Source organism: Cupriavidus sp. GW823-FHT07B10, assembly GCF_058794355.1.
In genome coordinates this window covers 1-46936 of the sequence record NZ_JBXAGS010000030.1, presented here as the reverse complement: position 1 = coordinate 46936, position 46936 = coordinate 1, and the positions used below count along the sequence as shown (strand labels likewise).

Sequence of the window (46936 nt, the reverse complement as noted above, 5' to 3'; positions counted from 1 at the left end):
CACTACAGGGTGGAGCAAGCTTGGCAGGTTCGGCTATGCCTTAGCGTGCTTTATTTTCCGTTTTCTGAGACGACCCCAGCCTGGGCGCCACGAAGAGGTCGTTCGATCCCCGTATGGCTTTGACATATGCCTGCAATCTTTCGGAGCCGTAGGCGACGTCATCGATTATCAATATCGATTCAGACTGCGAGATTGCTTCCGCGAGAGTGCGATCTAGGTCGACCGCAAGATTGATGCGCAATGATTCATGCGACTCTACGCGAATCTGTAGTTCGCGCTTGAGGAATCGGGCTATTGCAGCCGCGCCTCGATGAACAGGGGTGATGATGAGGTCGGGAACTGGGTCCATACCCCGAATCTTGCCGAGGAGCTGTTCGCAAAATGCTGGGATTTCCAGCAGTTTCTCCACGTTGATGCTAAATGCACGATGCTTCCCGCTTCCCCAGCTCGTATCATTGACGTGCGTGCGCAAAACGCCATCGAAATGGCCGTAAGCTTCGATGAAGGTGCGCTGCGCTCTGAAGAGGAGGGGGGGCAATGCCCGGGTGTCGACATTTCTCGCCGCGAGGAAGTATCGAGCGCGATCAATGCGAAATACGGGACTGTTGCCTTGCTGACATGCCACGCAATGTTCAGATGACGTCGTGTGCCAGTAGTCATCGATTTGTAGTGCGCAAAATGCATGCGACGCTGGGTCTGGCGTGGTTGCGTAGAGCACTGACGTACCAACGGGCACATCAAGTGACCCCGCGACTCTCCGCAATGTCTTAGTGAGTGTGCCAGTGGACGACACGCTGACAATGAAGTGAATCCGGGAGTTTACCGCAATGCGTGGCTGCAGCCATTGACGAAGATCTGCCGATCTGTCTGGGTTCTCAGGATATGCGCGTACGCAATCATATGTCATCGCCAATTTGGGGAAGACATGACTCAAGCGAAGCGCAAGAGTAAGCGTACTGGGATTGTCGACCAGCACAACTAAGCCACAAGTCTGATTCGGATCAGCACCGATGGCGTGTTGTTCACAGATGTCTCGGGCGACCCAATATACGAGTTTATCCAGATCGTCAGTACTTGCTAAGCACTCGGCAAGTCGGAAGAAATGAGATGTGTGCGCGCCTGATGGCAACTCAAAATGGCCTCCGTCCACCGCCAGTACCGCACGATTTCGGTGAACATTTACGATGTCAGAGAGTTCCTGGCTGCGGATATCAGTAAGTTCCTCCGCCATCATCACAGCTAGGGCGGGACCACCGTCCCCGTCGGCGGTCACCATCAAGGGTGTCTTGAGCATGTCTTCAGGAGACGCATCCGAGACGATCTCGTTCAGCTGAGGCAAGCGGGGCAGGATCGCCAAGCGTCCACCTTTCAAGCGCTTCGCAACGTCTGCCAAAGCGTATCTTAGACGACCGGACGCTGTCTCTACCGTCTCGGCAATAACCGCTTGATTGAAAATCGCAGTGGCTGTCAACAAACTTCGGAATAGGGGCAAGGCAACACGAGCGACGTATGCTCCAGCCTCACTTGCATAATCATGCGTAGTGGAAGAGAGAGCAGCGTCGATATCGGCGATGGACTCTATGTCGCCGCGAATAAACGCCCAGCGGGTATCTGTCATTGCCGCCTTAGAGAGCCAGTACGCGCTGATCGACGTCTGTGAAGAGCACAGGCACAAACAGGTCTACGCATGTTCCTGCCGCGAACTGCTGAGGAAGCCTGGAGAGAACCGCGCCATCCATTGTCGGCATCTTGTCTTCTCCGAGGGAAAAGTCTTTGATAAGCCGATGGCCAGCGGAAGTAACTTGCAGGCGTGTCCGAAGACGAAATGCCGCGTCCACGACCTTAAGCAAGCCCATCCCTTTTTCGACGGAACTGACGCTCTTGCGGGTCTGCTTCAGCTGAAACGCCCTGCGCAACCGATCTTCGGGGTGTTCCTCAACGGACTCAGCAGGGAGGGTGTTCTGAATGCCTTCTCCCATGTCCATAACGGATATGCAAGCCAGCAGTCGGTCTTTGTCCGTCTTTTCCATTTCCGCAACGCGCAGCAGAAATTCGCGCATCTCCGCAGAAATATCTCGCCTGTCTAGCTGGGCGGCGTTGAAGACGATCTTGGTAATCGAGATGCCTCGTGTGCTATGCCTTGCTACGCGAGCGTCGTGTGGCCGTCCGTGCTGTAGCGTGTTCGCAAAGGTCTCATAGATGAAATCCGTCAGTGTTGGAAGAGTGCTTTGGCTAGCAATGCGCCCCAAGCCCATCCCTGACAAAATTCTGTGCAGACCAGAAGCGAACTGCGAGGGCAATGGTATCTCGGTGGCGTTGACATCCGAGTGGGTGTCAAATACGCGAGGAATCGAGCGTTTGGGATCAAACGCCAGGATGCCAACGCGGTCTCCGAGTCCAATTACGCCACGCTTTGCATCGTAGCAGCGGCCAGCAAACCGTCGAAGCTCCGTCGCACCACTCTCAGGGCCGTCACGGAACGCCGCGGTAGCACATGCCCGTAAGAGCGCATAGCCGAACATCGTGGACAGAAGCGTTCCACTGAAATCGTTGTTGTCCCGAGGGAAAGCGAATTCGCAATGGATGTGTAACGAAGAGCATCTCTTGATGGCAGCACTAAGGTACGCCAGGGCAAGCCCCTCTGCGCCAGCTTCGAACTCCGCGGATTTGCCAATAACAAGGCTAAGGGAGGCTTCGCCCGCGTCTGGCCATTGCAAAACATCTTCTGCGGCAATGCGATCAAGCAGCGTGACTTGGGTAGGCATGCAGTTGTTCCGAGGAGTTCAAAGCCAACAAATCCGTGGGTTCGGGATCTTAGCGCACTGTAGCCCGTTCAGCGAGCAGTGGAAGGTCGGGCAGACAAACTCGGGACGTACGATCCTTTTGAATCAAAGACTTGCAGCGAACGCCTAGTTTTAGCTTTCCCATGAAAAAGGTCATCAAAGCACATTTTAGGTGTCGATGGGAATTGTTGACCTGCTGTTCTCCGACCGCCAACAAGCTCTACAGCCTGGTGCGCAAGGGCAGCGTGGCACGCCAGCTGAGCCGCTGCAAGCGTACTCGCAGGAGCTGTGCGGGCGCACGCGCGTCACCATCGAGCATCCGGACCTCCCGGACGCTTTGAAACAGGTGGCCGCCCACGCCCATCAAGGCAATCTGACAGACGGCCACCGAAGCCGCCATCGGCGAGCTGGCCACGCTGCGTGCCGAGGCCGCCATGTGGTCAGTGCCGCCAAGGGCCGGCGAACGAATTGCTGATAAGTCTTTGAATCTTCGGAGAATGATGTGGGCTTAACTTGTGATGGCGGTCTCTCAGGTGACTCCCACTCGCTCCACAAGCTGCTTGCCCCCCCACGATTGTGCTATCTGGCCTGGCCCGCTCTGGGTGAGCGCTGGCGTGGCTGGCGGCTTCAAAACCAGATTCGCTTTGAATGCTGTCAAAATACGGACAACGAAACGCCGTGGAGCAGCAATGCAGGGTTTACCGGTCTCGCCCTCGCTCATTCCTCTCGACACCCTGAGGGAACAGATCGCACGGGCCGTTGCCACGGCCAAGGCCTACGACGTTCCCGATGTCTGTGTCGGCCTGAGGATTCAGCAGTCGGTGGACGAGGCCGATGCGCAGGAGGCTTTCGGCAGCAAACGGCTGTACGTCCGACGCAGGATCATCTCCTGGAGCGAGGCGGACCTTTTAGACTTGGCAACGCGGGTGCTACGCGATTACCCCTCGGAGGAACTTGCGGACATCGTGAGCGAGATGACCGTCCATGCAGAACAGCGCGTAAGTGCATTGGTCCGGCGTGACGTTCTCAAGGCTCTCAATCCCTTGGCCTCCCTGTTCGGCGACCTACCGCTGATTGATGGACTCAGAGTGGTGTTCGGTGCCTCGGTCATCCAGGACGATCCGACAGGGCTGACTGGTCTGCTTGGCCTTACCAGCCTGCATGGGCAGATTGTCCAGCACTGCTTACGCAACGATGACTGGTCCCATGAAGAGCTGCTGATTCAATGCGGCGCGATGACGTGCAGCCAGACCCGCTTCTTTTCGTTGCTGAACAAGCTTTTGCATCCCATGTCACGCCGTGACGGCGAGCAGGCGACACTAGCCACCGCGATCGACACGGCACTCAGGCGGGACGGCTTCGCGGTTAGGAAGACCAGCGTGGAGTCGGGGTACGCCGTCTATGGCGTGGTCCGCATGCAGGCAGGTGTCGTCGGAGCAATGAAGAACCTGATCTTCGCATCAATCGGTGAGAAGCCAGAATTGGTCTTTCGCGACGCAGTCAATAACGACGTCGAGATCATCAAGCATGCCGACAAAGTACTGGTCTTTGACCGCCCTTTACCCAATTCCGGACTGCTGCTCTGGAAGGACTTGCGCGACTGGTATGCCGAACTTCAGGGTATTAGCGACGTGGCCAGTGCGAAAGAGAATCTTTTCCGGCGGCTGCGCCAGGCTGTGCTCGGTGCCCGTTCGGCGGGTGAGTTTGCGGTATTTCAAGGCTACTACGAGCGCTACGGTGGTCCGCTTGGAGAGCGGTTGCCCGCGCTTGTCCCGCAGGTCTATCTGCACTACGACCCCTACACCCGTCGCCAACGCGGCGACGAACAGTTTTTAGCGCGCCAGCGTATGGATTTTCTGCTGATGCTGGATCACGGCGTGCGCATCGTGATCGAGATCGATGGCCGCCACCACTACGCAGTACCGGATCCTCTAGCGCCGGATCGGTTCATCGCAAACTCCCAGCGCTATGCCGAGATGGTGGCGGAAGATCGTCGGCTGCGGCTTATGGGGTACGAGGTCTACCGCTTCGGCGGTTACGAATTCTTGGACGTTGACCTGGAACAGCGCAGGGTTGGTCCACACGCTCAAAAATGCGTCGCGGACTTCTTTGACAGGCTTTTGGCCCGGCATTGTGTTAGGTGATTAGCATTGTGTGAGGCGACATACCATTTGAAGAGACCAACTACACAAGCGCTGGCAATGGCAGATCCCCGCATGATTTTTTAGTTCAGTGAGCGAGAGAACGGGCGACGTGCTAGGACCGGGTATGCGATATTGCCGACGGTGTGACGAGGTACCCCGCGGACGGTCCTGCTCGGAGTCTAACAGCCAGGCAAGAGGCGGGGAACCGTTTTTCGGCCGGCCTGCCGGCCGCACTCGGGTGGCGAATGTCGAAGCAGGGTCCCGATTGTGAAGGATCCTGCGCGGTAAACGTGGCGACAAGGGACGCCCGGTTTGCCGCCAAGGCTGAGCACTCTTTGACGAAGACCATTACGTCTCGTCGTCGAGGCCTTCGCGATCCTTCGAAAGCTCCCTCAGCTTCTTCCCCATATCGGTGGCTATCATCTGATAGGTCATATTCGCATTCAGGCGGACCAACTCGTCGACGCTAAGCATGTCGATTCGACCATTGGGCAGCAGTCGGACGTTCAACATACCCTCCATGCCATTGGGATGCATCTTGCCGGATTGAAGATGTTCGTGGACGAGATTGATTCGTTCCTCGAACTCTTCCCTCGTCGTGGGCCGCTGCATTGTCGTGAGTTTGGGCAACATGATCTATTACGCCTTATGAAGCACCGCTCGGACCTGTCCGTTGATCCTCAACATCCATTGCATGCGCCACCCCGCAGGTAGGGTTAACGCGTCGCGACGGATGGCGAGTATGGAAACCTCATGACGACGGCTGACTCCCCGAGTTCGGACAGTGCTACCGTCTCTCCAATGGTACCTGACCATAGCGGAAGGTGGAGCACGCAATAGATCCACGAATTGCGGGTTCGCTATGGCAGGTGTGAGAGCTCCAAAGTGTGCCAGTCCAGGTTTAACACGACCGCAGACTGTAAGCTGGTCGCTTGGCCCAGGTCGCGGAAGCTCCGTCGGTTTAAAGGTGCCTAACTGCCCGGAGTTAGGCTCCCGCTGTCCCGGCGGGAGCAGGTGCGATGTAAGGTCTACCTTAATCACCTGCCGCCTTCGCTCCAGATAGCACTGGACATCCAAGAAAACGAGATCGTCGCTTGAGGGTAGGAACCTTGTTTCGTTGCCTGACTCCATTGCGTCGATCAGCCCTGCGACGAGCCGCCTTCCGTCCGGTGGCTCGACCAACGACTCCGGGTTGTAAATGCGCAGAGCAGCTTCAATCTTGGCGAGCTGCTCAATCGACGCTGGCGCGAAGAGTGCAACATTGAGTGCAAACCGAACTCTTGCTGCCCATCGGTCCGGGACGACGCCTGCCCACTCTCCATGCCTTCTAGCAGCCAGGCTGTCGAGTTGTTGCACATCGGATAAGGCGTATGGTCCGCACGAGTCCTGAAGGATCGACGCAGCTCGCTGTAGAGCCGCATCGTTCAAGATGCCCAAGCGCGTAAGCTCCCTCCAAGATGCAGTTAGGCTGGGAGGCACGTGGTCTGCATGCAGGCGGCTCTTCGCCGGGTCTTCTGGGCTTGGATGCGCGATTGGCTTGGCGCGTAGAACTTTGACCGCATCTGCCGCTGAAGCAACGCCCTTATTGCTCGCGCGGTCGGCTATTCGCAGGAGCGTCGCAAACCGTCCTGCATGTGTGCATGCCCGCACCACTTCGTTGACATCGACGAAGCGCACGACACGTTCCCAAAGGCTTGCTGGAGTCTCGCGGGACAAGATGTCCAGCGCCCCTGCAGCAACGTCAGCGCGGCTGCCACTATCCATCGAAAACGCCAGCCGGGCCAGCCTCGCCATCAAAGCATCGTCAGAGCGCAGCAACCAGAGCACCATTGCTGCAGCTGTATCGCGCCGCTCCCAGCTCGGGTGATCAAGTGCCCAAAGCAAGAGCTCAAGGAGGGCATCGGATGCACTGACGGGCTTTGTTGCTCCGATGTATGAGAAGGCTTCGGACGGAGCGCTCCCCACCATCTCGCGAACATGCTCAGTCGCGACCGACAGTAGCTGGGTCCGCTGACTTGCATCTAGCTTGGGGCCAATCAAATTGATGAGGTGATACGCGGCTGTCCAGCGCTGCACGTGCTGCTCATTGAGAGCCAGTGGGCCGTACAGTCGCGCTAGCTCATCAGCCGACTGCACGTTCTCCCGGATGATCGTGTCAGCTAGGCTGCTGCCCGAGTGGCCCTTCTCCCATATCGACCACCCGCCGCCTTGTAATGCCCTGAGAGCGAAGACAGCTCGCTCAACGGCAGCTGATGTGTTTCGGCGCTTGATGTGTTTCCTCGCTTCCTCCAGCGCTAGGTCAGCATCCCTGACGGAAGTTCTGCTTCCAAAGGTGCCAGGCATGAACAGCCGGTCCTCGCCGCCGTCCTCCTCATCAGTCTCGGCAGCTTCTGCGGCATTTGGGACGTCGGGATTCGGCGGGCCGCCTGCAACCACTTCACTGCGAACACCGAATCTCGCAGTTAACTGGTCAAACTGATTCGGGCTGAAAGACTCTCGAAACTGCTGAAGCATCTCCGAGAACGCCTCGCAAAGGAAGGCCGGCAGCGCCCCCGTCAAGCTATGCATGAGCATCCAAGCGCGCTCGGCATTCATCGTGTGCGCGATTCTGCCAATTCGCTTGACTGCCCAAGCCAGGTCCGCCGCGCTGTGTGATATTTCCTGGATGATGGTCGCGTAGGCTGGCCCCCAATCTCTCAGGTACCGCTCGTCTCCGTGCTGGTAGACCTCTAGGAGCGCCCAGCGCACTCTCCAGTCCGCGTGGATTCCAGCGTGTTCAAGGAGCTGCATCAATGCCGCTTGTTCCTCCAGCGCGCCGCCTGGGTAACGCATGCCAACGAGAGGAGCTACGCGGTCAAGACCACCGTCCGATGCTTGTTCGCACATCTCCTTGATGCTGCCATGAGCCTGATGCTGAAAGTAGCGAACGGCGTCTGCATACATGCCACGTCGACTCAGTTCCCCGATGAACGTCCCCTTGTCTGAGCGGACGTATCGCTGAAACGTCATCTCTCCGCTGGCGTGTTCCAGGTACGCGGCAATCTGGGCTAAAGCCGCGGGGGCAATCTCAGCGTCTGCTGGGAGTGCTTCAAGCACTCTCGACATTACGGCGAATTGGTCCTCCTTGTACCAACTCGGGCCCATCGAAGCGGCGAGGACGGAGTGATAGGTACGGAGAGCTTCCTCTGCGGACTCCATCCGAGCGAACAGTGGGACCATCGAGAGCAGTTCAGGTACGAGCTCGTGCCTGTTCTGCACGTTGTCTCTGACGTAGTCCCGCCAACGCAGCAAGAGCGCGAACGCTTTATCGGCGGTATCGCCTGAAATGCCTGCATTGACGAGCGTTCCGATCACCGCTGCCAAGGCGCGACGAAAGCCTTCATTGTACAGGCCGAGTTGTCCGTCAAATGACTCCTGAATAACCTCGAGAAGCTCGGCAGCCTCGTCGGGAAGACAGTCCAGATAGAGGTCTGCAAGGTGGCCGTATAGGAGCGGCAGAATGTTCTCAGGGATGAAGTAGGCCCCGGCCCAAAGCATGCGCGACGCGAGTTCGAGCCTGAAGAATGGGAGAACCTCATCGTTGAGGTACTTCTTTGCAGAGGCGAGGGCGGCCGGGTCACTGGTTGCGCGCGCATGGCGAACTTTTGCGTCTGCCCATGCAACGGCTTGAGCCAGGGTCTCTAGCCATTCCTCCCAGTTGCCGTGCTCCAGCGCCTCGGGCATGGGTCTGGTCTGGTTACGGCCCAGAAAATTGGCGGCTCGAAGACGCGCGTAGGCCTCCACGAACGCCTTCTCGTCGGCGAGAGAGCGATTCTCTGTAAACAGAGGAAGGGTAGCGGCATCCCACACCACTCCGTTGGAGTAGGCCTCAACGAGGCCGGCGTCGGCTCCTGCTTCGATCAGCAAGTCAACGACGCCAAATGCCTTCTCGTCAACGGTTAGCGAGTCGTCAATCTTGCTGCCAATGTCCGCGAGCAGCATCTCCACCTTGTCCCTCGGAAGGCGGGTGCCGTAGTTGCGAGCGTGGATGCGAGCATAGGCAAGCACCGAGATTAGCGAGAGCGCTTGATCCTTGTTGGGCGTATCTGTAGGGATAGGAAGCTGAGAGAGCGGCTTGTAGGAATGAGCCACGCAGAGGATGTTTCCGAGCATGTTGCCGATAACGTCGCTCAGCAGCTTCTGCCCGTGCTCCTGCGAGATATTGTTTTGGGGTGCTTTGACGAGCCGAATGACGTATTTCAGGAAGTCGAATGTGGACGGATCGGCTCCTGCATAGCTAGCCAAGCCATAGCCTTGGAGCTTGACTGCCGCTGCATTGAGATATTCGCCAACCTTTACGCCGTCGCGTGTAAGGATCGGTAGAAGCAGGCTGTCGACCTTTTGAAGGATCTCGAGGGCTTCGTTCTGATGCCCCGCCTCGATGAGGCTTCTTGCTATGGCGAAGGCGTCGCTCGGGTCTACGATGAGGTGCCCATAGCGAAGGATGTGCCGCATAGCCTGTTCTGTCTTGCCAAGCGCGATCAGGGCCTCAGCGGCAAGGCCAGCAGACTGAGCAAAGAGCGTGTCGTAACGGAATTTAAGCCGTTGCGAGAGAAGCAGGAGGCGAAAGATGTCAGTCGCGGTGCCTAGACGAGTGGCAGCCTCAAGCGAATCCTCGATGTCCCCCAGGAGAACGTCAGGCTCAGCCCCGAGAAGTACGGATTGGTCGACCCATTGCTGCTGGCACTCACCTATCGCTGCCAGCTGCTTTTGAGCGTCGGCACGGAGGCCATGGAACACACGGTTGAGCGTCCCGTAGTCGCCGCTACCAGGCTGAAGGCAGAACTCAGCAAGTCGCCCTTGAACCCATTCGCTCTGCGTCGATGTCTTGTGAACCACGAAGTCAGAGAACGACGAGTGATAGACCTCGGTCGTGTCCGGTGCCGACAGCAAGTGGCGGATGCGAGTGATGGTCGGAACGAACGCTGCAGACTCTGACGGGGTCAGCATGGCCATCAGGTCGGTCGTTGGGATCCCCCAGCGAAGGCGCGTGACGATGCTAAGCAGGTTGATCGCATCCGTTTCCGCAAGGAGCTGTGCCCAGATGCTCTCGTAGTAGTCTTCAATAGATCCACTAAACGGCGGCAGTGACTCGAGGTCGCCCTCGCTGGCGCCACCGTTAACGAGGTCGACAAGGTAGCGCAGGTACAGCGGATGGCCCTTTGCGCGCTCGCAAAGAGCAGAGACCAGTGTAGAAGTAACCTTCTCTGCATCAAGGGACGACGCGCAAAGCCGGTACTGAATGTCCTCGTCCAAGGTCGGCAGCGTCAAGCGCTCAGCCCCATAGAGGAGAGGGCTGAGCTTGCCGGCGATGGCGTCCAGACCTGCTCCCACTACCACAACTTGTACTCCTGGCGGAATGCTTGGAGGCAAGAGTCCGACGAAGCGCTGCAAGGCGTCACCGCCGACGGCAGCAGCCTCGTTGATCCCGTCGATGAACAACACTCCTACTTTGCCGTCACTCGAGCAACGTTGCGCCAAGGCCTGAAAGGCCTGATGCGTCGTCTGAATGAGCTGTGCATATGTGAGCTGCATCAGCCGAGCTGGCTTGCCGGTAGCCCGCGTCGATAGCAACGAGGTCAACCAGTCGACGAAGACTTCCGGTTGCACCTGGAGAGCCGGAGTAGAGCCGCGACTGCACTCGGAAAAGGCATAGACACCCAGGACTTCTACATTGGCCGATTCCGGCTTGAAGCCTCGGCAATATGTCGACTTGCCGATGCCGTGAGCACCATCAAGGAACAGGTATCCTCCGCCGGCCTTGACCACTGTCGACTCAAACAACTCATCAAACGCGGGCCGCGATGCGAACGGTGAGGCGTCGCCTTGAGACGCTTCGCCCTCCGGAAGAAGCCCGTTTGCGGCCAGGAACTCCCGAAGCGCCTCCGTGCTCACGGCGCCGAGGGCGTTGTCGACGCTGACGCGCAGCATCCCCTGGCAGCCGTCTGTAGTCATGAGCGCAGCGCCGGACATCCCGCGGTAGTCAGTCAACACCGTCTCCGGGCTAACCGAGAGGTCGAGATCTACACCGTTGGCCAGCTCGTTCAGGGCCTGCTGCACCGCTCCCTGCAGGACCTGGCCAATCTGCAGCTTGGAGACCGGATAGCCAAAGGAGAGCCATCGCTCGCCTGGCCGCGGAGCGCCGACGTTGAGTGCTACTGGCGCGAAGGCGGAGGGCTCTTGAAGCCTCAATATGCAAACGTCAAGGTCGGTATCAAACGCATCCAAGACCGCCTGCTGCTTCGACGCGGACTGCCCGACTCCAAAGCTGACCTCAAGGCTGACTCCTTGATCGGCTGCCTCGCCGAGACAGTGATAGGCCGTCAGGACATGGTCAGCAGATATCAGCCATCCTGTACCGGCTTCGCCAGCACCTAGAACCTGGCACGTCGCGAGCTTCACTTCCTCTTCAGTCATTGTTCTTCTCCCTAGACGTGGATCCAGCCGTCTTGAACGACGTCCACGTTGAACTTCGCCCCGGACCTTGACACGTGCGCCCTGAGGCGAGTGGATGCGGGGGTCTCGTAGTTGAAGTAGATCTTTCGCTCGAAGGTCGCGGGCCTGTCGACGATCTCGGCCAACACTTCATAGTCTGGGTGATGGTGGATTGATCCGTTGGTTGAAACCAAGAAAATGGGAGCGTCAATGAGCGACAGAAGATCCACGCTCGTGTTGTGGATGCTGCCGTGATGAGACACCTTGATGGCATCGAACAGCTGCGGACGGCCATCTCCATGGAGCCTCTTGAGCTCAACGACAACGTCCTCGGCCCAAGCATCGCCCAGAAACAGTAGCCTCTTGCCTTCACTCTCGATGAGGGTGGCAATCGAACTGCCATTGGTAGGGGAGATGTCGGGCACGTACACCTCATTGAGCCTCTTGGTGCTCCCAGCTGAAATGGTCTTGACCATCGCCGGTGCCGGCTGCCGGGTGTATGCGCAAACCATTTCGTAGGCGTCCTCAACCACAGGGTCGACCGCTGCTCCACCTTTGTAGGAGAGCCTGCGCATCTCCAGGATCCACCAAGTGCGCAATTCCTCCAGTCGGGCCACTGTTGGGCCTATCAAGCGGACCTGAACGCCATTCGGCAAGGTGTACGGGGGGCGCCCGCTCGTCATGTTCGTGGTGCCATCGCTCGCGTTCCATAGGTAGCCGTATTGCTTGAGGCGCTTCGCCAAGGAGCTTCCCTGCTTTGCGCTGATGGGATTTGCAGTCGGCCCAGATGCCGGTGGCAGAAGAAATCCTCGCCTCCGGATCGCCTCGAGTACCTGGCAGTCGGACGCGCTGTCTGGCGGGCCTGGTGGGGACGGAAGCGATCGAAGGCTGTTGTGCCAGACCTCTTTGACCTCAACAATGCTTCGCGCTCCTGGAGCGCCGTTCGAGGAGATGAACTCGAGAAGCCCTCCAATGTGGTCTCCATCAATATGGGTGCAGACGAGCAGATCCAGTTGGCCGCCCGCACGTGCCAACTGCCTCAAATCGGGTGCGATGTGGTCGTTGAAGGTGCTCGCAAAGCCCGCGTCGATGAGGACGTGGGAGCCTGAAGCATCGACAAGAAAGGCATCGCCGTTTCTAGCCGGGTACATTTTCAGTCTGAGCATGCACGCTATTCGCTATCTCCTGAACCCAGCCTTCTTCGCATTGGAAGCCTACCGTACGCGACCTTGCGAAATCTGCGTTCGACAAATCAGTCCGTGGCAAATAAAAGTCGGCCCGCGCTTGGCGGGTCAACTCGGATTCTTAGAAGGGATATTTTTCTTTGAGATCAGAATAGTTTGCAGCGATCCAGTTTATTACTTTGGAACGTCCTTGGATGTCGGAAGGCAGCTTTTCGTGGATCATCCATTCACAGATTTGACGCGTGCGGATGCTCAAATCGGCCTGATCTTTGCCTTTGAGAGAATTGAGCAACGTCAAGACTTCGTAGCCCTCTTTACGACTGAACCTATCTGCGTCCTCTTTGGTCTTCTTGGGATCGTCCCCAGTCACGGTGGTCCAGCTGTAGTCTTCGTAGTTGAGATCGCTTTTTTTGATTTCCGGCACTTTTCTCATCCTCCAGGTGAAGTCGAATATCGGTCAGGGGGGATCACGATACATATTTCAAGGGCTACTAAAAAAAATAATATGCCTTTCGTGGGACTTGCCGGATTCTCAACTGAGCACGCAAGGTAAGAGGGGAACCCGGTCATCAATATTCTCCTGGGATGCTGCGTCACGTCAGCAGTTTAACGGGACTCGCTGGATTTTCTTGACTCGACTCGAAGGTGTCCTGTTTTAAGCGACAGTGATGGTTTGGACGCCTGCCGTCGCCAGAAGGCCATACAGCGGTGCGATGTTGACTCGTGCACCACGCTGTGGCGTATAGGTAAAGATCACCCGTTGCTTCGCGCGTGTGAACGCCACGAAGAAACCTGCCGTCGCGTCGACGGTGTCCTGTACAAAGCTCCACCATGCCGAGTCGTCGAGGCCGATGAAGATCACGGTGTGGTACTCCAGCCCCTTGCTCTTGTGCAGCGTCATGAGCGGTAGGGCTTTTGTTCCTTCGTAGGCATCGAGTGTCGCAGCCCAGTCAGTTGCCTGGACGGCGCTCGACTGCAGATGCAAGGCCAGACTATTCTCGACTTCCGCGAGCCACCCCCCTTGTCCATAGGGCGTATGGGCCGCGATGAGGGCATCACGGCCCAGGAAAGCCTCCACCTCCTGGATGACAGCGCGGGCCATCGCCTCAGTCTCCGGCGGTTGGGGATGCTGCTGGATAAACCGACGCGCAAAGGCGTCTAGATCCTGAGCAAGGACGCGACGTGCACGGTCGTCGGTAGGCGCGATGCCCCGCAAGTTTGCTAATGCGTGCTGGGCTTCGATCCAGGTCAATCCGCCTCGAGGGGCGCAGGCCAAGCGAAGGATTAACAGCACTAGTTCCGACAGGGGTTCGGTGAGCAGCTCTTGCAGCATCTGGGCGCCAACATAGGCGGCTTCGTTGCGCAGGGGGATACCCGCGGTCGCAAAGGCGGGGGCTAGGACCCGGGCATAGTCTTCCGCCTTCTGCCGTACCAACAGCACGAAGTCGTTGGGCTGTAATTGATGCTCGCGCATCTGCGACGCGACGTACCGGGCAAGAGCCTGGGCTTCAGTGTTCACGCTGGAGAAGTCCCAGATGGCACAGCAAGCATCGGAAATACTGGCGGCGGCTTTTGACTGTGGGTGCGCGGCAGACGTGTCGAGCGCTTGCGCCAGTACGTGTTGGATGCGCACGAGCTCGGGCGAGGAGCGGTAGTTGCTGAGCAGAGGGATGCGTTGCGCGCCGAAAGTCTGTTCGAATGCGCCGAAAGGATCGTCCATCGCTAGTGCGAAGCGCATGATCTGCTGCTTGTTGTCACCCACAGCTGTCAGGATCGTTGGCATGCCCAGGAAGATTGTTTGGACTAGGTCGAACTGGGCCTCAGTCGTGTCCTGGAACTCATCCATGAACACATGAGAGTAGGTCAGCGCCAAGGCGTTACGTACGGACGCATTAACGCGGACCAGCAGTTCCGCCAGTCGGCTGAGCATGGGGAAGGTGAGGTGGCTGCGCGTGGCGCCTCGAAGCTGTTCGTCCCAGAACCGCTGTCCAGCCCAGAGGCCTGCATTTCCCGACGTCCAGCCGGCCTCTGGTAAGCGCTCAGCGAGCACATGACGGCGCTCGAAGTAATTGACCGAGAGTCCTTGCACGGCCGCTTGCCCGAAGGGGTTGTCCAGAGCAAGGGACGCACGCTGCAGGAAGTCGGCCCAATGCGCCCGCTTGGGGAACAAAATGCCATAGTCAGCCGTAGGCCGCCAACGGTTTGGCAGTGCCTGTCCGAACCGATCCACGAGGCTCTTGGCGAACGCATCGAAGGTCAGCGAGTCGAAGCGGCTCGCATGGTCGGGGTGGCAACGCTGACGCACACGGCGCGCGAGGTTTCGTGCGGCATCGCGCTTGAAGCTGATGGCTAGAATACGCTGCGGAGCAGGGGACGCGCCTGTTTGTAGGAGGAACGCAGCGCGTTGCGCGAGCAGTTCAGTCTTGCCGGCGCCGGGTCCGGCAAGCACCGAGCGGTGCTCGGCCGACCGAACGACGGTCAATGCATTCGGCTCCAGGCTGTGCACGCCGACCGGCTGCCAGTCGCCGGGGGGAACGCGTCTTGGCGGCAACGACATTGTCACAACCTTGATACCTGAGCAGAGATATGCAGCAGCACACGCTGGAGAGGCGCAGGCATGCCGGCTTTTAATGCGGGCAAGTCAATGTGCGTGAGTGCGCGCAGGTGTGTGGCAGGCTTGCTGTGCGTGAGGAAGTGGTAGCGGTATGCAGCCATGTGGTCACGGAACATCTGCGCGTTGCCGGTGTAACTGATCAGCCCGGGACCTGCCGTTCCAAGCACTACCTCGGCAGCGCTTTCGTTAGTCATACGCGGCCCAGCTCCGTCGATCGTGGCTGCGTATGCAGCGGGGAAGGCGGCCAGCATCGCCAGGTCAAGGTCAAGTGGCCAAGAGAAGAACACCGAGGAAGAGCGCTCTAGGTAGCTCAACCACCCCTCGAGATTGGCTGCGTCAAATGTCTCCATTTCTGCAAGCCGCTTATCGCTGAGATGCGTCCCATCGGAGAGTTCCAGAATTTTTTCGCGAGGAACGCCAAGTGCGAGCATTTGCTGCAAGGCATTCTTGAGTCGGCCATAGCCACCACCGTCGCGACCCAGATCTAGGTCGAGCAGGGTCGCGTAAGGAATGCCCAGGCCATGGAGCAGCCGCCAGAAATGATTAACGTGGCGGCCTCCGAGAGGCACGATCGCAACGAACGACGGGTCGACGAGCAGGTTGAGCGCCTCCGCCAGCCGCGGCAGCACGATACGCTCTGAATCGCCCTCAACCAACAGCACAAAACGCGCAAAGTACAGTTCGGGGAATGCAAGGAAGGCGTTGCGCACGAACTTGATGGCCTCGACGTCGCTGGTCGGCATCGGGATGGGCAGCACCGTTGACACGCCAGTCGCTTGGTTGCGCCGGCAGTAGCGCACGTCGTCGGGCGGGACGCGCCCCAGCACCGAGGGGGAATGGCTGGACACGATGGCCTGGCCGGCGCCTGTCTCGACGAGCGTGCGGATCTGCTGCAGGATACGCGAGAGGTAGTAGGGCGCCAGGTGGTTCTCGGGCTCCTCGACCGCGAACAAGGTGAGGGCTGGTACGTTGAGTTCCTCGGTCCTGAATCCCTGGATGCGGCCCGCCACTGCAGCCCGCTCCACGTCGAAGACCGCGGCTGCCAGCGCGAAGTAGAAGAGTGACTGCTGGCCGTCGCTCAGCGCGTCGAGTCCACGGTCTTCTCCGGCCGGTCCGCGCTTGAACATCACGCCGATGCGTGCGACGACTTCCTCGAACCGCCGGCTCATCAGGCTCAGTTCGGGGTTGCAGTCGATGTCACCGTCGTGCAATTTCTCCCACCGCTTGGATAGCGACTCGCTGATGGCCTGAATGGCGTTCTCGCTTCCAAAGGCATTCAGCAACTGCTCTGTAGCCGCGTGGACGGTCGCCTGAGTGCCCGCCGACCATTCGATGGCCCTGAGCAGGCGAGCTGCCAACGCCCCCGTCGTGGCTCGGATCTGAGTGCCAGCGTCGCGGCTGGCCGGTGTGTAGAAGAGCTGGATCAGACCGCGATCTCCCGGGGCTACCGGGGAGGCTTGATCGTCACGTACGACGTCATCAGCTGTGTTAATCCAGTTCAGGTCCTGACTGACGGCGCCTTCCGCAGTGCCATCGTCGTCCCAGCGTGCGCGAAGCCGCAGGCGGCATAGAGGCGTGCCGCCGGGGCGCTCGATGCGGACATGGCGAAACACCGGTGCGACCGTGGCAGCGGTCGCGCTGCCGTCCACCAGTTCCGGCAGGCTCAGGCGTACATCGATTGTCAGCGTCCGCGATTTGAGGCGTTCGGTCTCGGTCGGTGTGACATGAAAATCGGAGGGGACGATCGTGCGCTGAGCGCGCGTCACCCCGAAAAGTCGCATCAGAGCCTGCAGCACCGCTGTCTTACCTGATGCATTCGGCCCCACGATCGCGGTGAGTCCCTGGCTGAAGGGGATGGCTGTCGGGTTAGGGCCGAAGCAGCGGAAACCGGCTATCGTGACGCTTTCAATATGCATGAAACGGTGCTCTTCCTGGCTGTTTGCAATTTATCAGATACGTATTGTGGCAAATTCACGCTGTATATTGGTGCATTTTTTTGTTATGGCATCAAGTCGTGGCGGTGCTGAGAGGCTTGCGGGTAGCTAGCAAGCCCCCTCTTTCGTAGGGATTAAGGCTTGCCGGGCAGATGCCGATTCAGAACCAAATCCTCGGTGCAGTTATACGCGCCTGAGCCTCCATTCTTTTACTCGACAGTGCCTATAGGGACCCCCAGTGTATCTAGCTCAAGCGGTTGCGTGAAGGCGCCTTCTCAGTTGCTCGCTGAGCCCCACTCCGACGCCATTCCCGTCCCTACCGGTGACGAGGAGCATTCGACAGTCGTCGCCAGAGCCGCCCCGTTAGCAAGCATTTCTGGTGCTTTTCTAGCGAAATTACGCGGGCTTGTCACGATACCCTTGTTTGCCAGCAATTCAATGACACTTAATCCCAAGCCGACGGAAAGCCAGACATCTCACTTCGAAAGGATCCTGCGAGGGATGAGCTTCATCAAGGATTTGCTAGAGATCATACTGAAGGTCTCGCCGCTCGCATTAGTAGCGCCTGCGATGACTGTTTGGCTCTATCTTCGAAAGCTTGGTTGGTCGGAACTCTTCGGTGAGTCAGTTGGGTCACTGCCGGGCCTGCTGGCACTGCTCGTCGGGTCGATATTAATCTTGATTGTATTCCTCCTCCAGGTTGTCCTGCCCTCAATCTTTTTCGGGGCAGCGGCGGAGGTGCTGGACGATGAGAGACCAAATCCTCGTCTTGCGTCGGCCCGGGCGCAACAGCTTCATTTCGTGCCCGTGCTGATGTGGCAACTTTGTTTCAGTGTCTCCGTAGCATATTTTCCGGACGCGATCACGTCCCCGTTACAGCTCGCCACTGCCGTTTCGGCGGTAACCGCAGCGGCAATGGCCGCCAAATTCCGTGAGGACCTTCTACCCGCGTCGACGAAGCAGCGTATTACCGTAATGCGACAGGGAGGGAACACGGCGTACTATTTGGGCTACTGTGCTCTGCTCATGGGCGTCGGTATTGCCTTTCCCATCGTAATCTCTGTTGCTTCGGCTGCTTCGCTGCTATCGCTGTGGTGGTTGACAAAAGATCTGAATATCACCTCTCCTGCGGCCTTTGTGGTTCTATGCTGCGGGGCAGGAGCCATTAGCGTGGTTCCTGGCTTGGCCTACCTCGGCGCCAAGGTTGAGAGACATCCTCCCCGTAAGCTTTGGTTGCTGACTGCATTGGCTGGCGGCGGTGTTCTGTATGCAGCGATCGCAACAGCCATGTTCTTTGCGCCAATTTCCAGGCAATCCTTTGAACTTGCCGGCGTCAGCGATACGCAGCCACACGTTTATCTACTGCAGAATGAGTCGATCCTGCCATCTATAAGAGCAGTTGGGATTCCTACATCATCCACAAAAGAGTTCTTTCCCGATGGGAAGGAGGCCGTATTTGTTGGCGCCTATCTTCAGTTCAACTTTGGTGGCGTAAAGTTGCTGTGTCGGTCGCCGTACGACGCTGTCGATCCTGCTGTCTCTATAACAGCTGACGCGCAACGGGATCTCGGCTCGCGCTCGAACCTGGGCGGCGGATGTTTGCCCGTGAGGCCTGACGATGTGCGCGTTGTCCGGCCACATCGATAGTCTGCTCTTCGTCTACGGTGAGATCGCTATGTCCGTGAGATGCTCGTGGGCTTAGCTATATCCTGACCTGTGAGGAAGAGCACTGCGTCCGGGTGTCGTGCTATAGCATGAGCCCAGACCACGGATTGAAGGCATGGAACACATCGTAAACTGAAGACTAAGGGGAACTCAGCCAAGCACATCGGGAGCAGAGTCGTCGGTTTGCATAATTTTGTTCCCGCCCGTCGCCCGCCAGCTCGCCGTTTCCGAGGTGCCAGGAACAATTTTATGCAAAGAAATTTTGCAGAACATTGTTCCTCCGGCCGACGTTTTGCGTAATTTTGTTCGTTTCCCGGGAGATCGGTCAGTCGCTGCCCAGCCCGCTGCAGCCAGGGCACGCAGGCGGAGGCTGCAAGACGGCCGCCGCGCGCCAAGCCACCTTCCGCGGCGCTCCCGTCTGGCCCAGAGGGCCAGGAACAAAATTCTGCAACATTCGGGAACAAGATTCTGCAAACGGACGGCCGCGGCCTTCAGCTTTCCCTCAGGCCGCAATGACGTATTGCCAAAGCGCCATTGCGCCAACGTTCACGGCGACAGTGCCCCAGAACGAAACTTGGAACTCCCGTTTCCGGTTCTTGTGTCGAAGCAGGTGCTGGGCCGCAAGCGCGCCCGGCCAACCGCCGCAGAGCGCCAGTAGGTGCAGGGTGGTCTCAGGCGTGCGCCACGTGTTTCGGCTGGCCCGCGTCTTGTCGTCTGCGTAAGCGGAGAACGTAATGATGCTGGCCAGGAGGCTGACAATGCCGGCCTGTCGAGGGAAATAACCAACCAGGGCGCCGCCGACGATGAACCCCAAGGCCGCCAGACCTGCGAGCACCGGCAAAGGGCTCGCGTCTGACCGCGACTTCGGTGCACCGACGATTGCAACGTTCAGGGCTTGAATCCGGCCGTCCTTCCCTTTGCCAAGCTCGAAGCTCACGCGGTCACCAGGTGTCGGCGTCACGGCGCGTGTTTGTAGCGCTGTGACGTGAAAGAAGACATCCTTCATGTCCGCGTAGACGTCGATAAAGCCAAAGCCCTTGTCTGCATGCCACGTCTTGACCTGACCTGCTTTTTTCATGGTTTTCGTCTGGTGTTGCGCGAAGGATCCAGTTTAAGGGATGCCGTCAAGCGAAACTATGGCCGAATCCGTGAGGTCACCAAGGTATATGCCGGCTGTCTCTCGGCTCTGCCACCCGTAGTCGGTGGGGTGTTGGCTTGCTGCAACCCGTCTTGCATATCAGATCGGGTAGATTTGCCGACGGCGGGATTCCGCGCCAATGAGATGAAGAACAACAACAGGTAGAGAAATGGGTCGCCGAAGGAAGGAGCCGTCGCTTAGCGAAATATTGATGGATGCGCCATGGTGGGTATCCGCAGCACTGGCCCTGGGTGCTTTCATTGTGTTTCGCGGGGTCGTGCCAGGGATATTCGCGTCGAGCCCATTGTTGACGGGCATTGCCGTGCTAAGCCAGTCATTAGCCTGGGTTCCCGCCGCCATGTTCGGCTTCCTGGGTGTGCTGTCATACATCCGTGCGCGGGGTAGGGCGGGGGCCAGGCAGCAAGAAATCCCGATGAGGGCTCGGCGCTCCCGCACGAGCCGGCCGTCGTCGGCCCCCGTGTCACCCCGGTATTCCGATGAATCCGCCGAGTCGAAGGAGGCCGTTAGCCCGCTGGCGAGGACAGCATCCGTACCTGAGAAGCCAGAGATCAATAGCTGGACGCTGGATGCCCTCAAGTTGTTAGAGTGGAAGCGATTTGAGCTGCTTTGTGTTGGGTACTACGAGGCGATGGGGTTCGTGGTCAAGACTGTGCCCCATGGTCCCGATGGCGGCATCGATGCAACCTTGTACAAGGCAGGCCTGGATGTTCCCGTGGCCGTGGTCCAATGCAAAGCATGGAGTAAGCCGGTGAAGGTGGAGCAGGTCCGCGCACTTGCCGGTGTCATGCACGAACACAAGGTGCGTAGGGGCGTTTTCTGGTCGTTGTCTGGCTATGTAGGGCGACCGGTAAAGGAGTCGGCAGAGCGAGCGGGCATTCAATTACTTGATGGTGCGGGCATCCTGGAACGGATCTGCGCGCTCGATCAGTACAAGCAAGCGACGTTGCTGAAGCAGGCGTTTCGCGGCGACTACCGGACGCCTACATGCGCGGCCTGCGGAATCAAGATGGTTGAGCGGCAAGGGTCAGCCGGCGCATTCTGGGGTTGCCAAAACTATCCCGGTTGCAAGGTCAGACTGTCCCGCAACGTCTAGTCTAGGAACCGGCTCGATCAATCATCGCCGCCGCGCTCTCAGTCAACAAGGTCACTCCCGGGGAAGGCTGGCTTTCCGGCAGGCTCGAGCGCCTATTTTCTGCCTTGCTACTGACACGGGTGCTTTTAGGTTGCGAAATATGTCTCATGAACGGTCTGCGGCATCGCCAGAGCCAGGTCTTCATCACTGGAGAGGCGCAGCCCGGCACGCCGGCAAGGACTTCCGTCTCAATCCGGTCGGCTCTTCCCGCCCCTCAAGCGACCGTCGTCGCTCTACAAAGCAGCCGGTCAGGCGGCGGCCGTTGCACGGCGGCGTTTTATGAGGCGATGACCGATTCGAGTCGCAAGTCGCTCGCCGTGATCGGCGCGTCGGCAGGCTGGAGTCTCAGATGCCCCGACCTCGGCGCGCGGCTTAAGCCAGCTGCGGGCGCATTCACTCCATAGCATGAAGCCAGGAAACTGTAGCGCCAACATGCGTCGCCGGAACCCATCTGCCTATCGCACGCTTGACAGAACCGGAGAATCCGACCGTATCTGCGACCGAAGGCACTATCTGCTGGATCCCATCTGATATTGGAATAGCACGTTCGAGTAATTTTGAGCTTTCTTTATCGCCCTCGACCACCACTAGCTTGTCCTCACGTTGCACGCGACGAAAGTGGGCATTGTTCAGGTGCGATGAGATGGCTGGTGGCCACGGAAGCTCCGGGCTCATTGCATGAACGGCATGGACTACGAAGTAGCCGATTACACAGCAAGTACCGGTTGTGATGCCATCCCCCTGGAAGCCCGCATAGAAAACAAGATAGTCGCCACGATTCAGGGTTAATAGCTGGGAGCGCTTTGGATGACTAGGCTCCCCATAGCTGTAGGTGACGAACTCCGGGTCGTAGTGAGCCGGCGCATCCAGGCCAATGACTTGCGCGAGGGTGCTGCCCCGTCGCGACGGAATGTCGCCGTATCTAAGGGCATTGTGTACTGGCGCTCCTTCAGGAATAGGCACGTATTCAAAGCTGCGATCGGCTTCAATAGGAGATAGCCGACCGCCGCATCCACGGTCGATTCCTACGCGCAGGAAGAGAATTTTGGTTTCTGACATTTTGCTGAGAAAACCTGTGTAGCGCAATGAGACTGTTTCGTATCGATTTTTCCTTTACCCAGCGCTGGCGAGGGGGGCGCGTCATGCGCAAGATGCAGGATAGCCTTCAGTTCCGCATACATATCTTCGAACACACTGTCAGATATGATGACGCGTCGATTTGTTTTCAGCATATGCCCATAAAGCAGCGGGTAGTCCGACTGAAGCAATGGCCCGTGCTCGTTGAGCAGAATGAAACGCTCAAAGGCCCATATCGCGTGCCCTTTGGGACTGACGCCGCACGCTTTCCTGCTTATCCCAACCCAATTCACTTTCTTCGCTATTCCTTCGTCGCCAGGCCACGGGCTTACTCCTCCAATACCGATTACGTGGTTGAAGCTCCAGTCCCGTACCGATCCCATGCAGTCATTGCATCCAAAGAGGCCGCTTTCGTTGGGGTCACCCGTATGGGTTCTTTTGTAGATGAGAATTCTTGGTCTGCTCTCCGGCATTGCTCTGTCTCGATGGGAGGGGCGCAGCGGTCATCGCGGAAATCGCTGCAATCGTGGAAAACGGGCAATGGACAGATTGTCGCTAATCTGGACGTGCCAGTCCAACGACCGGTTGAATCCGCGGCCGGCTACCGCCGTTGCGCTACCTCCAGACTCGCAAACAAGAGGAGCAGCTGCCCGCGTGGTCAGGATGCTCGTGACGCCGGTGTTACCAGGGCGCGGCAATAAGGTTCGATAACGTTGCCTTATCGGCGAGTAGGCGCCACGAGGAATACAGAACCGGGGGAAGGAACAGCTGTCGTAGATGCTGCTTACTGCACTTTACACCAAGAATTTGATAACTATTATCAAGGGCGGTACACTTCATGACACCGGCGTACGCCCTGCGCCGGCCCCGTCTGAAGAGGAGCAAATATGATCAGTGCCGACCTTGGACAGCAACTTGAGCGCTACGTGACTGAACTTGTCGCCTCGGGCCGCTATGGCTCTAAGAGCGAAGTACTGCGCGAAGGCGTACGTCTGATTCAGGACCGTGAAGCGCAACTGATGGCGCTGGACGCGGCGCTCGCGCAAAGCCTGGCCGAGGCGGACGCGGGCCGCGGCACCGACGCAGCCACCGTGTTCGACCGCCTCGAGGCCAAGTATCGCGCCGCGGCAGGCAGAACACCCGGGCACGGCGCATGATCGTCGTTCGCCTGACGCCGCTGGCCGAGGCCGAACTCGAAGCCATCGCCGACTACATTGCCCGCGACAACCCGCGCCGCGCGCTTTCCTTCGTGCGGGAGTTGCGCGACCGGTGCCTGTCGCTCGCAGACATGCCGCTTGCCTTCCCGCTGGTACCTCGCTGTGAGGACCGAGGCGTCCGGCACCGTGTACACGGCAACTACCAGATCTTCTACCGCGTGGTGGGCGATCCGCCTGCGCGAATCGACGTGCTGCACGTGCTTCACAGCGCCCGCAACTATGCCGCGCTGCTGTTCAACTGAGGCCTCCCGGCCAGAGTACGGCGGTAGACATTCGGGGCCGCGTCGCTTCGGCAGCCCGACGACTTAGGTATCAAAGTGGAGGGCGGTGCGCCATGATCGATTCTGCCTCGATCACGAAGCGCCCCGCGTGAACGCAGCCAAATTTGAACATGACGCCCGTACTGAGTAATTTTGCCAGTAGCAGGGGGGTTATGTGGAATGGGGAGGGTGAGACGTCGGTCGGCGCCACCGGCACCTCAGTCGGCCGTCGAAGCGCAGGCGCTCGAAACGGCAGCAAAGTCGAAATGCGCGGCGGCATAGATGGCATTGCAAGCCCAGACTTCTTCGCCATCCTTGTAGAAGATGACCCATTTGCCGTCGCTGACGCAGTGGGCGCCAGGAAACACTTCGTCATGGCCATTCGGTCCGTCCAGCGGAAAGGACGCGTGGGGTGTGGCCCAGTAGCGGCCCTTCGGTAGGGGCTCGATCGTCTTTGGCATGCTCATCAGGCCCAGTGAGGTGTTACACAAGACACCATCGCCCAGTGAAGGCGAAACGGGGGATGGTGTCACCCTGCAACAGCGAAGACCGTCCTTCGTGTAGGCTTCACCATCCAATCACCTGTTGCTACCCGTTGCGATGTCGATGGCACGATACCTCTTGTTTGTGGCCCGCGCCCTCGGCGTAGGCGCCCTGATCATGATCGTCGCCATCGTCTCCCGGCAAGTATATTTGCGCAGCGCTGCGGAGGCTGCTGACGCCGGCGCAGACGAGGAGTCTGCGGAGGCTGCCGACGCCGGCGCAGACGAGGAGCCTGCGACAATGATGTTGATACGCTGCGAGACGATGCACGAACGTCTGCAGAACCGGCACAGCTCGGCTGCGAAGGCTGACGAGCGGCCACGCGCTCGTTGCAGGGAGTCCTGACTTCGGAGAACTTCCGATTAGTCGACCAGGAGCTAGGCCGCACGCCTGGTAGGCGACAGCGGCGAATGAGCCGCGCACAATCAATACTTTCATGATCATGAAAGTATTGATTGTGACGATGGGCCCCGCGGACGGCTATGCTCGTCATCGCTAGCCGACCCACAGCGGATCGTGGTTCAAGCGCAAGAAAATCGGCCACGTTCGGGGGAGCCGCCACTCGAACGTTCCGCATAAAGCCGTGGGCCAACGTCAGTATATGGCCGATCTGCCAGGCAATCTGTCTGTCACGGCGGTGCCTGAATTCCCAGAGGACCACCCTTTACCGCCAGACATTGCGGCATGTCTATCCGGCGCTACGACTCCAGAATCTCCAGCCCACTTTCGGCACACCATTGCCTCAGCGCTCTTTCGGCCGAGTCGGCTTCAAACGAATACCAGAGCTCGAGAATGCCTTTGCGCTCCAGCAAGTCCTTGAGGCGCGCGTAAGCGCCTTGTCGCCGGAAGAATTCTTCCACCTGGTCGCGACACTCAGGCAACTCCTGTGCAACAAATTGGAGGGCGAGACTTCGTCCAAGACCGAGTTCGTTCTTATGCGGTATCGCAAGGTAGCGGTCCGAGGTTTCAAGGTCGTCAGGAACCTCCTCGTCGAAGGTGTCGTTGTAATCAGAAGTCCAATAGACTTTGCCCGTATCGAGTGAGACATACGCGTTGTGCTCCATCGGCGCCGCGCAGCTAACGAAGTCGAATGCCATGGATAGATCGTCGTGTTTGACTGCGACCATGTCTGTACTCCCATGGGTTGCGAGGTGAACGGCCCAGCAATATTCGGTGACAGCCGGACATCTGTCTTCGTCAAGGGCCGATGCATGATGATGGTACCGCAGCGCTCATCGCGGCCCGAAGGCCGAGCTCCATGGTCATCCACCGACCGCTGAAAGCGCATCGCCCCGCACGTACTCTTGCCAGGACAATTTCTCGGAATATCACGACGGCTTCCATGCGAGATGGAATCGAAGTTTAGCGGGACGTCCCCTTCACCGGTCGAGTACTGACGCGCTTCCTTGTTGCAGCCTCGTTCTGCGTTGCAGGCGGGGTCGCCACGTTTGCTTTACCGGCAACAACGTTGCCAGATGCTGATTTGCGTGGCCCTGCGGATGCCTTGACTGATGACTTCTTGGTTACCGACTTATTATCCTCCGCAGTCTTCGCATTCGCAGGTGGCTTACGGGTTGTCGAGACGGCCGACTTGGTCGCCTTCTTCGCTGTCACCTTACCTGCCGGTGGCTTGTTAAGTCTGACAGCAGGCTTCGGCGGTGGGTTAGCGTCGGCCATCTCGATGCCAAACACGTCGGCCACCAGGGCGTCGTCGAGCACCTTGCTGGTGGCGGGTCGTTTTGTCGATTTGGGCAGGCCAGCGCCGGCCTGCCTGACGAGATCATTGGCATCGACGCGGCGCAGGGCGAAGAGCAATTCCGGCTGTTGGTCGAGCCGCGCGCCGATGCCGTAAAGTACGGCAGCAACGTGCTTGCACATTGACGCCCAGTCCGGACAACTGCAACTGAACCTGATGTCTTCCGGCATCGGGAAAAGACCGCTGCGAGGTTTGCAGATGCGCTCCATCACGGCTGTCGAGAGCTTGCCCTGCAAGAGTTCCACGATCGAATCGATCGATTCCGCGCAATCGGCGCCGATCGCTCGCCATTGCTTTGCGGGACATGCCGTCACGGTCACAGCGACCGTGTACAGACTCGAACCCATTACCTGCGCGCGGACTTCGCCTGCCGTAATCTGAAGGTCGATCACGGAACCGTTGCGCACATAGGTACGGCCGCGCGGCAGGCGGTTGGCATAGTCGCTGTAGCTTTCCAGATTGTCGCACCAGGCCTTGCCCCAGAAGGTCTTGGCGATGGCACCGCGGTATGAGGCGATTGGCGACAGCACCGAACCAGCCTTCTTCGCCTTCTCGGCGGCTCGTTCAGCCTTCTTTCTGCGCTCGGCGACTGAGACATAGGGCTTCCATCCCCCGTAACCGTAACCCATTCCGGTTCCTCTTGACGATCAGTTTTCTTGCGCGGCATGAACGTCGAGCTTCACGAGATCGAGCAATTCACGATTGCTCATCTCGGTAAGCAGGAGTTCTGCGCCGCCTTCCAACACATCCTTCACCAATTGCTGCTTCGCTTCGATCAACTGGTCGATACGGTCCTCGACCGTGCCACGGCAGATAAACTTATGCACCAGGACGTTCCTCCGCTGGCCGATACGAAATGCACGATCAGTCGCCTGGTTTTCCACCGCCGGGTTCCACCAGCGGTCGTAGTGGATCACATGCGACGCGGCGGTGAGATTCAGACCTGCCCCACCGGCCTTGAGCGAGAGCACGAAGAAGGGGGTCAGCTCATCTTCCTGGAATCGCTTGACCAGTTCGCGGCGCTTGGCGACCGGGGTGCCGCCATGAAGCACCAGACCTTCGCGGCCAAAGATCGAACCTAGAAAAGCCGCCAGCGGCTCAGTGGTCTCGCGGAACTGGGTGAATACCAGCACCTTTTCCTGTTTGGCGGCAATGACTTCGGCCAGTTGGCGCAGGCGGGCGAACTTGCCACTGTCTTCCGCCTTCCAGGCGGCGTCGCCCAACCACTGCGACGGATGATTGCATATCTGTTTGAAGCGCATCAGGTAGCTCAGCACGACACCCTTGCGACCGATGCCGTCGGCATCTTCAAGCGCGGCAGCCAGATCCTTCACCGCACGCTGATACAGTGCCGCCTGGCTCGGGCTCAGGTGGCACCAGGCCTTGAGCTCGGTCTTGTCCGGAAGGTCGTCGATTATCCGCTTGTCGGTCTTCAGGCGGCGCAGGATGTAGGGCCGTACGAGCGTTCGCAGCGGACCGAAGTGCTCGGCCTTCGCCAGCCGCCTGGTAAAGTCGGCAAAGACTTTGTCTGAGCCCAGCAATCCGGGGTGGGTGAAATCGAAGATGGACCACAGATCGGACAGGCGGTTTTCCACGGGAGTGCCGGTCAGCGCGATGCGCGATTGTGCCTGGAGCTGCTTGACCTGTCGCGTTTGCTTGGCGCCCGGATTTTTTATCGCCTGTGCTTCGTCGACAATGGCAACGCGCCATTGGAAGGCTCCCAGTACCGGCTGGCGAAGAAGCGCGCCAAAGCTGGTGATGACGAGATCGATGTCCGCAAGTCGCGCCGGGTCCAGCGCACGCAATTCGGCCGTCGGCATGGCCGACGGATGGGCGATCAGTAGGCGCAAGCCGGGGGCAAAGCGCTCAGCCTCTGCCGCCCAGTTGGCCAGCAGCGATGCAGGGGCGACCAGCAGACTGGGCCGCGCCTCGGCACTTTCTCGCTTCAGCACGAGCAGAAGCGAGAGTACCTGCATGGTCTTGCCCAGGCCCATATCATCCGCCAGGCAAGCGCCCAAACCGAGCCGGGTGAGCAGGTACAACCACCGCACGCCGGCCTGTTGGTAGGGCCGCAGGGTGGCCTTCAGTTCCGGTCCCGGGCTGATCTGCGCCAACCCCTCTGGCTGACGCAACTCCTGCAGGGTGTCAGCCAGCCAGGGCCCTGCAACAAGCTGCGACCAGTCGCGGTCAGCGGGGTCGGCACTATCGTCGAGCGAAACCCCCGCCAGAAGGCGTAGAGCCTCATTAAGCGGCAGACCGCTTCGCGCCGCCTTTTCCATGGCCTCGAATCGCTTCATGAGACGACTGAGCTTTTTCTTGTCCACCTCGACCCAGCGGCCACGGATGAGCTGCAAGCCGTCGGCGCCTTTGAGCAGATTCCTGACCTCGGTGGCGCTGAGACACTCGCCATCGAGCGAAACCTCCATGCTAAAGTCCAGCAACGCGTCTTTGCCCAAGAGCGAGGGTGGCCGTGCTCCGACACTGGCTTTCACAACGGGACGAGCAGGGCGGCCCGCCTGCCAGACGCCTGGCATGCGTACGACAATCCCGGCAGCTTCGAGTTTGGACAGGTCCGAGAGAAGGCGATGGGCATCGAGCGGCGTCCAGCGCAGCGGATGGTATATCTCGCCGGTATCCACCATTTCGCGAAGCCAGTCGCAGTGTTCCGCGGCGCGCTGCACCGGCAGCAGTAATGACAGGAGCTGCGCCTTGCTCCTGACTCCCGAGAATTCCGCCAGGGCCTGCGACAGTGGCTGATGTTGCGCTTTACCATGGGCCGACAGACGCGACGTGTAAGTCGCAAGGAAGGCGAACGGTGACTCCGGGTCCTTGCGGTTCTCAGCAAGGTTGAAATGCACGCGGCCGACGAGATTCCAGGCCGGGTGACGCAGCTTGAGGAAATCCTGAAGCGAGACGTTTGCGGTCGCCAGTTCCTGGTGCAAGGCAGTATCGATCTCGCCCCACAACGTGCCCAGCACGGCTGGCGTCAGATACTCGCCGCCCGTCATCGGCGGTGCATCGTCAATCATGGCATCGAAATCCTTGGCAGCAGGCGTTGCGACCGCGATCTCGCCGCCTTCGGGCGTGGCGCACAAGGCAGTGACATAGCGCGCCGCAAAATCACGCCACCAGGCCCATGCAGGGGGCAAAATGCGGCCGATTTCGGCCGTTCCCAGGTGCAGCAGGCCATGTCCCGCGCCAAGCGCAAAAGAACTCTCAAGCCGCTGTCGCGTTTCATCTGCCAAGATTGGCGCGGCGTCCTCCGGCACTGCAAGCAGGTGCCCGCCGGGCGTCAGGTGTGGCACAAGAATGTCGGGCGCAGTCACAGGTGCCCGTTCCAATCGCACTGTTTCAGCAAGCGCTGAAGCTGCATGTTTTCAAGGGAAGCGGCTGCGAAATCCACCAGCAGGCCCTCCGGCCTAGGTTGGACTGGGTAAATCTTCGATTGCCTCTGGACCGACCGAATGATCGGCTCAAGCAACCCTCCAGGGTATGCCTGCCTGCTGCGCTGCACATGTCTTGTGAACTGTCTATTCATCTGCTGTAGGACAACCTGTTTGCTAGTAATCACTCACGCAAATTCGCTCCCGGCTCCGCTACCGAATTTTGCCAAAGGCAAGCACGACTTTCCATGAAAGGGTACCAAAACCTCAGTCACACGAGATGGGATGCCGCCGGCGTCCCCCGCACGGCGAAAATCAGCTGGCGCGCTTGTTACAAACGACAAAATGGCGGAGTGTCCCGAATGGCCTGAATCGCTTCGAAGGCGAGTGACGGGGCGAATGGCAGTTGCCTCGGCAGAGCCGACCGTTCGAGTGTCTGGAGATGGCCGGCTACGCGCGGCGGAGTCTGGCATCTCGGCTGCCCTTGGCCGCGCCGGCCGAGTCCGTTGCAATACAACGAAGAGATAGACCTCTGTTAGGCAGGCACACGTACGGTTATACTCCGCGCTTCACAACTAACGGGTAATCCATAATGGTCGCTGCAACGAAAGCAACGAAGGTCAGTGCAGTCTCGAAGAACAAGTCTGCCGCCAAGAAGGTGGCCGTGCCAACGAAAAAGGCCAGCGTGCTCGCGCGTGAGGCTCAGGCGGCGAAAAAGCGCTTGCTGAAGCTGCGCGCCGACATGAAGAAGGCCATTGAGGCAGCAAAGCGCGAAGTTGCGCAGGCAGTGGAAGCCGCCAGGTCCGCGCTTCGCTTCGAGAAGCAAGCCGCAAAGGACAAGCTGGCGGCGAAGAAGGCAAAGGCTGCGGACGCCAAGAAGGCCGCGGGCAAAGTGGCCGCCACGAAGGCAGCCCCGAAAAAGGCAGTGACCGGTACCAAAGCCTCCGTGAAAGCTGCGCCGAAGAAGGCCGCAGTGAAAGCCGTGACGAAGAAGCGGACTCCCGCAAAGGCAGTGGTGCCGACCGTGGCGACACCCGAAGTTTCGGCGTGATTTTGGCCTCGGCCGGTATGGCACTTCGCCGACCGGTCGATGACCGAAGATGGGCGCACAGCTTGCGCCAAGCCTGCTCGACTGAGTCGTGTATCGAGCCATTAGCTCAGCAAATTAGAGGCAAGTTGTGCGAACATCAGGGTAGAATTTCGCGCGACGTTATAGGGCCGGACGCCGTGTTGGTTGCAGGCAGCGGACTCATAATCCGCCGGAGACATCCCACCGTGGGTTCGAATCCCACCCGGCCCACCAGGTTTGCGTCTGCCATTACTGCTCGATGAGGATGAACTGCGTAGCCGATGCATTTGCCGGCTCGCCTTGGATGGCCGCGCCCGAGTCGCGCCTGGCAGGTGAGCCTAGCATCGCGATCTTTGACGATCGCACCCGACTGGTGTGCTATGACAGCTCCGCTGGTCGAGCCCGGAGGTACAAGCGGCAATCGCACAACTTGAGGCTCCAATTCTGGATTGCTCAGGGCGTCTCGCTGACAACCGATCTGGCGAATTCCATGATCGCGCACGGCTACCGTGCTATCGGCATCGGTATGGCTGGTCTCTACGCCAACGTGGGCTGGCGTAGGTCATCGACGACATCGATCGACTGAAGTTCGCCGGTCGAAGGTAGGCTGGAGTGGAAGGGCGCCTACGCCTCGCCTACCTGAAATGCGCTGATTGGGCGAGACGCCAGCGTCTTACATGTCGTCTCGTGTCATATCGCAAATCCAAGGGAAGACTTCAGTATGCCAGACAGGTCCACGGAACAAGTCATAGTGAGTACAACCGGCAATCGTGACCAGTCGCCTGTCGTGCGCGGATAGGCCTCGGCACAGGTCATGCGCGGCGTGGGTCTGCCCGCGGCCGGATATGTCGTCGAGCTCGCCTTCGATGGTAAGCAAGGCGGTGGAACGGATGTCCTGGGGACGCACCAACTGACCTCGCACTCGCCAGGTGCCAAAGGCGATCTGAAACTCCTGAAACACGGTCCGAACCGTGTCGAGATAAAACTCGGCGGCCATGTCGAGCACCGCGCTGTAGTCCAGCAATGCTTGCCAGTGAACATTGGCTCGCTCGGCATCGCCACGAGCAAGGTTTGCCCAGTACCCTTCACATAGGCCCCATAGCGGTGATGACTGCGCAGCGGCGAGACCGGAAAGTTGCACAAAACTCGGACAGACCTGACGTCCAGCACCTGCATAGGGATGCGGCACTGGGTAAACCAGATTGCGTCGGAACCACTGGATAGAGCGGCTCGAGGCGAGGCGCCCAATTGCAGTGGGGCTGCGACGCGCGTCAATCGGACCGCCGATGAGAGTCAGGCTGGTTGGCGTCGCCTCATCGCGGCTTGCCAACAGCGCGATGGCGCCATTGCTCCAGTCAGTGACATAGACAATGTGCTCTTGCAGTAGCGATTGCACCACGTCGCGAAGCATGACGGCGTGATGCCCGGCAAGCGGCGCACAGACGAGTACCGCGGGAATCCCTTGCTGCCCGTTATCATGCCCAACCGCTGGGGCAGCTTCAAAGCGCAGCAGGCGGCAAAAAGGGCTTTCCGATACGAGTTGCTCGACCACGGGAACAACACGGCCGTCACGAAGGATAGCGGTAACGCCAAACGTCGGTTCCTCGCTGGCCGTGCTCAAGCGATACAGGTTTTCCCAGCAGGCGGCCAAGTTCCCGGCCCCCGGAAGATATGCAAGTGGACTAGAGGGCTGACCAAGGCTCGGGCAGATTCATCCGCCCACGCCTTCATCAGGGTCCGCTGATATTCAAAAATCTGATAGAGCATGCGGACCCCAAACCAACGAATGCGTCAGGAGAAAGAGCGCCATCACTCCGAAATTGCGGACGTTGACGCGCTACCGCAAAGCGCATTGTCAAGGTGCGTGGCACTCACGGCGGTCAGCAGAACGCTAAAGACGCTGCCCTGAAGCCACGTTGAGGTCGCCAACTTCAAGCGGAGATGACCGTTTTCTGCCGTGGAGCCGGCGGCTCCGTTTGCGCCCAAGTTTAACGCCTAGCGAATGCGGCGTACGGCGTCGAGCAGAGAATGCCCCCGGCTGGTCAGACGCGGATGGGCGCCGCTGTCATGACCATGCTCCATCGTGACCAGTTTCTGTTCCAACAATGCGTCCAACCGATCGGGATCGACGTCGTGAACGTCCGGTGCATCGCCAAGCAGCAGCAGTGCTGCGATTTCATGCGGACTTAGCATGTCGGTCTCCTTGATCGAGTCAAAAGGGAACTGCGACGGCTGATCTGTGTACCGTGCTCCACGGGGGAGTTAGGAACCGCAATTGGATGATGTCGGTGCAAGGAACGCGCCGGGAGCGCTACACCGAACGTTTACGGTAAATCCTTCAGTCGTGGAAAGCAAGTGAGGAATATGCTGCGGGGCAGCGGAGAAGTCCAATCCCCGATTGGGATAGCGGCCCGGCAGGCGGCTGCGTCAGTGTGGCCCGAAGGTCGTCGTGAACCTTTCAAGACCCGCGCTTTTCCAAAACGGGCCAATTACGGACCAACGCCTCTCGGCACGCTTCAAGCGATCACTGGCCTCCTTGCCTGAGTGCAGTTCGCGCGAAGTTCACTGCTCAACGTCGCACAACGGCATTACAAAAGCTTCAGTCCCGCCATCGTGGCGCGTGCCGGGACACTATGCGAAAACTGCCGAGCTCGGAAGTTTTCCCCACGTCAAGGCTGCGGCGTACCCGTTTCTGCGAACGTTCTAACCAAGGATTGTTAGACAAATGCAGCCTCGAGTACTCGGTCGAAATTTTTTGGACCGGCCGATTGCCGTGAGTGTCACGGTCAGGGCCACAAGCCTGAGGCTGGTTCTTATCAGTTCAAACCGAGGGGACTTTGCACCCGAATCACGCGCATTGTTTTACGGCGCTCCCTTTAATGCAGTTCTCGCTGCCCTTACCGCATGGAGCCTCACTGTGGCGCGGCGGTGGTACTCAGTCGCTGTCATACTTTCTCGCTCAGCTTTTTTGGTCATGATTCGGAGCCGCCAAGCGAATCATTGGACTGCTCATTACCCAGAAGGTTAAAGTTTTTATGCCCTGAAGATCAAATTGGCTCTAAACTACCTATCTGGATCTCTCGATCGGAAAGGAAACCAGAAGATGGCAACTTACAAAGAACTGATGGCGCAGAAGGCAGCTCTGGAGGCGCACTTGGAAGAGGCACGTGCGAATGAAGTCGCCTCTGTCATCGAGCAGATTCAGAACCTGATGGCGGAATACGGGCTGACTGTCGAAGACGTTACCAAACGCCGTCGTGGTCGTCCTGCCGGCAGCGGCGCTGGTAAGGCGAAAGCGGGATTGCCCCCGAAATACCAGGATCCGAAGACGGGCAAGACCTGGTCTGGCCGCGGTCGTGCGCCGTCCTGGCTTGGCAAGAACCCTAACAAGTTCCTGATTGCAGAAGAGGCGTAAATAGGCGCAGCACGTCCCGCCAGAATAGTGTCCAACCCCTGCATGCAGGGGTTTTCTTTTTGAGAGCAATCGCCATGTCATTTGAAGTGATTCATGCCGATATCATGCTCGCCCGGCCAAACTTGGTTCCTCGTGAACGTACCGAGCGGGGGATACGGAACGGCTATTCCTACTGGCTCCGGCTTCCGCCCAGCAAGGTACTCAGAGTGATCCGCCTTTCGCACCAGTCTGGCGACAGCTATGAGTTGGTGCGTGCGGCCAGCGAGCGCAGAACGCGTCAGAAAATACGTCAACGGTTTTCCGGGTCCATAGCCGAGCTGATAGCCATTATTGACGAAGAGATCGACATCCTTTGCAAGGATGAGCGCTTGGTATCGAAGCCTGGTTCATAGGTTTGCTGGCCAAGACCAGGCCGCCCACGAGAAGCAGGGCGGTACGTTCCGATCCACGCGGCCGCCGTGCCGCTTCAGTTTCGTAGAATTGGCGCCATGTCGACCAGCGAGGACGCTCTCGGGTCGAAGTGAAGGGCCTGAGGGTGTAACAGATTGGGCCGCAAGACGGAATTTTGGCCCCCAAAGACCTTGTGACTACAGCAGAAGAGCCTACGAGGCTGGGCTTCGACCGATCGATTGCTGGGATCGTAGATGCAGGTCGCCCATTGCGGCCCAATTCATTGCACCTTGGCCGTCGCCCCCGCCAAGGGGAAAGCAAATGCAGCGCGAGAGCCTCATAATCCATTGGTCGGTGCTCGACTCACGGGGCGCCCAATTCCACACCACTATCGTTGCGCCAACGACACTCGCCAGCGACCGAGCGTACCTGTTTCAGCGTACGGCAGTTTGGTTTTGTTACGGCGAAGCATGACGAGGCGCTGCCACAAGAACCAACTGTGTCTTGGCACACCAACCAAGCCGCCGAGTCAAAATTGGGAAGGGCTTGCCCGTCACGATCACATAGCCCCTACTACGCGGCTCGCACCGGCAGGCGCCGCCGGCGCTGCTCTGTACGTTACTGGTGTCGGGAGCAACTTCAGCGTGATCATGTGACAACACGTGGTGGCTGCGCGGGAGCTTGAACTTGCCGATTACTGCCGTTCCCAGGACATGGATGTCGACGCGGCGCGCGCTCTCGTCCGAGAGGTAGAGAGCATTTTTTTGTACCCTGTGAGTGCGTGCAAACGCGAAAAAACCCGAAACGTTACCGCGTACGGATGTAGGCCTCGAAGAGACCCGCGTGCAGGCCGCGTAAGTCCTTTCGCCGTTCCAGCAAATCATGCTGGCGGCCCTGGCGCTCAAGGTTCAACAACTCCAGCATGATCCGCAATCCCTTTTCGGGTAATGTGCCCGTCGAGGGCTCGGACGCGCGTAAGAGGGCAGCAAGTCCGGGTTTTTCGGTCAAGGACCAGGCTGGGAGCCACGCGAGATCATCTAGCGTACCGTCACCATCGAATTTCGCATCGAACCGCCGGCGCAGCGCCAGCAATGACGAATCACCGAGCGTTTGTATGAGCGCGCCGAGCTTCTTCGGGGATAGCCAAGCAAGCTCGGCCAAGAGCGGCCATGCCGGGTCAAGCCCCTGTAGCCGGTAGACCGTCTCGGCCATCCAGGCGAGGGGAGTTGGAATTCGTCGCCATGACCCAATTCGCTTGATGCTGTCAGATGCTGCAGTCCACTCCGCAGCGCGCATCCATAGGGGTGCCGCATGCCATTCGGGCATCTCCCGGTGAAACGGCAATTGAGAGGCGGCTCGGGCAACAGCACGCCACAGCGGTAGGCACCAAGCCATGCCCGCTGCGTCGCCGAATGCTCGGCGCGCTGCCGGCATGCACGGCAAACACCACCCTTCGCAGGTGTCGCGCAGTGCCGTCTGAGTCGCGAAGTGTTCGTGGACGGGAGCCTCCAGCACACAGACAAGTGTCTCCAGGGTCGGCACAAGCGTGTCGTCCGGATATTCCGCGACCAGGCGCTGCAGTGCTTCACGCCCGGCGGCGGCATTGCGTTGCTCAAGCGCTGTGAGCACGTCGTTGCGAAGCATGACATCGCGGCCATCTTCAAAAAGATCGAGCTGATTCGTCACGGCGTTCCCGTTGGTAGTCAGATTGCGCCCCTGCAGGACCGGCCCGACATCGCCGGGCACAACAAGTCTTCAGGGATGGTAGCTGCTGCCGCGACTACGGGCAATCCGCAACCGGCCAACCAGATCTCGACGAGACAAGCGCTACCCGAGGGCGGCCAGGCAAATCAAGGCGCGACGCGTGGCGCTGATTCTGCCTTGGACTTCAGGACTCCGCCCATACAGCATCGACATCTCTCGATAGATGTCCAGCGAGGATGTAGTCTCCGAGCTTCTCCGCTTTTCCCTCCAGGCGCTCCAAGTCAGCCGCTGGTAGCATGCTGAGCTCAAATTGGCAGTAAAGATTGCGCTGACGGAACGTCAACTTTGGACGACTCAGTCCCGCAACGAGTGCGGCGGGCGAGCTGACGGCAATGCTCTCATGGCCGCGATACTGGACACGTATGCCAAGCTTTTCGCCCAGCCTGCCCAGCTCAATCGCATCCTGCCATCCTGATTCGTAGTCCAATTCCACGACCGTGACGCCCACTGTTTCCAGGAGCTTTAGTGCTTCGCCTTTGGTCGCAGCCAGATCTGTCGCCATTGCCGCCTCCCCTGCTCGTAGGACCTGTGGCGATTCGCGCGCTTCGACGGCCCAGATTCATATTGCATAGCAACATTGTAAGCGGGGAACGGTCTATTTCGTCAGGTCTTGTCGTCTCGCGTACCACTTTGACTTAAGCACCTGTACCGGTCGAGGCAGTAACCTTGCGGGCGCAAGTCGCGATTACGCCTTCGACAGATTTGTGATCAGGTAGATTGGTGATCATTCAGAGATAATCGGGTGACAGCGGACTGCCACTTTGCAAACGGAGCGCGCTCGATAGGTCATGCACAGTTGCACGAGGTCATGCAGGGCGCTTTTACCCAGACCGTGGCCGAGACGCATGGCGGGCCTACACCTGCCGGCCGTTCAGATTCACCGCCGTCGATTCCATCAAACCACGTCACCTATCCCAAAGACCGATGTCTGAAGGCCACGTATTCATTTGCGGCGACCCCCATGGCGAGTTCGGCCCGCTGATTGAAAGCGTCCACCGTCACCGCCCCGAAGCAGTGGTGCTCGCAGGCGACATCCAGGCCAGGCGCCCACTGGATGAAGAGCTCGCCAGCATCCTTCCTCTGACGCAGGTGTGGTGGATTCCTGGCAATCACGACACCGACAGCGATGCCGACTACGACAATCTTTTCGGCTCGGCCCTGGCCGACCGGAACCTGGATGGGAGGGTGGTCACGATCGCAGGCCTTCGGATTGCCGGGCTAGGGGGGATTTTTCGCGGCCAAGTCTGGATGCCGCCCGAACCAGCGCGCATGGAGAGCGAGTCTGACTATCTGGCCAAATGTGGGAAGGGGAATTACTGGCGGGGTGGTCTGCCGCGGCGCCATCGCAGCACGATCTTCCCGCAGACCTACAACGCGTTATTGAGTCAGCATGCGGATGTCCTGGTCAGCCATGAGGCTCCGGCTTGTCACCCACACGGGTTCGAGGCGATTGACATGCTCATCGAAGCAATGCGAGTGAAACGAGCTTTCCACGGCCATCACCACGAATCCACGGCTTATCCGACCGCAGGACCGTGCCGCATCTTCGGTCTCGGTGCGTGCGCGGTGGCCACGATCGAGGGCGAGTTCTTGCCCAGCGTCCTGACTTGTCCGGATCAAGTCGAAGGAGGCTAGACCAACGGTTGAGGTTCACGGGCAACGCTGTGGGGCGCCAGCGGGCCGGGCAAACGACTGGCGCGTTTGCGAATTGTGCACGATGGTCAGACCGCCCGCAGGTCAACATGACACCGGCAGATCCGGTGATCGATCGCGCAGCGGCGGCGGCCGTCGGCAAGTTGGACGCGCCGGTTGCCAGATGGTGAGTGCGACCAAAAAAACAGCCCTCGATCCGATGGAGGAGAGCCGCAGAAACGTCCAAGAAGAAATCGGGAAACACCTTGCGGCGCCACCCACATTCAGTACCCACCAGGTTGCCGTGGACGGCAATCCAGCCTGGCGCCGCGCAGTTCACCGGTTCGCGAAAAAAGAACCCGCGCTCATCAGGGGACGGGCGCGGGTGGTAGCAGGACCTACCGGAGCAGGATACGGCGATATAAACATCGCGCAACACAGGATTAGGAGGCTTTTTTCCCGGCAGTTCTTTTGCCAGCGAAAAAATTGTCATGTAGCGGGCAGACAATGGAACGATGGGTGGAGCCTCCGACCTTGCAGGGCCGCCTCGATGCTGTTGGAGCGCTCGGCGTGACGCATTGAGTCGGATGCACTGCTCGCCGGAGAACTCACACGCGCGCGGACGTAAAAAGCGAGGGAGGGTGCCGGCGTTGAATCCTATGGACGCTGCCTTTCCCGCGACTTCTGCGCAGTGTCGTCGGTTTCCTGCAGGGAATGAAGAAAATCTCCCACCAGTGCGACACACTCGTCAAAGCATCTGTTGAAATTAATCCGCTGGATCCTGTCGAACTGCTCACGCATGATCGGCGGGCCGGCCTCGACCTGGCCCCGGAAGGCGGAGGCGTGTCGAAGCAGAAACGGCGCAGCGTGTGTGTGTGCCGTCGGTTCATGCTCGACCACGACGGCCAGGTCAAAGAGATCCCGCGCAGTGGCACGGTCGCCACGATGGTAAAGCTTTTTGGCAACGATCTCGGCCGCGGTCTCCACCTTGACGGATTGCCCCATGATCTCCCAGATTTCGAATGGCTTGTCGGTCAGGTTGGGCGAGGCCACGACGTCGATTTCCCCAGCGTCGAGCACCAGCTTCACGAAATCCCCTTGCTCAACGTAGTCGCTCGTGATGCTTTCCGCGGCCTCGCTCAAACGCGGCGACACGAATCCCAGGCATTGCGGATCCGGGACAAAGAGGTCGATATCGCGGGAAAAACGATGGCGGTACCGAAGCATCAGGACCGTCCCGCCGCCGAAGGTCCAGAACGGCTCAATGCCCCCGTGCTTTCTGACCTCCTCCATCAGCGTAAAGGCATGAGGGAACAGGCTTTCCCAGATGTCGCCCTTTAGTTCAACTTTCATGCCCACAGGCCTCCGCGCGTGACCATCAAGGTCTGCGCAAGCCGCCTGAGGTTCTTCCAGATGTCGGCTGGATTCCGATGTTGCTTCGCCGCTACCTCCGCGACCACCTTGGTGACGAGTTGCAGAGGCGCCTCGTCCAAGACATGGGCCACCTGTGGACGATACTCCGACGGCACCTCGCCGGTGGCGAGGGCGCGCTCGAGCTCGTCTGGCGTGAGCTCGCCGGTGTAGCTCACGTTGGCGCCCTTCGCGGCCATCCACAGCGCCCGCATTGGCGACCCGCTAGCCAGGCGGCGCTCATCGGGATCGTTTATATCAAGTGCTAAGCCGAGCACATCCATCAGTCGCCCGAGCGACTGGAGCGTAGCGTTGACGCTGCCGTGTTCAATGCCGTTCAGCGACTGGCGCGACAGCCCTGCCATGTCGGCCAGCTGCTGTTGGGTCAGCCCCAAGGCAACCCGCTTGCGCTGGATCGCGTTGCCCAAGAGAGCGGGATTCATGGCGATAATCTCCAAACATGTGTCAAGTATAGACGACAAGATGGATGGTTGGCTTTCCGCCTATGCGGGGGACGAGTTCTTGGGATCCCGAAGGCAAGACTCGGCGTGCGATACGTCAGATCGCGCCGCGTGAGCCCAGCACGATCCGGGCGGTCCGCCGGTCGCACGCGGGCGGGGCTGGACGACGCTGGCGACCAAGCTTGGCGATGGCCTCGTGCTTATCCCCTGAGTTCGGCAGTCACATATTTGCGCGGCGCAACATCCATTCAACCGCGCGCACGGCGTTTCCGGTCGATCAGCGCCTGAGCGTCGTCCATGATCTGGTCATGTGGGGGCGGCGGGGCCGGGTCGGTCAGCGCTTGCTGGACCTTTGCGCGGAACCAAGCATCATAGGTCTCGGGACTCGTCGTCAGACCGGGCGGCAGCCCGCCTTCCTTGGCGATCCGTGTCAACAGAATGCGCACTGCGTCGGAAACGGTTAGGCCGACCCTGGCGAGGTTTTGCGTGGCGCGGGCTTTCAGGTCGTCGTCCACCCGGATGTGCAGCATTGAAGTATGCGCCATGAAAATCTCCTATGCATTGACCGACATTATGTATCTCAATTGCGATATAACCAAGGTAAGCGCATTACCTTGTCCGCAAGCGCCACGCTACGTTCAGTGAGTCGTTGCGGTCATCTGTACGGAACGCATGCGGCAACCGCCTCGAAGAAGTCAGCCGTCAGTTGTCACGTAACAATCGACAGCACGAGACTTCCGAGCGCTCAAAGCGCCTTATGCAATACTTTACCCATCATCGCTGACATAACATCCTATTCTTCAGAAGTGCGTTGGGGCTCCCAAAGCTCAAGGGGCAGACATGCGGCTAGCTGACTTTATCTTGCGCGATATGAAGCACATTTTGGGGGAATAAGAGGCGTTTGTGGCCACCCAGCTGCCTGCCGCACGGAATCTGGATTCTCTCGCCCTGCGCGACCCACGCACCGCAGATCTTCCAAGCCATTGCCAAAGATCTTAGGACCCCCGCAAACGAGCGAGGCGCAGCGCGAAAAATCCTTGGGACGAGCCCCGAAGGTGCCCGGTGCGCCGGACACTGCAGCCCAAATTCACGCCGTCATCCGGGCGCGCGGTGGCTTCAACATCAACCAGTTGGTCGCCGAGTACCGGGCGCTACGCGCGAGCGTGCTGCGTTTGTGGATGGACGAGTTTGAGTTGGTCGCCGGGGATCTGGATGACGTGATGCGATTCAACGAGGCGATCGATCAGGCCGTCGCGGAATCGGTGGATTTTTTCAACGCGGAAGTCGAGCAGTCTCACAATCTGTTGTTGGGAATGCTTGGGCACGATCTGCGCAGTCCTCTGCAGACCATCCAGATGACCGCCTCCTATCTGGCGGCGCTGAACGCCGGGGAGAAGGTGTCGGAGGCGGCAGCACGGCTCATTCGCAGCGGGGCCAGCATGAATTCCCTGCTGGATGATCTGTGCGATTTCAACCGAACGAAACTCAGCTTGGGTATCAACATCGCTCCCATTGAGGTCGGCCTAGCTCACGTCGTTGGCGATACCGTGGATCAGTTGCGGGCAGCGCATCCGGACCGCCGCATCGACCTTGAGATGAACGGTAACGCGCTGGGCGTTTGGGATGGTTTGCGGCTGCAGCAAGTGGTTTCCAATCTGGTGCTCAACGCGATCAGGTATGGCGCACCAGACGCCCCGGTCCGTGTTGTACTCACTGGTGACGACACCGAAGTTCATCTCGCGGTGAGGAACAGCGGCCCCGCTATTGACCAACTGACGCTGGCGCGAATGTTTGACCCGCTAAGCAGAGGTCCGGATCCGGAAGACAAGCACGCGCACGGGCTCGGGCTCGGGCTCGGGCTCGGGCTCGGGCTCGGGCTCGGGCTGTATATCGCGAGCGAAATTGCCAGGGCCCATCACGGGTCAATCGACGCCCGCTCCGACCAGGCAGAGACGGCGTTTGAGGTGCGTCTGCCGCGTCGAGCATCCCAAACGACTTGAGTGGTGCGGTCGCTTTGCCTGCCCGGGCGTCGTGCAGTGCCGTCGCGATTTGCCCGAGCACACGGCATCGTCAGGTTCCTGTCCGAATGCGGGACCGGGATTTTGTCGTCGCGGCGACGGCCGGTGCCGCCGGGATCGGCTCAAAAAGGGCCTCGATGTCTTCGGCGGAGAATTTGACGGCGCCGGCGGCATCCTCCGACAGGATCGCCTCGGCCAGCGCGGCTTTCTGCGCTTGCATCGCGACGATTTTCTCCTCGACACTGCCACCGGTGATCAGCTTGTAGACGAACACGGGCTTATCCTGGCCAAGGCGGTGTGCGCGGTCAGTAGCCTGATTTTCCACAGCAGGATTCCACCAGGGATCGTAGTGAATGACAGTGTCGGCCGCTGTCAGGTTCAGGCCAACGCCACCGGCCTTCAAGCTGATCAGGAAAAGCGGTACCTCGCCTTGCTGGAAGCGTTCGACCGGGGTGATGCGGTCCGTGGTATCCCCGGTCAGCATGACGTAGGGAATGCCGGCGTTTCGCAGGGCTGCCGCAATGAGATCCAGCATGCTAGTGAACTGCGAGAACAGCAGGATCCGACGGCCTTCCTCGATAAGTTCGGGCAGCATGTGCAGCAACAGGTCAAGCTTTGCCGACTCCTTGATCCGGGCCGCCTCTTTGATCTTGACGAGCCGCGGATCGCAGCAGACCTGGCGCAGTTTGAGCAACGCCTCCAGCACGATGATGTGGCTGCGCGCGAGGCCCTTGGCAGCGACGGCCGCCCGCACCTTTTCCTGCATGGCAGCGCGCACTGTTTCGTACAGATCGCGTTGTGCGCCTTCGAGTTCCACCGTGCGCACGATCGTCGTCTTCGGGGGCAGCTCGGTGGCCACCTCATCCTTGCGCCGGCGCAGCATGAATGGCCGGATGCGCCGCGCGAGCAGGTCGCGTCGAACGGCATCGCCGCCCTTTTCGATGGGAGTGCGCCAGCGTCGCGTGAAGTCCTGGCGGGTACCGAGAAAGCCGGGCAGCAGGAAGTCAAACTGCGCCCACAATTCACCGAGATGGTTTTCGAGCGGCGTGCCTGTCAGGCAGAGGCGGTGTCGCGCACGCAGTGTTCGGATGGTTGCGGCGGACTTGGTGGCGGCATTCTTGACGTATTGGGCCTCATCCAGAAGCAGCAGGTGATAGTCGTGGCCGGCAAGGATTGCCTCGTCACGCCACAGCAAGGCGTATGTGGTCAGGATCAGGTCGTGCTCGCCGATCTGGTCAAAGCGATCGTGACGCTGGGGGCCGTGCAGATCCAGCACGCGCAGCGTCGGCGTGAAGCGCTGGGCTTCCTCGCGCCAGTTGTGCACGAGGGTCGTCGGCACGACGATCAGCGCAGGCCGGTCCAGCCGGCCCCGTTCCTTTTCCGTGAGGACGTGCGCAAGGGCCTGGATCGTCTTGCCCAGTCCCATGTCGTCGGCCAGTACCCCGGACAACCCGTGCTCGCGCAGGAACTGCATCCAGGCGAGCCCCTGGCGCTGGTAAGCACGCAGTTCGGCCGTCAGGCCGCGCGGCACGGGCACGTCTGCCATCCCGGGACCCGCCATCAGCCGCTGCGCGAGCTGCCGGATCGATGCCGCGCCGTCAAACTGCCAGCGCCCGGTCTGATCCAGGGCATGGAGCCGGGCTGCATCCCACTCGGAAATGCGCATGCCGGTGTTGAGCGCGTCGAACAGGTCGATCAGCACGCGCACGACGGGTTTCAGCCGGTCGGCACCCAGGCGCAGCCGCTCGTTGCGCTCGGTCTTCAGATCAATCGCTTCGTCGTCGGGGATGCCATCCAGCCTGCCTGACAACCAGCGCGAATCCCGGCGAAAGAGGTCAGCCAGCAGCGGCTCCAGACGCACCGTACGGCCGTTGACAGTGATGCCCATCTCGACGTCGAACCAGCCATCACCGGTCTGACGCAGGCGGCCGTCAATGGCCTCGATCTCAATCACATTGTGCCGAAACGCGTCCGTCATGACGACGCGCCAGCCACTTGCGCGAAGGATCGGAAGCAGCACCTTCACGAGGCTTGGCCAGCTGGCATGGTCCTCGGGGCCGAGCATGTCGGCCGGAAACGGGGCTGGCCCAAAGACATGGTCGGCCCGAATCTTCCGGAACCCGGCCTGTTGCAGTTCTGTCAGACGCTTGCGCTCGAGATCGGCGTCCCGTTTGATCTGGACGACCTCGCCACCGGTGGTTTGAAGGAGAGTGGTGCTGCTGTGCGCCGGGAGGCTGTGTCCTGCGTAATCAAAGCTGACCGTCGCAAAATCCTGCGCCGAGGCCCATGTCGACAACGTGTCCAGGGCCAGGACGGGCACCGGCGCGCAGTGGATGCTTCGCACCGACGCCGTTTCATGCGCAGGCGGCATCGGGAGTTCGGGCGCCACGTCACGCAGCACATTCCCAACCAGTGCGGCCTCGTCCAGCGTAATGGCCGGCATGGACAGGAAATCGGCGAGCTGTTCGGAGGGCCAAGGCATCGCCAGGATGCCGGCTTCACCAGCATCCGCGTCGACGTACCAGCACGGCTGGGTGCTCGTCAGCAACAGGGAAGCGGGTGGTTCGGCTTGCAGAAGCGGCCGCACGCGCGTGTCGGGCTGCGCCTGCCAAGTCAGTTGCGCGCCGCGCGCGGCTCCGACTTGCAGCGCACAGTGCGTGCCGGGATAGTGTGAGCCCGCGGGCGAAAAGGAAACAAAAGCCCGTCCGGTTGCCATCAGTTGCTCCAAGATGACGGCACCGGTTGCGCCCCGCAGGCCAAAACCACCCATATAGGAGGCATGTGAGCGGCCCAGCCATAGCCCGCGCAGGATCGGCAGATCCGCTTCGGTAACAAATTTGGGGGGTTCGACCAGCGCCTTCTCGATGTTTTGCCACGGATCGTCAAGCGAGCGAATCGTGCCGTCGGCGCCAACGCGTGCCTTGTAAATCGTTACCTCGCCGCCGCGGTACGATTGGCCGATCACGTAGGCTAGGGCATGCGTGGGCTTGGACGGCTTTTTCTTGGCCGCGGGATTGGCGGCCGTGCGCCTGGCACGAAAGCCTTCAAGCCAGCTCACCAGTTCCGCGCGCACGCCGGTGGACGGTGGCTTCGGCTGGTGCGCCAGGCCGGCGATCAGCAGCGCTGCCACATGCTTGCAGTCGACCCCAACTGGACACGTGCATTCGCCTTCCACCCACATGTCGTCGTCGACGTCGTGGAAATACACACGCACGTCATACGGACGCGTGCGGGTGCCTTGCACCAGGCCCGCCAGGGTGTCCTCGTCGATCCAGCGCAACTCCGAGACGGCACTCGCATAGGGACGCGCCTTGGACACCGTGAACGGATCCAGCCATTGCGCGATTTGCCTGGATTGGTAGGGGACAGACATTGACTGAAGGAGGCCGGTGGACAACGTCGGGAGCATTTTACGCGGCTGGACTCGCGACCGGTAAGGCAGCAGATCCCAAATCGAAGGCGAGCTGGCTCGTCTCGGTAGGCTGGGCCGGCGATCGTCCTCGGCGGGGAATTCGAGTCGTCGTGATCGACGCGGGCGGAGATTTCCGGCGGGTGTCGACGCCGCTTCATTCTGCGGGGAGGGCCGGCGTGTGCCTTCGTCAGCAGGTCAATGCCCAACTCTAATGTCTAGTGGGTACCTCGACCAGAATGGCGCAACGGGGTCGGCCGCCCGGTCGAACAATTCCGGGACCTTCCGGGACGATCAGTATTCCCTGTGGCAAGGTGTCGAACTGACGCTGGAGTCCCATTGATGTACAATTGAAACGTACATATCAAGCAAGGGAGCACCTTTCCATGCAAACTATCCCGTTTTCTGAGGCAAGAGCGCACCTCGCTGATGCGCTGCGAGGTGTAGAAGTGGCACAAGAGCCCCTACTGATCTCCCGGCGCGGGCAGGCTGCCGGCGTCTTGATGTCGTGGTCTCAATATCGACAGCTGGTTGGGTCTTCCTCTGGCTTTTCTGCGCGTCTGGCAGAGTGGCGCCAACAGCATTTGACAGAAGAGAATGAGAGCGATCCCTTTGCGCAAGTACGCCAACCCGATGGGGGAAGAGAATTCTCATGGTGAGCGCCGTGAGTTGGTTGCTCGACACCAACATTGTTTCAGAGGCCATGCGGCCGAGACCTGAGGTCGCGGTAACGGACAATTTGGCCCGCTACGAGGGGGAGCTAGCAATTCCGGCCCCGGTCTGGCACGAACTCCGTTATGGCTGGTTGCGCATGCCGGATGGCCAACGGAAGGACGCAGTTGGCCGTTTTGTGCAAGATGTCGTGGGCACTTTGCCAGTCTTGCCTTACGACGCTGCCGCAGCGCGGATCCACGCGGAGCTGCGCCAGTCACGCGAGCGGGCTGGATTCACATTGCCATTCGTGGATGGGCAGATTGCATCGGTTGCGATAGCGCATGGGCTAACCTTGGTGACACGCAATACGAAGGATTTTTCGGAATTGACTGGTTTGCGGCTGGCGAACTGGTTCGTCCCCTGATTGCCGCGAGGACGAGGCGATCATCAAGGCAGCCATCGACGCCGGCCAGGAAAAAGGCATTCAGCAGCCAGGCCGATCTGCGCAAGCTGATTGGTGTCGACCTGGCGTAATGAACTGGAACAGCACGGAAAAACGGAAGGATGGTGCTGACGTTGAAAGATGGAGAACCGCAACCGGCGATGGACGTTAGATGACATGTCGCCGCTGCGACCGGGCATCCACGTGTGGGCCATGGATGCAAAGCCCGCTATGCCCGGGAAGACGCGGCTGGTTGAAGAGTTTCGTTCTCGGCAATTATTTCTCTTGCGGCGTTTCGCGAATCCTTTTGCGGAGACGATGAGACAGATCTTGGATCCTGGCGTGTCGGCGTTGCGTAGTCTCCTGCGCTGGGAAACAATCGGTTGGAGGAAGTGCTGGGGCCAACAACGTGGATATCCGCTTTAATCGCAACCTAAGCGCTGGCTCCGCGCGCGTAACTCGCCACGTCATCTTGACCCCTGCAATAGTGGCTGATCTGGTCAGTCCGCGGCTCGGCTCGCTGCGGCTTTGAACGCCGAGGACTGTCGCCGTCAGGCGCGCCGCGTGCGCCTCCGCGCGATCACGGGCGAAGCTGGAGGGGCTGCTGCCACGCGCCCGCCCGCCTCGCCGCGGCCTCCTTGTTCTAGCCCATGGGGCCAGGAACAAATTCTGCAAAAACCGAACGCGGTGCAGCAGCTTGTGGAGCGCCGCCTTGCGCTTTGCGATGGGCCAGTCGCGGATGTGGCCCGCACAGTTCCGCAACATGAAGGCAATTTAGGGCGCACGGTGGATTCTCTCCAATTGTCTACGCAGGGCGTAGACAATTCTGCGTACAATGTCTAAATGTGACTTATATTTAACATAATATACATTATGCGCGTATCGAGTGTCAGGGCCAAATAGAATTGTCGTACCTGGGCCAATTAGACATGTCGTACTCCCTTGTC

The 46936-nt window shown here is 59.6% G+C and carries 34 protein-coding genes, 1 tRNA gene and 2 pseudogenes; 15 read left to right on the top strand and 22 right to left on the bottom strand.

Going from position 1 to position 46936, the window contains the following annotated elements:
* Positions 1-40: 40 nt before the first annotated feature.
* Both AC1Q6V_RS33585 and AC1Q6V_RS33580 read right to left on the bottom strand, forming a co-directional pair.
* Positions 41-1618 (bottom strand): hypothetical protein, encoded by a 1578-nt coding sequence (locus tag AC1Q6V_RS33585; RefSeq protein ID WP_492344772.1) that lies wholly within the window; start codon positions 1616-1618, stop codon positions 41-43.
* A gap of 7 nt (positions 1619-1625) precedes the next feature.
* The gene (locus AC1Q6V_RS33580; RefSeq protein WP_041688671.1) at positions 1626-2765 is read right to left on the bottom strand and encodes a hypothetical protein; all 1140 of its coding nucleotides are present in this window, start codon (positions 2763-2765) and stop codon (positions 1626-1628) included.
* Positions 2766-2926: 161 nt separating this feature from the next.
* Between AC1Q6V_RS33580 and AC1Q6V_RS33575 the strand changes: the two are divergent.
* Together AC1Q6V_RS33575 and AC1Q6V_RS33570 are read left to right on the top strand one after the other, a co-directional pair.
* Positions 2927-3214 (top strand): annotated as a pseudogene (locus tag AC1Q6V_RS33575) (DNA-binding protein); the annotation flags it as partial.
* A gap of 258 nt (positions 3215-3472) precedes the next feature.
* Positions 3473-4927 carry an AbiJ-related protein gene (locus tag AC1Q6V_RS33570; protein WP_011154078.1) on the top strand — a complete coding sequence of 485 codons (1455 nt, stop codon included), beginning with the start codon at positions 3473-3475 and terminating at the stop codon, positions 4925-4927.
* A 348-nt stretch (positions 4928-5275) separates the two neighbouring features.
* Here AC1Q6V_RS33570 and avs1c read toward each other — a convergent pair whose 3' ends face one another.
* The 6 genes from avs1c to AC1Q6V_RS33540 form a co-directional block, all read right to left on the bottom strand.
* On the bottom strand, positions 5276-5560 hold the full coding sequence (gene avs1c / locus AC1Q6V_RS33565) for an AVAST type 1 anti-phage system protein Avs1c (protein ID WP_051398625.1): 285 nt from the start codon (positions 5558-5560) through the stop codon (positions 5276-5278).
* Between the two features lie 6 nt (positions 5561-5566).
* Positions 5567-11383 carry an AVAST type 1 anti-phage system protease Avs1b gene (avs1b, locus tag AC1Q6V_RS33560; protein WP_011154079.1) on the bottom strand — a complete coding sequence of 1939 codons (5817 nt, stop codon included), beginning with the start codon at positions 11381-11383 and terminating at the stop codon, positions 5567-5569.
* Positions 11384-11394: 11 nt separating this feature from the next.
* Positions 11395-12567, bottom strand: a complete 1173-nt coding sequence (gene avs1a / locus AC1Q6V_RS33555) for an AVAST type 1 anti-phage system MBL fold metallo-hydrolase Avs1a (protein WP_041688675.1) — start codon at positions 12565-12567, stop codon at positions 11395-11397.
* 139 nt (positions 12568-12706) lie between these two features.
* Complete coding sequence (locus AC1Q6V_RS33550; RefSeq protein ID WP_041688677.1) at positions 12707-13009, bottom strand: hypothetical protein; 303 nt, start codon at positions 13007-13009, stop codon at positions 12707-12709.
* A 231-nt stretch (positions 13010-13240) separates the two neighbouring features.
* Positions 13241-15142: a UvrD-helicase domain-containing protein gene (locus AC1Q6V_RS33545; RefSeq protein ID WP_011154082.1), complete on the bottom strand. Its 1902-nt coding sequence runs from the start codon at positions 15140-15142 to the stop codon at positions 13241-13243.
* Positions 15143-15144: 2 nt separating this feature from the next.
* On the bottom strand, positions 15145-17115 hold the full coding sequence (locus tag AC1Q6V_RS33540) for an ATP-dependent nuclease (protein WP_011154083.1): 1971 nt from the start codon (positions 17113-17115) through the stop codon (positions 15145-15147).
* 519 nt (positions 17116-17634) lie between these two features.
* On the opposite strand from AC1Q6V_RS33540, the gene AC1Q6V_RS33535 reads away from it, so the two are divergent.
* Positions 17635-18780, top strand: coding sequence for a hypothetical protein (locus AC1Q6V_RS33535; protein ID WP_136227935.1), 1146 nt, complete (start codon positions 17635-17637; stop codon positions 18778-18780).
* 520 nt (positions 18781-19300) lie between these two features.
* Here the strand turns inward: AC1Q6V_RS33535 and AC1Q6V_RS33530 are convergent.
* Positions 19301-19876, bottom strand: coding sequence for a DUF1294 domain-containing protein (locus tag AC1Q6V_RS33530; RefSeq protein ID WP_011154084.1), 576 nt, complete (start codon positions 19874-19876; stop codon positions 19301-19303).
* Positions 19877-20147: 271 nt separating this feature from the next.
* Between AC1Q6V_RS33530 and AC1Q6V_RS33525 the strand changes: the two genes are divergently transcribed.
* Positions 20148-21050, top strand: coding sequence for a restriction endonuclease (locus AC1Q6V_RS33525; RefSeq protein WP_328706772.1), 903 nt, complete (start codon positions 20148-20150; stop codon positions 21048-21050).
* Between the two features lie 432 nt (positions 21051-21482).
* Here AC1Q6V_RS33525 and AC1Q6V_RS33520 read toward each other — a convergent pair whose 3' ends face one another.
* The gene (locus AC1Q6V_RS33520; RefSeq protein ID WP_136227936.1) at positions 21483-22175 is read right to left on the bottom strand and encodes an Nmad3 family putative nucleotide modification protein; all 693 of its coding nucleotides are present in this window, start codon (positions 22173-22175) and stop codon (positions 21483-21485) included.
* An 878-nt stretch (positions 22176-23053) separates the two neighbouring features.
* Between AC1Q6V_RS33520 and AC1Q6V_RS33515 the strand changes: the two genes are divergently transcribed.
* The gene (locus tag AC1Q6V_RS33515) at positions 23054-23323 is read left to right on the top strand and encodes a type II toxin-antitoxin system ParD family antitoxin (protein WP_011154086.1); all 270 of its coding nucleotides are present in this window, start codon (positions 23054-23056) and stop codon (positions 23321-23323) included.
* Positions 23320-23625 carry a type II toxin-antitoxin system RelE/ParE family toxin gene (locus AC1Q6V_RS33510; RefSeq protein WP_011154087.1) on the top strand — a complete coding sequence of 102 codons (306 nt, stop codon included), beginning with the start codon at positions 23320-23322 and terminating at the stop codon, positions 23623-23625. Before AC1Q6V_RS33515 ends, AC1Q6V_RS33510 begins: the two co-directional genes overlap by 4 nt.
* A gap of 236 nt (positions 23626-23861) precedes the next feature.
* Here AC1Q6V_RS33510 and AC1Q6V_RS33505 read toward each other — a convergent pair whose 3' ends face one another.
* Positions 23862-24110: a hypothetical protein gene (locus tag AC1Q6V_RS33505; RefSeq protein ID WP_011154088.1), complete on the bottom strand. Its 249-nt coding sequence runs from the start codon at positions 24108-24110 to the stop codon at positions 23862-23864.
* A gap of 193 nt (positions 24111-24303) precedes the next feature.
* Here AC1Q6V_RS33505 and AC1Q6V_RS33500 point away from each other — a divergent pair, with 193 nt between their 5' ends.
* The gene (locus AC1Q6V_RS33500; protein ID WP_328706773.1) at positions 24304-24531 is read left to right on the top strand and encodes a hypothetical protein; all 228 of its coding nucleotides are present in this window, start codon (positions 24304-24306) and stop codon (positions 24529-24531) included.
* 353 nt (positions 24532-24884) lie between these two features.
* On the opposite strand, the gene AC1Q6V_RS33495 is transcribed toward AC1Q6V_RS33500, so the two are convergent.
* The 3 genes from AC1Q6V_RS33495 to AC1Q6V_RS33485 all read right to left on the bottom strand — a co-directional run bounded on the left by AC1Q6V_RS33495 (position 24885) and on the right by AC1Q6V_RS33485 (position 29268).
* Positions 24885-25313, bottom strand: a complete 429-nt coding sequence (locus AC1Q6V_RS33495; RefSeq protein WP_011154089.1) for a hypothetical protein — start codon at positions 25311-25313, stop codon at positions 24885-24887.
* Between the two features lie 235 nt (positions 25314-25548).
* On the bottom strand, positions 25549-26571 hold the full coding sequence (locus AC1Q6V_RS33490; RefSeq protein WP_041688683.1) for a hypothetical protein: 1023 nt from the start codon (positions 26569-26571) through the stop codon (positions 25549-25551).
* A gap of 18 nt (positions 26572-26589) precedes the next feature.
* The gene (locus AC1Q6V_RS33485; RefSeq protein WP_011154091.1) at positions 26590-29268 is read right to left on the bottom strand and encodes a DEAD/DEAH box helicase; all 2679 of its coding nucleotides are present in this window, start codon (positions 29266-29268) and stop codon (positions 26590-26592) included.
* Between the two features lie 649 nt (positions 29269-29917).
* Between AC1Q6V_RS33485 and AC1Q6V_RS33480 the strand changes: the two genes are divergently transcribed.
* Together AC1Q6V_RS33480 and AC1Q6V_RS33475 are read left to right on the top strand one after the other, a co-directional pair.
* Complete coding sequence (locus tag AC1Q6V_RS33480) at positions 29918-30376, top strand: hypothetical protein (protein WP_011154092.1); 459 nt, start codon at positions 29918-29920, stop codon at positions 30374-30376.
* Positions 30377-30540: 164 nt separating this feature from the next.
* Positions 30541-30628: transfer RNA gene (locus AC1Q6V_RS33475), tRNA-Ile, on the top strand.
* A gap of 439 nt (positions 30629-31067) precedes the next feature.
* Here the strand turns inward: AC1Q6V_RS33475 and AC1Q6V_RS33470 are convergent.
* Positions 31068-32015: a polyhydroxyalkanoate depolymerase gene (locus AC1Q6V_RS33470; protein ID WP_231881538.1), complete on the bottom strand. Its 948-nt coding sequence runs from the start codon at positions 32013-32015 to the stop codon at positions 31068-31070.
* Between the two features lie 374 nt (positions 32016-32389).
* The gene (locus tag AC1Q6V_RS33465) at positions 32390-32587 is read right to left on the bottom strand and encodes a hypothetical protein (protein ID WP_011154094.1); all 198 of its coding nucleotides are present in this window, start codon (positions 32585-32587) and stop codon (positions 32390-32392) included.
* A 910-nt stretch (positions 32588-33497) separates the two neighbouring features.
* Between AC1Q6V_RS33465 and AC1Q6V_RS33460 the strand changes: the two genes are divergently transcribed.
* Together AC1Q6V_RS33460 and AC1Q6V_RS33455 are read left to right on the top strand one after the other, a co-directional pair.
* Positions 33498-33809: an H-NS histone family protein gene (locus AC1Q6V_RS33460; RefSeq protein WP_011154095.1), complete on the top strand. Its 312-nt coding sequence runs from the start codon at positions 33498-33500 to the stop codon at positions 33807-33809.
* 74 nt (positions 33810-33883) lie between these two features.
* Entirely contained in the window at positions 33884-34201 is a 318-nt protein-coding gene (locus tag AC1Q6V_RS33455; protein ID WP_041688690.1) for a hypothetical protein, read from the top strand.
* Positions 34202-35006: 805 nt separating this feature from the next.
* Here the strand turns inward: AC1Q6V_RS33455 and AC1Q6V_RS33450 are convergent.
* Both AC1Q6V_RS33450 and AC1Q6V_RS33445 read right to left on the bottom strand, forming a co-directional pair.
* Positions 35007-35885 carry a hypothetical protein gene (locus AC1Q6V_RS33450; protein ID WP_041688822.1) on the bottom strand — a complete coding sequence of 293 codons (879 nt, stop codon included), beginning with the start codon at positions 35883-35885 and terminating at the stop codon, positions 35007-35009.
* 202 nt (positions 35886-36087) lie between these two features.
* Positions 36088-36465 (bottom strand): hypothetical protein, encoded by a 378-nt coding sequence (locus AC1Q6V_RS33445; protein WP_041688692.1) that lies wholly within the window; start codon positions 36463-36465, stop codon positions 36088-36090.
* Between the two features lie 422 nt (positions 36466-36887).
* On the opposite strand from AC1Q6V_RS33445, the gene AC1Q6V_RS33440 reads away from it, so the two are divergent.
* Positions 36888-37598: a metallophosphoesterase family protein gene (locus AC1Q6V_RS33440; RefSeq protein ID WP_011154096.1), complete on the top strand. Its 711-nt coding sequence runs from the start codon at positions 36888-36890 to the stop codon at positions 37596-37598.
* A 654-nt stretch (positions 37599-38252) separates the two neighbouring features.
* Here the strand turns inward: AC1Q6V_RS33440 and AC1Q6V_RS33435 are convergent.
* The 3 genes from AC1Q6V_RS33435 to AC1Q6V_RS33425 form a co-directional block, all read right to left on the bottom strand.
* Complete coding sequence (locus AC1Q6V_RS33435) at positions 38253-38948, bottom strand: nucleotidyl transferase AbiEii/AbiGii toxin family protein (protein ID WP_011154097.1); 696 nt, start codon at positions 38946-38948, stop codon at positions 38253-38255.
* Entirely contained in the window at positions 38945-39448 is a 504-nt protein-coding gene (locus tag AC1Q6V_RS33430) for a helix-turn-helix transcriptional regulator (protein WP_011154098.1), read from the bottom strand. Before AC1Q6V_RS33430 ends, AC1Q6V_RS33435 begins: the two co-directional genes overlap by 4 nt.
* A 266-nt stretch (positions 39449-39714) precedes the next feature.
* The gene (locus AC1Q6V_RS33425) at positions 39715-40011 is read right to left on the bottom strand and encodes a type II toxin-antitoxin system RelB/DinJ family antitoxin (protein WP_011154099.1); all 297 of its coding nucleotides are present in this window, start codon (positions 40009-40011) and stop codon (positions 39715-39717) included.
* A gap of 295 nt (positions 40012-40306) precedes the next feature.
* Between AC1Q6V_RS33425 and AC1Q6V_RS33420 the strand changes: the two are divergent.
* Positions 40307-41466 (top strand): annotated as a pseudogene (locus AC1Q6V_RS33420) (sensor histidine kinase).
* Positions 41467-41536: 70 nt separating this feature from the next.
* On the opposite strand, the gene AC1Q6V_RS33415 reads toward AC1Q6V_RS33420, so the two are convergent.
* Positions 41537-44857, bottom strand: a complete 3321-nt coding sequence (locus tag AC1Q6V_RS33415) for a DEAD/DEAH box helicase (RefSeq protein WP_011154101.1) — start codon at positions 44855-44857, stop codon at positions 41537-41539.
* A gap of 422 nt (positions 44858-45279) precedes the next feature.
* Here AC1Q6V_RS33415 and AC1Q6V_RS33410 point away from each other — a divergent pair, with 422 nt between their 5' ends.
* The gene (locus tag AC1Q6V_RS33410; RefSeq protein WP_082236122.1) at positions 45280-45552 is read left to right on the top strand and encodes a type II toxin-antitoxin system Phd/YefM family antitoxin; all 273 of its coding nucleotides are present in this window, start codon (positions 45280-45282) and stop codon (positions 45550-45552) included.
* The gene (locus AC1Q6V_RS33405) at positions 45546-45971 is read left to right on the top strand and encodes a type II toxin-antitoxin system VapC family toxin (RefSeq protein ID WP_011154102.1); all 426 of its coding nucleotides are present in this window, start codon (positions 45546-45548) and stop codon (positions 45969-45971) included. The genes AC1Q6V_RS33410 and AC1Q6V_RS33405 overlap by 7 nt, the downstream gene beginning before the upstream one ends.
* Positions 45972-46936 lie beyond the last annotated feature (965 nt).

Coding starts and splice junctions, on each gene's coding strand:
- AC1Q6V_RS33460 (WP_011154095.1), top strand. CDS start 33,498: ATGGCAACTTACAAAGAACTGATGGCGCAGAAGGCAGCTCTGGAGGCG.
- AC1Q6V_RS33515 (WP_011154086.1), top strand. CDS start 23,054: ATGATCAGTGCCGACCTTGGACAGCAACTTGAGCGCTACGTGACTGAA.
- AC1Q6V_RS33505 (WP_011154088.1), bottom strand. CDS start 24,110: ATGAGCATGCCAAAGACGATCGAGCCCCTACCGAAGGGCCGCTACTGG.
- AC1Q6V_RS33455 (WP_041688690.1), top strand. CDS start 33,884: ATGTCATTTGAAGTGATTCATGCCGATATCATGCTCGCCCGGCCAAAC.
- AC1Q6V_RS33440 (WP_011154096.1), top strand. CDS start 36,888: ATGTCTGAAGGCCACGTATTCATTTGCGGCGACCCCCATGGCGAGTTC.
- avs1a (WP_041688675.1), bottom strand. CDS start 12,567: ATGCTCAGACTGAAAATGTACCCGGCTAGAAACGGCGATGCCTTTCTT.
- AC1Q6V_RS33405 (WP_011154102.1), top strand. CDS start 45,546: ATGGTGAGCGCCGTGAGTTGGTTGCTCGACACCAACATTGTTTCAGAG.
- AC1Q6V_RS33530 (WP_011154084.1), bottom strand. CDS start 19,876: ATGAAAAAAGCAGGTCAGGTCAAGACGTGGCATGCAGACAAGGGCTTT.
- AC1Q6V_RS33435 (WP_011154097.1), bottom strand. CDS start 38,948: ATGAAAGTTGAACTAAAGGGCGACATCTGGGAAAGCCTGTTCCCTCAT.
- AC1Q6V_RS33495 (WP_011154089.1), bottom strand. CDS start 25,313: ATGGTCGCAGTCAAACACGACGATCTATCCATGGCATTCGACTTCGTT.
- avs1c (WP_051398625.1), bottom strand. CDS start 5,560: ATGTTGCCCAAACTCACGACAATGCAGCGGCCCACGACGAGGGAAGAG.
- AC1Q6V_RS33480 (WP_011154092.1), top strand. CDS start 29,918: ATGGTCGCTGCAACGAAAGCAACGAAGGTCAGTGCAGTCTCGAAGAAC.
- AC1Q6V_RS33425 (WP_011154099.1), bottom strand. CDS start 40,011: ATGGCGCATACTTCAATGCTGCACATCCGGGTGGACGACGACCTGAAA.
- AC1Q6V_RS33570 (WP_011154078.1), top strand. CDS start 3,473: ATGCAGGGTTTACCGGTCTCGCCCTCGCTCATTCCTCTCGACACCCTG.
- AC1Q6V_RS33445 (WP_041688692.1), bottom strand. CDS start 36,465: ATGGCGACAGATCTGGCTGCGACCAAAGGCGAAGCACTAAAGCTCCTG.
- AC1Q6V_RS33545 (WP_011154082.1), bottom strand. CDS start 15,142: ATGTCGTTGCCGCCAAGACGCGTTCCCCCCGGCGACTGGCAGCCGGTC.
- AC1Q6V_RS33510 (WP_011154087.1), top strand. CDS start 23,320: ATGATCGTCGTTCGCCTGACGCCGCTGGCCGAGGCCGAACTCGAAGCC.
- AC1Q6V_RS33540 (WP_011154083.1), bottom strand. CDS start 17,115: ATGCATATTGAAAGCGTCACGATAGCCGGTTTCCGCTGCTTCGGCCCT.
- AC1Q6V_RS33490 (WP_041688683.1), bottom strand. CDS start 26,571: ATGGGTTACGGTTACGGGGGATGGAAGCCCTATGTCTCAGTCGCCGAG.
- AC1Q6V_RS33580 (WP_041688671.1), bottom strand. CDS start 2,765: ATGCCTACCCAAGTCACGCTGCTTGATCGCATTGCCGCAGAAGATGTT.
- AC1Q6V_RS33410 (WP_082236122.1), top strand. CDS start 45,280: ATGCAAACTATCCCGTTTTCTGAGGCAAGAGCGCACCTCGCTGATGCG.
- AC1Q6V_RS33415 (WP_011154101.1), bottom strand. CDS start 44,857: ATGTCTGTCCCCTACCAATCCAGGCAAATCGCGCAATGGCTGGATCCG.
- AC1Q6V_RS33465 (WP_011154094.1), bottom strand. CDS start 32,587: ATGCTAAGTCCGCATGAAATCGCAGCACTGCTGCTGCTTGGCGATGCA.
- avs1b (WP_011154079.1), bottom strand. CDS start 11,383: ATGACTGAAGAGGAAGTGAAGCTCGCGACGTGCCAGGTTCTAGGTGCT.
- AC1Q6V_RS33430 (WP_011154098.1), bottom strand. CDS start 39,448: ATGAATCCCGCTCTCTTGGGCAACGCGATCCAGCGCAAGCGGGTTGCC.
- AC1Q6V_RS33585 (WP_492344772.1), bottom strand. CDS start 1,618: ATGACAGATACCCGCTGGGCGTTTATTCGCGGCGACATAGAGTCCATC.
- AC1Q6V_RS33525 (WP_328706772.1), top strand. CDS start 20,148: ATGGATGCGCCATGGTGGGTATCCGCAGCACTGGCCCTGGGTGCTTTC.
- AC1Q6V_RS33535 (WP_136227935.1), top strand. CDS start 17,635: ATGAGCTTCATCAAGGATTTGCTAGAGATCATACTGAAGGTCTCGCCG.
- AC1Q6V_RS33500 (WP_328706773.1), top strand. CDS start 24,304: ATGATCGTCGCCATCGTCTCCCGGCAAGTATATTTGCGCAGCGCTGCG.